This window comes from Burkholderia sp. BCC1047 (assembly GCF_902833155.1).
GTDB lineage: Bacteria > Pseudomonadota > Gammaproteobacteria > Burkholderiales > Burkholderiaceae > Burkholderia > Burkholderia sola.
Map to the genome: position 1 here is coordinate 57,672 of NZ_CADFEH010000026.1, position 55,695 is coordinate 113,366.

General features: G+C 66.5%; 58 protein-coding genes and 1 tRNA gene (2 of these 59 running past the window's edge). 43 read left to right on the plus strand and 16 right to left on the minus strand.

Annotated features, from left to right (window positions below; translation table 11 throughout):
* From HWX55_RS24560 to HWX55_RS24600, 9 genes are all read left to right on the plus strand, one after another.
* Window positions 1-109, plus strand: partial view of a DUF4118 domain-containing protein gene (locus HWX55_RS24560; RefSeq protein ID WP_175977626.1) — the 3' end only. Its footprint begins 2,735 nt before the window's first position; the window shows 109 of its 2,844 coding nt (coding positions 2,736-2,844); its start codon lies off the left edge, out of view; it ends in the stop codon at window positions 107-109.
* Window positions 102-800 (plus strand): two-component system response regulator KdpE, encoded by a 699-nt coding sequence (gene kdpE / locus HWX55_RS24565; protein WP_175977627.1) that lies wholly within the window; start codon window positions 102-104, stop codon window positions 798-800. The genes HWX55_RS24560 and kdpE overlap by 8 nt, the downstream gene beginning before the upstream one ends.
* Before the next feature lie 152 nt (window positions 801-952).
* Window positions 953-1,246, plus strand: a complete 294-nt coding sequence (locus HWX55_RS24570) for a DUF333 domain-containing protein (protein WP_175977628.1) — start codon at window positions 953-955, stop codon at window positions 1,244-1,246.
* 210 nt (window positions 1,247-1,456) lie between these two features.
* Complete coding sequence (locus tag HWX55_RS24575; protein WP_244140638.1) at window positions 1,457-1,720, plus strand: SMR family transporter; 264 nt, start codon at window positions 1,457-1,459, stop codon at window positions 1,718-1,720.
* Between the two features lie 212 nt (window positions 1,721-1,932).
* On the plus strand, window positions 1,933-2,550 hold the full coding sequence (locus tag HWX55_RS24580) for a DUF4126 domain-containing protein (protein ID WP_050016423.1): 618 nt from the start codon (window positions 1,933-1,935) through the stop codon (window positions 2,548-2,550).
* Window positions 2,547-5,162, plus strand: coding sequence for an FtsX-like permease family protein (locus HWX55_RS24585; RefSeq protein ID WP_175977629.1), 2,616 nt, complete (start codon window positions 2,547-2,549; stop codon window positions 5,160-5,162). Before HWX55_RS24580 ends, HWX55_RS24585 begins: the two co-directional genes overlap by 4 nt.
* Before the next feature lie 43 nt (window positions 5,163-5,205).
* Window positions 5,206-5,616, plus strand: a complete 411-nt coding sequence (locus HWX55_RS24590) for a group II truncated hemoglobin (RefSeq protein ID WP_006488211.1) — start codon at window positions 5,206-5,208, stop codon at window positions 5,614-5,616.
* A gap of 105 nt (window positions 5,617-5,721) precedes the next feature.
* Complete coding sequence (locus HWX55_RS24595; protein ID WP_124554855.1) at window positions 5,722-6,453, plus strand: alanyl-tRNA editing protein; 732 nt, start codon at window positions 5,722-5,724, stop codon at window positions 6,451-6,453.
* Window positions 6,450-7,067, plus strand: a complete 618-nt coding sequence (locus tag HWX55_RS24600) for a DUF924 family protein (protein ID WP_175977630.1) — start codon at window positions 6,450-6,452, stop codon at window positions 7,065-7,067. Before HWX55_RS24595 ends, HWX55_RS24600 begins: the two co-directional genes overlap by 4 nt.
* 163 nt (window positions 7,068-7,230) lie before the next feature.
* On the opposite strand, the gene HWX55_RS24605 is transcribed toward HWX55_RS24600, so the two are convergent.
* From HWX55_RS24605 to HWX55_RS24655, 11 genes are all read right to left on the minus strand, one after another.
* A complete protein-coding gene (locus HWX55_RS24605; protein ID WP_175977631.1) occupies window positions 7,231-9,123 on the minus strand; it encodes a glycosyl transferase in 1,893 nt (630 codons plus the stop codon).
* A gap of 228 nt (window positions 9,124-9,351) precedes the next feature.
* Window positions 9,352-10,113 (minus strand): SDR family oxidoreductase, encoded by a 762-nt coding sequence (locus tag HWX55_RS24610; protein ID WP_124503936.1) that lies wholly within the window; start codon window positions 10,111-10,113, stop codon window positions 9,352-9,354.
* Window positions 10,114-10,135: 22 nt separating this feature from the next.
* Entirely contained in the window at window positions 10,136-10,717 is a 582-nt protein-coding gene (locus HWX55_RS24615) for a TIGR00730 family Rossman fold protein (protein WP_050016434.1), read from the minus strand.
* Window positions 10,714-11,472 carry a TetR/AcrR family transcriptional regulator gene (locus tag HWX55_RS24620; RefSeq protein ID WP_050016436.1) on the minus strand — a complete coding sequence of 253 codons (759 nt, stop codon included), beginning with the start codon at window positions 11,470-11,472 and terminating at the stop codon, window positions 10,714-10,716. The genes HWX55_RS24615 and HWX55_RS24620 overlap by 4 nt, the downstream gene beginning before the upstream one ends.
* A 201-nt stretch (window positions 11,473-11,673) precedes the next feature.
* Window positions 11,674-12,210: a diacylglycerol kinase gene (locus HWX55_RS24625; protein WP_011694335.1), complete on the minus strand. Its 537-nt coding sequence runs from the start codon at window positions 12,208-12,210 to the stop codon at window positions 11,674-11,676.
* Window positions 12,207-13,241, minus strand: coding sequence for a glycosyltransferase family 1 protein (locus HWX55_RS24630; protein ID WP_124554859.1), 1,035 nt, complete (start codon window positions 13,239-13,241; stop codon window positions 12,207-12,209). The genes HWX55_RS24625 and HWX55_RS24630 overlap by 4 nt, the downstream gene beginning before the upstream one ends.
* A 28-nt stretch (window positions 13,242-13,269) precedes the next feature.
* Window positions 13,270-14,208: a UDP-2,3-diacylglucosamine diphosphatase gene (locus HWX55_RS24635; protein WP_050016440.1), complete on the minus strand. Its 939-nt coding sequence runs from the start codon at window positions 14,206-14,208 to the stop codon at window positions 13,270-13,272.
* Between the two features lie 226 nt (window positions 14,209-14,434).
* On the minus strand, window positions 14,435-14,941 hold the full coding sequence (locus tag HWX55_RS24640; RefSeq protein ID WP_175977632.1) for an RDD family protein: 507 nt from the start codon (window positions 14,939-14,941) through the stop codon (window positions 14,435-14,437).
* Window positions 14,942-14,947: 6 nt separating this feature from the next.
* Entirely contained in the window at window positions 14,948-15,721 is a 774-nt protein-coding gene (locus HWX55_RS24645; RefSeq protein ID WP_175977633.1) for a DUF3106 domain-containing protein, read from the minus strand.
* A gap of 26 nt (window positions 15,722-15,747) precedes the next feature.
* Window positions 15,748-16,182 carry a DUF3619 family protein gene (locus HWX55_RS24650; protein WP_175977634.1) on the minus strand — a complete coding sequence of 145 codons (435 nt, stop codon included), beginning with the start codon at window positions 16,180-16,182 and terminating at the stop codon, window positions 15,748-15,750.
* Entirely contained in the window at window positions 16,179-16,742 is a 564-nt protein-coding gene (locus HWX55_RS24655) for an RNA polymerase sigma factor (protein ID WP_006491033.1), read from the minus strand. Before HWX55_RS24655 ends, HWX55_RS24650 begins: the two co-directional genes overlap by 4 nt.
* A gap of 355 nt (window positions 16,743-17,097) precedes the next feature.
* On the opposite strand from HWX55_RS24655, the gene HWX55_RS24660 reads away from it, so the two are divergent.
* From HWX55_RS24660 to HWX55_RS24685, 6 genes are all read left to right on the plus strand, one after another.
* Window positions 17,098-18,861, plus strand: a complete 1,764-nt coding sequence (locus HWX55_RS24660) for an acetolactate synthase 3 catalytic subunit (protein ID WP_175977635.1) — start codon at window positions 17,098-17,100, stop codon at window positions 18,859-18,861.
* A 111-nt stretch (window positions 18,862-18,972) separates the two neighbouring features.
* On the plus strand, window positions 18,973-19,464 hold the full coding sequence (ilvN, locus tag HWX55_RS24665; RefSeq protein WP_006750445.1) for an acetolactate synthase small subunit: 492 nt from the start codon (window positions 18,973-18,975) through the stop codon (window positions 19,462-19,464).
* A gap of 106 nt (window positions 19,465-19,570) precedes the next feature.
* Window positions 19,571-20,587 carry a ketol-acid reductoisomerase gene (gene ilvC, locus HWX55_RS24670; RefSeq protein ID WP_034190794.1) on the plus strand — a complete coding sequence of 339 codons (1,017 nt, stop codon included), beginning with the start codon at window positions 19,571-19,573 and terminating at the stop codon, window positions 20,585-20,587.
* A 139-nt stretch (window positions 20,588-20,726) separates the two neighbouring features.
* Window positions 20,727-21,371 carry a phosphatidylserine decarboxylase gene (locus tag HWX55_RS24675; RefSeq protein WP_006491035.1) on the plus strand — a complete coding sequence of 215 codons (645 nt, stop codon included), beginning with the start codon at window positions 20,727-20,729 and terminating at the stop codon, window positions 21,369-21,371.
* 15 nt (window positions 21,372-21,386) lie between these two features.
* A complete protein-coding gene (gene pssA, locus HWX55_RS24680; protein ID WP_050016452.1) occupies window positions 21,387-22,259 on the plus strand; it encodes a CDP-diacylglycerol--serine O-phosphatidyltransferase in 873 nt (290 codons plus the stop codon).
* 325 nt (window positions 22,260-22,584) lie between these two features.
* A complete protein-coding gene (locus HWX55_RS24685) occupies window positions 22,585-24,129 on the plus strand; it encodes a 2-isopropylmalate synthase (RefSeq protein WP_050016453.1) in 1,545 nt (514 codons plus the stop codon).
* A gap of 85 nt (window positions 24,130-24,214) precedes the next feature.
* Here the strand turns inward: HWX55_RS24685 and HWX55_RS24690 are convergent, their stop codons facing one another.
* From HWX55_RS24690 to HWX55_RS24700, 3 genes are all read right to left on the minus strand, one after another.
* The gene (locus tag HWX55_RS24690) at window positions 24,215-25,765 is read right to left on the minus strand and encodes a SulP family inorganic anion transporter (protein ID WP_175977636.1); all 1,551 of its coding nucleotides are present in this window, start codon (window positions 25,763-25,765) and stop codon (window positions 24,215-24,217) included.
* Window positions 25,766-25,805: 40 nt separating this feature from the next.
* Window positions 25,806-26,450 (minus strand): carbonic anhydrase, encoded by a 645-nt coding sequence (locus HWX55_RS24695; protein ID WP_175977637.1) that lies wholly within the window; start codon window positions 26,448-26,450, stop codon window positions 25,806-25,808.
* Between the two features lie 381 nt (window positions 26,451-26,831).
* Entirely contained in the window at window positions 26,832-27,344 is a 513-nt protein-coding gene (locus HWX55_RS24700; RefSeq protein WP_175977638.1) for a hypothetical protein, read from the minus strand.
* A 166-nt stretch (window positions 27,345-27,510) separates the two neighbouring features.
* On the opposite strand from HWX55_RS24700, the gene HWX55_RS24705 reads away from it, so the two are divergent.
* The 28 genes from HWX55_RS24705 to HWX55_RS24840 all read left to right on the plus strand — a co-directional run bounded on the left by HWX55_RS24705 (window position 27,511) and on the right by HWX55_RS24840 (window position 54,242).
* Window positions 27,511-28,770, plus strand: coding sequence for a branched-chain amino acid ABC transporter substrate-binding protein (locus HWX55_RS24705; protein ID WP_175977654.1), 1,260 nt, complete (start codon window positions 27,511-27,513; stop codon window positions 28,768-28,770).
* A 107-nt stretch (window positions 28,771-28,877) separates the two neighbouring features.
* On the plus strand, window positions 28,878-29,147 hold the full coding sequence (gene rpsO / locus HWX55_RS24710) for a 30S ribosomal protein S15 (RefSeq protein WP_006398792.1): 270 nt from the start codon (window positions 28,878-28,880) through the stop codon (window positions 29,145-29,147).
* A gap of 290 nt (window positions 29,148-29,437) precedes the next feature.
* Window positions 29,438-31,585: a polyribonucleotide nucleotidyltransferase gene (pnp, locus tag HWX55_RS24715; protein WP_050016459.1), complete on the plus strand. Its 2,148-nt coding sequence runs from the start codon at window positions 29,438-29,440 to the stop codon at window positions 31,583-31,585.
* Between the two features lie 148 nt (window positions 31,586-31,733).
* Window positions 31,734-32,753 carry an NAD(P)H-quinone oxidoreductase gene (locus HWX55_RS24720; RefSeq protein WP_175977639.1) on the plus strand — a complete coding sequence of 340 codons (1,020 nt, stop codon included), beginning with the start codon at window positions 31,734-31,736 and terminating at the stop codon, window positions 32,751-32,753.
* A 140-nt stretch (window positions 32,754-32,893) separates the two neighbouring features.
* Complete coding sequence (tpiA, locus tag HWX55_RS24725) at window positions 32,894-33,649, plus strand: triose-phosphate isomerase (RefSeq protein WP_175977640.1); 756 nt, start codon at window positions 32,894-32,896, stop codon at window positions 33,647-33,649.
* A gap of 72 nt (window positions 33,650-33,721) precedes the next feature.
* A complete protein-coding gene (gene secG / locus HWX55_RS24730) occupies window positions 33,722-34,099 on the plus strand; it encodes a preprotein translocase subunit SecG (protein ID WP_175977641.1) in 378 nt (125 codons plus the stop codon).
* 110 nt (window positions 34,100-34,209) lie between these two features.
* A tRNA-Leu gene (locus HWX55_RS24735) sits at window positions 34,210-34,294 on the plus strand.
* 153 nt (window positions 34,295-34,447) lie between these two features.
* On the plus strand, window positions 34,448-34,807 hold the full coding sequence (locus tag HWX55_RS24740) for an NADH-quinone oxidoreductase subunit A (protein ID WP_006398798.1): 360 nt from the start codon (window positions 34,448-34,450) through the stop codon (window positions 34,805-34,807).
* A 62-nt stretch (window positions 34,808-34,869) separates the two neighbouring features.
* Complete coding sequence (locus HWX55_RS24745; protein ID WP_006398799.1) at window positions 34,870-35,349, plus strand: NADH-quinone oxidoreductase subunit B; 480 nt, start codon at window positions 34,870-34,872, stop codon at window positions 35,347-35,349.
* A 21-nt stretch (window positions 35,350-35,370) separates the two neighbouring features.
* Window positions 35,371-35,973 (plus strand): NADH-quinone oxidoreductase subunit C, encoded by a 603-nt coding sequence (locus tag HWX55_RS24750; protein WP_124700460.1) that lies wholly within the window; start codon window positions 35,371-35,373, stop codon window positions 35,971-35,973.
* 9 nt (window positions 35,974-35,982) lie between these two features.
* Window positions 35,983-37,236, plus strand: coding sequence for an NADH-quinone oxidoreductase subunit D (locus HWX55_RS24755; RefSeq protein ID WP_034184888.1), 1,254 nt, complete (start codon window positions 35,983-35,985; stop codon window positions 37,234-37,236).
* A gap of 184 nt (window positions 37,237-37,420) precedes the next feature.
* Window positions 37,421-37,906, plus strand: coding sequence for an NADH-quinone oxidoreductase subunit NuoE (nuoE, locus tag HWX55_RS24760; protein ID WP_050016470.1), 486 nt, complete (start codon window positions 37,421-37,423; stop codon window positions 37,904-37,906).
* A complete protein-coding gene (nuoF, locus tag HWX55_RS24765) occupies window positions 37,903-39,225 on the plus strand; it encodes an NADH-quinone oxidoreductase subunit NuoF (protein ID WP_017331620.1) in 1,323 nt (440 codons plus the stop codon). Before nuoE ends, nuoF begins: the two co-directional genes overlap by 4 nt.
* 85 nt (window positions 39,226-39,310) lie before the next feature.
* Window positions 39,311-41,641, plus strand: coding sequence for an NADH-quinone oxidoreductase subunit NuoG (nuoG, locus tag HWX55_RS24770; RefSeq protein WP_175977642.1), 2,331 nt, complete (start codon window positions 39,311-39,313; stop codon window positions 41,639-41,641).
* On the plus strand, window positions 41,642-42,709 hold the full coding sequence (gene nuoH, locus HWX55_RS24775) for an NADH-quinone oxidoreductase subunit NuoH (RefSeq protein WP_089468016.1): 1,068 nt from the start codon (window positions 41,642-41,644) through the stop codon (window positions 42,707-42,709).
* Window positions 42,710-42,719: 10 nt separating this feature from the next.
* Complete coding sequence (nuoI, locus tag HWX55_RS24780; protein WP_006484869.1) at window positions 42,720-43,208, plus strand: NADH-quinone oxidoreductase subunit NuoI; 489 nt, start codon at window positions 42,720-42,722, stop codon at window positions 43,206-43,208.
* Between the two features lie 112 nt (window positions 43,209-43,320).
* The gene (locus HWX55_RS24785) at window positions 43,321-43,971 is read left to right on the plus strand and encodes an NADH-quinone oxidoreductase subunit J (RefSeq protein ID WP_011545812.1); all 651 of its coding nucleotides are present in this window, start codon (window positions 43,321-43,323) and stop codon (window positions 43,969-43,971) included.
* 18 nt (window positions 43,972-43,989) lie between these two features.
* Complete coding sequence (gene nuoK, locus HWX55_RS24790; protein ID WP_006478272.1) at window positions 43,990-44,295, plus strand: NADH-quinone oxidoreductase subunit NuoK; 306 nt, start codon at window positions 43,990-43,992, stop codon at window positions 44,293-44,295.
* Between the two features lie 17 nt (window positions 44,296-44,312).
* Window positions 44,313-46,376: an NADH-quinone oxidoreductase subunit L gene (gene nuoL / locus HWX55_RS24795; RefSeq protein ID WP_175977643.1), complete on the plus strand. Its 2,064-nt coding sequence runs from the start codon at window positions 44,313-44,315 to the stop codon at window positions 46,374-46,376.
* Between the two features lie 18 nt (window positions 46,377-46,394).
* The gene (locus tag HWX55_RS24800) at window positions 46,395-47,885 is read left to right on the plus strand and encodes an NADH-quinone oxidoreductase subunit M (protein WP_050016477.1); all 1,491 of its coding nucleotides are present in this window, start codon (window positions 46,395-46,397) and stop codon (window positions 47,883-47,885) included.
* A gap of 39 nt (window positions 47,886-47,924) precedes the next feature.
* Window positions 47,925-49,379, plus strand: coding sequence for an NADH-quinone oxidoreductase subunit NuoN (gene nuoN, locus HWX55_RS24805; protein ID WP_175886159.1), 1,455 nt, complete (start codon window positions 47,925-47,927; stop codon window positions 49,377-49,379).
* The gene (locus HWX55_RS24810) at window positions 49,379-49,675 is read left to right on the plus strand and encodes a DUF2818 family protein (protein ID WP_006484867.1); all 297 of its coding nucleotides are present in this window, start codon (window positions 49,379-49,381) and stop codon (window positions 49,673-49,675) included. The genes nuoN and HWX55_RS24810 overlap by 1 nt, the downstream gene beginning before the upstream one ends.
* Window positions 49,676-49,714: 39 nt before the next feature.
* On the plus strand, window positions 49,715-50,305 hold the full coding sequence (locus tag HWX55_RS24815; protein WP_124554868.1) for an NUDIX hydrolase: 591 nt from the start codon (window positions 49,715-49,717) through the stop codon (window positions 50,303-50,305).
* A 136-nt stretch (window positions 50,306-50,441) separates the two neighbouring features.
* Entirely contained in the window at window positions 50,442-50,864 is a 423-nt protein-coding gene (locus tag HWX55_RS24820) for a DUF1178 family protein (protein ID WP_050016483.1), read from the plus strand.
* 55 nt (window positions 50,865-50,919) lie between these two features.
* Window positions 50,920-52,116 (plus strand): acyl-CoA dehydrogenase family protein, encoded by a 1,197-nt coding sequence (locus HWX55_RS24825; protein ID WP_175977644.1) that lies wholly within the window; start codon window positions 50,920-50,922, stop codon window positions 52,114-52,116.
* 19 nt (window positions 52,117-52,135) lie between these two features.
* On the plus strand, window positions 52,136-53,269 hold the full coding sequence (locus HWX55_RS24830) for an acyl-CoA dehydrogenase family protein (protein WP_175977645.1): 1,134 nt from the start codon (window positions 52,136-52,138) through the stop codon (window positions 53,267-53,269).
* A gap of 38 nt (window positions 53,270-53,307) precedes the next feature.
* A complete protein-coding gene (locus HWX55_RS24835; protein ID WP_050016488.1) occupies window positions 53,308-53,769 on the plus strand; it encodes a MaoC family dehydratase in 462 nt (153 codons plus the stop codon).
* Complete coding sequence (locus HWX55_RS24840; RefSeq protein ID WP_175977646.1) at window positions 53,766-54,242, plus strand: MaoC family dehydratase; 477 nt, start codon at window positions 53,766-53,768, stop codon at window positions 54,240-54,242. The genes HWX55_RS24835 and HWX55_RS24840 overlap by 4 nt, the downstream gene beginning before the upstream one ends.
* A 49-nt stretch (window positions 54,243-54,291) precedes the next feature.
* Here the strand turns inward: HWX55_RS24840 and HWX55_RS24845 are convergent, their stop codons facing one another.
* Window positions 54,292-54,984 carry a glutathione binding-like protein gene (locus HWX55_RS24845; RefSeq protein ID WP_050016513.1) on the minus strand — a complete coding sequence of 231 codons (693 nt, stop codon included), beginning with the start codon at window positions 54,982-54,984 and terminating at the stop codon, window positions 54,292-54,294.
* 209 nt (window positions 54,985-55,193) lie between these two features.
* Window positions 55,194-55,695, minus strand: the 3' portion of a protein-coding gene (locus HWX55_RS24850) for an enoyl-CoA hydratase (protein ID WP_175977647.1). It continues 290 nt past the right edge of the window; 502 of the gene's 792 nt are visible here — the last part of the coding sequence; the start codon falls outside the window, past its right edge — the gene reads right to left on this strand; the stop codon is at window positions 55,194-55,196.

Consider the following 55,695-nt stretch of genomic DNA (forward strand, 5'->3'; position numbering starts at 1 on the left):
GTTCACGCTGCCGGTCGACACGCCGCCGGCGGCACCCGCCGTGCCCGACGACGAATCCGACCTGCCGGACGCATCGCCCCCATCCGAGTCATTGCCCGACCATGAGTGAACCCACCCTGACCGTCGTCCTGATCGAGGACGAAAAGCAGATCCGCCGCTTCGTGCGCGCCGCGCTCGAGGAGGAGGACATCGCGGTGTTCGAAGCCGAGACGGGCAAGCAGGGGCTGATCGACGCGGCGACGCGCAAGCCCGACCTCGTGATCGTCGATCTCGGCCTGCCCGACACCGACGGCCTCGACGTGATCCGTGAACTGCGCGGCTGGTCCGAGGTGCCGGTGATCGTGCTGTCCGCGCGCACGCAGGAAGAGGAGAAGGTGGCCGCGCTCGACGCGGGCGCCGACGACTACCTGACCAAGCCGTTCGGCGTGTCCGAACTGCGCGCGCGGATTCGCGCGCAACTGCGCCGGCGCAACCAGGGCGGCGCGAACGAGTCGCCGAAGGTGACCTTCGGCGGCGTGACCGTCGATCTCGCGCTGCGCCAGGTGTGGCGCGACGACGCGATCGTGCACCTGACGCCGCTCGAATACCGGCTGCTCGCGACGCTCGTGCGCCACGCGGGGCGCGTGCTCACGCACCGGCAACTGCTGCGCGACGTGTGGGGCCCGTCGCACGTCGAGAGCCATCATTACCTGCGCATCTACATGGCGCATCTGCGCCAGAAGCTCGAGGCCGATCCCGCGCAGCCCGAGCACATCGTCACCGAGACGGGCGTCGGCTATCGGCTCGTCGGCGCCGTGTGACGGACGGGGCGCGGCCAAGCATGCGGCCGCGGCGTCGCGCCCCGGCAGGGTTGCGCCGGCGCGACAGCCTCGCGATGGGCGTCGGCCTTGCACACCGGCTGCGCAATCCCCGCTATCCTGACCGTTCCGCGAACCAAATCGAGGAGCGTGCAATGTCCGTCCGTCTGGTCGTCATCTGTGCGCTGGCGCTCGCTGCGCCCGGCGCGTTCGCCCAGCCGCTGCCGCCCGGGCAGCCGCCCGCGCAGCACCCGCCCGCGCAGGCGGCGCTGGCCAATCCCGCGTCGGTCAACTGCGAGAAGCTCGGCGGTCGCCACGTAATCCGCAACCTGTCGAGCGGGCAGGTCGGCATGTGCGTGTTCAAGGACGGCCGCGTGTGCGAGGAATGGGCGCTGTACCGCGACGACCGCTGCGTCGGCGGCGGCGCGCCGAAGCGCGTGGCGAACTGACCGCGTCCGGCCGGTCGCGCCCCGTATCGGCCGCCGTCGTGCCCGGCCGCCGGCAGGCCTGTAAGCCGCTTGTTATACTCGGCGCCGCCCGGGGACGACCCCGGGTCATTCGCTTCAACGGGGACGGCCCCATCCGATACGGAGTACGTCGAGATGGCGTGGGTATGGTTGTTGATCGCCGGTTTGCTGGAAGTGGCCTGAGCGGCCGGCTTGAAATCGTCGGACGGCTTCACGAAACTCGGTCCGTCGGTGTTCACGATCGTGACGGCGCTGGCCAGCTTCGGGCTGCTCGCGGTCGCGATGCGCCAGTTGCCGCTCGGCACCGCGTACGCGGTGTGGACGGGCATCGGCGCGGTCGGCGCGTTCGTGTTCGGCATCGTGATGCTGGGCGAGGCGCTGACCGTCGCCCGCGTCGCCAGTGCGGCGCTGATCGTCGCGGGGCTGGTCGGCCTGAAATTGTCGTCGGCCGCCTGACGACGGACTCCGCGGCGCGCATGCGCCCGCGCGCCGCCCCGCACTGCGGAATTGCGCCGGTCGCCCGTCCAGCCTGTCTATAATGGAATGTATTCGGGCCTGAATCCCGTCGTGCTGCGCGCGGCACGCGGTGCCGGTCGCCACGCGCCGCGCGGCCGGTCTGTCCGATCCGATCAATCGGCAAAACGCACGGAAAGTGCAAGGAGAGGGCCATGATCGAAGCCATTTCGCTCGGCGCGGGACTCGCGTGGGCGAGCGGCCTGCGCCTGTACCTGACGGTGCTGATCGCCGGCGTGCTGGCGCGCTTCGGCTGGCTCCATCTGCCCGACACGCTGGCCGTGCTGATGTCGCCGTGGGTCATCGGCGCCGCGGCCGTGCTCGCCGTCACCGAATTCCTGGCCGACAAGATTCCCGCGTTCGACTCGCTGTGGGACGCCGTGCATACCTTCATCCGCATCCCGGCCGGCGCCGTGCTCGCGGCCGGCGCACTCGGCCATGCCGATCCGACCATGCTGGCGGTCGCGGGGCTCGCCGGCGGCTCGCTCGCCGGCGCCGCGCACGTGGCGAAGGCTGGCACGCGCGCGCTGATCAACCTGTCTCCCGAACCGATTTCGAACTGGATTGCGTCGTCGACCGAGGACGGTCTCGTGGTCGGCGGGCTCGTCCTCGCGTTCTTCGTTCCGCTCGCGTTCCTCGTGCTGCTTGCCGCGTTCATCACGGCGTCGGCGTGGGCGCTGCCGCGCCTGTGGCGGGGCGTGTCGGGCGGTTTTCGCGGGATGGCTAACCACATGGTGTCGCGGCTCAACTCGATCGGAGGGAAGCGCGATTGAAGGGGCCGCAACACGCGGCGCAGCCGCCGGCCGGGCACCCCGGCCATGACGGGCGCACGCATGCCGGCCGCTTCGGCCTGCGCGACCTGATCCACCAGGCTGCCCGGATGACCGCGCGCGACTGGCGCGCGGGTGAATTGACGCTGCTGGTCCTCGCGCTGGTGCTCGCGGTCGCGGCGCTGACGAGCGTCGGCTTTCTCGCCGATCGGCTGCGCCAGGGCCTCGAGCGCGACGCGCGCCAGATGCTCGGCGCCGATTTCGTCGTGCGCGCCGATCGCCCCGTCGATCCGTCGTTCGACCGCCAGGCGCGCGCGCTCGGCCTGCGTACCGCGACGACCGCCATCTTCCCGAGCATGATCGGGTCCGCCGCGCGCGGGCAGGCCGCCGACGCCGCGCCGTCGCGCCTCGCGGCCGTGAAGGCCGTGTCGCCCGGCTATCCGCTGCGCGGCGCGGTCGAGATCCTGCCGGCCGGTGCGACCACTGCGCAGAAGGCGTCCGCGATCCCCGCGCCGGGCACCGTATGGGCCGACCCGTCGCTGCTCGACGCGCTGCACCTGAAGGCCGGCGATACGGTGCGCGTCGGGCTGCGCACGTTCACGGTCGCCGCGGCGATCACCCGCGAACTCGATCGCGGCTTTTCGTTCGTCAATTTTTCGCCGCGGCTGATGATGCGCGCGGACGAGCTCGCCGCGACGGGGCTCACCGGCTACGGCAGTCGCGTCACATACCGGCTGCTGGTCGCCGGCGACGCAGCGGCCGTCGCGCGCTTCGAAACCTATGCGCACGCGCGCGTCGACGGCGGGAAACTGCGCGGCGTCGGGCTCGAGTCGTTGCAGGAGGGGCAGCCGCAGGTGCGGCAGACGCTGGATCGCGCGCGCCACTTCCTGACGCTCGTCGCGTTGCTGACCGCGTTGCTCGCGGCTGTCGCGATCGCGATGGCCGCGCAGCGCTACATGCGGCGTCATCTCGACGGCTGCGCGACGATGCGCTGCCTAGGCGTGAGCCGCCGCACGCTCGGCGCGTTGTTCGCGCTCGAATTCATCGGCGTCGGCATCGTGTCGGGCGCCGCGGGCGCAGTGCTCGGCTACGGTGGCCACTGGGCGCTGCTGGCCGCGCTCGGCAGCCTGATCGACGTCGCGCTGCCGCCGCCCACGTTGTGGCCGGCGCTGATCGGCATGGGCGCCGCGCTCGTGCTGCTGCTCGGTTTCGCGCTGCCGCCGCTCGTGCCGCTCACGCGCGTGCCGCCGGTGCGCGTGCTGCGGCGCGAGTGGGGCGACGCGTCGCGCACCGCGTGGGCCGCGTATGCGGTCGGCGTCGTGCTGTTCGCGGGGTTGCTGATCGTGGCCGCCGGCAACCTGAAGCTCGGCCTGATCGTCGCGGGCGGCTTTGCCGGCGCGCTGGTCGGGTTCGCGCTGATTGCCCGGCTCGTGCTGTTCGCCGCCGCGCGCGCGGTGCGCAATGCGCGCGTGGCCGCGGGCGTCGGCTGGCGTTACGCGCTGGCGTCGCTGCACCGGCGCGGCACGGCCAGCGCGCTGCAGATCACCGCGCTCGCGCTCGGCCTGATGTGCCTGCTGCTGATCGCGATCACGCGCAACGACCTCGTGGCGGGCTGGCGGCAGTCGACGCCGCCCGATGCGCCGAACCAGTTCCTGATCGACATCCAGCCTGACCAGCGCGCCGATGTGGCCGCCTATCTGGCCGCGCACGGCGTGCGCGACGCGGTGCCCGCGCCGATGGTGCGCGGCCGCCTCGTCGCGATCAACGGCAAGCCGGTGAATCCGGACGCGTACCCGTCGGAAGAGGCGCGCCGGCTCGTCGATCGCGAATTCAACCTGTCGTATACGACCGAGCTGCCGTCCGACAACCGAATCGTCGAAGGCGACTGGTTCGGCGCCGCGGCCACGCCGCAGATCTCGATCGAAGCCGGCCTCGCGAAGACGCTGAACGTGAAACCGGGCGACACGCTGCGCTTCGACGTGACGGGGCTGACGGTCGACGCGCCGATCACGAGCGTGCGCAAGCTCGACTGGGGCTCGTTCCGCGTCAACTTCTTCGTGCTGATGCCGCCGCCGGTGCTGAAGGATTTCCCGGCCGTCTACCTGACGAGCTTCCATCTGCCTGCATCGAACGCCGCGCTGCTCGATCCGCTGATCGCGCGCTACCCGAACCTGACCGCGATCGACGTCGCGCCGATCCTCGCGCAGTTGCAGCGGATGATGCTGCAGGTGGTCGGCGCCGTGCAGTTCCTGTTCGCGTTCACGCTCGCGGCCGGCGTGCTCGTGCTGTACACCGCGCTCGCCGGCTCGCGCGACGAGCGCGTGCGCGAAGCCGCGCTGCTGCGCGCGCTCGGCGCGTCGCGCGCGCAGGTCAACGCGGTGCAGCGCGCGGAGTTCGTCGTGGTCGGCGCGCTGGCCGGCGTGCTCGCGTCGGCGGGCGCGATCGCGGTCGGCTGGGTGCTCGCGTCGCGCGTGTTCGACTTCCAGCTCGCCGTCGATCCGTGGCTCGTGCCGGCCGGCATCGCGGCCGGCGTCGTCTGCGCCGGTGCGGCCGGCTGGCTGAGCCTGCATAATGTGTTGCGGCGCCCCGCGCTGCAGTCGCTGCGCGACGCGTGAGCGTCGCCCGCGGCCCCGAAGATCCCGTTTTCCGACTATCCGTATGACCGATGTGAATGACGATGCGCCGTCGCAGCCGACGGCGTTCGAGCTCGTGGGTGGCGAAGCCCGCGTGCGCGAAATGGTGGACCGCTTCTACGACCTGATGGACCTCGAGCCCGAGTTCGCGCAGATTCGCGCGCTGCATCCGCCGTCGCTCGACGGTTCGCGCGACAAGCTGTTCTGGTTCCTGTGCGGCTGGCTCGGCGGCCCCGACCACTACATCAGCCGGTTCGGCCATCCGCGGCTGCGCGCGCGGCATTTGCCGTTCCCGATCGCGTCGGTCGAGCGCGACCAGTGGCTGCGCTGCATGGCGTGGGCGATGGAGGATGTCGGGCTGCCGGAGCCGCTGCGCGAGCGGCTCATGCACTCGTTCTACGACACGGCCGACTGGATGCGCAACCGGCCCGGTTGATCGACCGGTACGCCGCTGCCCGCGCGCGGGACGATCTGCGTCTGGGCGCACGTGCGGGCCGGCGTGACACTGGCCGTTTCCTCCATCGACACGAGGCTCATCCCGATGACGACACAGGCGCTGTTTCGCGAAGACGCGTACCTGATGCAATGCGACGCGATCGTCGAGGCCGTCGGCGACGACGGCATCCGGCTCGACCGCACCGTGTTCTATCCGCTCGGCGGCGGCCAGGCGGGCGACACCGGCACGCTGACGCTGCCCGACGGCAGCACGATCGCGATTGCCGATACGCGCAAGGCGAAGTTCGACGGCGCGACGCCCGACGACGCCGTGCACGTGCCCGCGCCGGGCCAGGACGCGCGCGTCGCGACGCTGGCCCCCGGCACGCGCGTGGTCGCGGCGATCGACTGGCAGCGCCGCCACCGGCACATGCGCCTGCATACGGCCGCGCACCTGATGTGCGCGGTGCTGCCGTACGCGGTCGACGGCTGCAGCGTGACGGCCGACTACGTGCGGCTCGATTTCGCGACGTCCGACGCGATCGATCGCGACGACGTCGAGCGGCGCCTCGCGGGTTTCGTCGCCGGCGCGCATCCGGTCACGACCGAATGGATCACCGACGACGAGATGGCCGAGCGGCCCGAACTCGTCCGCACGATGAGCGTGAAGCCGCCGATGGGCCTCGGCCGCGTGCGGCTGCTGCGCATCGAGAACGTCGACCTGCAGCCGTGCGGCGGCACGCACGTGCGCAACACGTCCGAAATCGGCGGGCTGCGGGTCGCGAAACTGGAAAAGAAGAGTGCGCGCACACGGCGCCTCGTACTGGAGTTTGCATGACGATCGATACCGGGAAAGCGGGCGCGGCGGCGCTCGATCCGCAGGCACGGGAGATTCTCGATTTCTGGTTCGGCGAGCCCGGCTCGGCCGAGTTCGGGCAGAACCGCAAGGTCTGGTTCAACGGCGGCGCGGCGTTCGACGACGTGCTGCGCACGCGTTACGGCGCGCTGCTCGACGCTGCATGCGACGGCGCGTGCGATCACTGGGCCGATTCGCCGTCGGGCGCGCTGGCGTTGATCGTCGTGCTCGACCAGTTCTCGCGCAACATCCATCGCGGCACGCCGCGCGCGTTTGCCGCCGATCCGAAGGCGCTCGCGCTGGCCCGCCGCGTCGTCGCGGCCGGCTGGGACGCGCGGTTGCCGAGCGGGCATCACCGCGCGTTCGCGTATCTGCCGTTCGAGCACGACGAGTCGGTCGAGAGCCAGCGCGAGGCCGTGCGCCTGTGCGCGGGCATCCGCGACGAGGCCGGGTGCGAGCGCTACCACCGCTACGCGTTGCTGCATGCGGCGGTCGTCGAGCGCTTCGGCCGCTTTCCGCACCGGAACGCGATTCTCGGTCGCGCGTCGACCGACGAGGAAGCGGCGTTTCTGCGGGAGCCGGGCTCGTCGTTCTGACGATCCGTTCGTTGGCGAGATGAAGGAGCGGGGCGGCGAACCCACGACGCTTGCGGGTTGCCGGTATTGCAGCGCAGGCTGCGCAGCGCTCGAATGGACGAGCGCGGCCCGTGCCGAAGAAGAAAGCGAAGGCGGGCAGGGCAGCGCATCGCGCCGCCCTGTGTTACTGCGGGTGCTGTTCGGGCGTGCGCACGTAGACGCGCAGCAGCTCCTCGTTGTCGCCCGGGCGGGCGCCGGTCCAGAACAGCTTCCATTCGTCGCCGGGCGCCGGATCGACGGCCCGCACGCCCTGCACGATCATCCACGTGCAGCGCGTCGTCTTCGCGTCGTCGATCGGCGTGTGCTGGATGCCGGAGAAGTAATACAGCATCGGCGCTTCCGATTCGCCGAGCCCGTGCAGGCTCGCCATGCAGTCGCCGTCGTTCCATTCGAGCGCGAGATGCGCGTTCAGGTCGTCGAACACCGACCGGTAGCTCTTCGCGACGTCGAGCCACGGCAGCAGCAGCGTATAGATGAGCCCCCACGCGACCAGCGCGCCGGCACCCCACGACAGCGCGCCGCGCCACAGGCCCGTCGTGCGCAGCTTCGGCAGCAGCGTCAGCCAGCCGACCGTCAGCGCGAGCGCGCCGGTCACGAGCGCGGGCTGGATCGGCATCGTCCAGTCGAGCGGCAGCCAGCGGCCGAGCAGTGCGAGATCGGCGCGCGACGCGGCCGGATCGGCCATCACCGCCCAGATCGCCCACGCGAGCACGACCACCATGCCGAACAGGATGCGGCTCAGGTAATCCCACGCGAGATGCAGCCGGCGCGGCAGGCGGTCGATCGCCTGCGCGGCGACCAGCGCGAGCGGTGCGAAGAACGGCAGGATGTAGAGCTGGCGCGACGTCGCGGACACCTGCAGTACCACGAGTCCGATGCCGGCGAACAGCACGGGCAGCGCGATGCGCGGCGTACGCCAGTCGCGCCATGCGCCGCGGGCGAGCGCGACGATCGCGAGCGGCGCGACCGGGAAGCCGACGAGCAGGAACGCGCGCAGGATGAAGAACGGCTTGTCGTTTTCGGCGCCCAGTTCGGGAACGGAGAAGCCGAAGAAGCGGCCGACGTTGTTGTCCCAGAACCACGTCATGAACAGCGTTTCCGAGCGCAGGAACAGCGCGGTCGGCCAGATCAGCGCGAACGGCGCGAACACGAGCGCGGCGACGCCGAGCGCGCGTGCGAACGAGCGGGTGCGGCAGGCCGGGTAGAGCACCAGCGTGCAGACGAGCGTGGCCGCGAACACGAGCGGCACGAACAGCCCCTTCGCCATCAGCGCGATGCCGACGCCCGCGCCGAAGATCGGCGCGGCCCAGCGGCCGGCCGGGTGCGCCGGCAGCCCGTGACGCATCGGCTGCGCACGCGCGACGTGCTGCATCACGAGTTCCAGCAGCCCGCAGAACGCGATGGCGGTGCCGGCAAACAGCGCGACGTCCGTCATCATGTCGTGCACGTGCTTGATCACGACGAGCGTGCCCGCGCTCAGCACGACCGGGCCGAGCACGCGCAGGTCGAACCCGCTGTCCGCGCGGCTGGCCACGCGGGCCGCGCGCGCGATGAAGCCGAACGCGAGCGCGGCGAACAGGGCGCTCGCGAGGCGCGCCGCGTCGTGCAGCGGCATCACGCGCTGCAGCAGCCACGCGAGGCTGGTCGCGACCCACGCGTAAAGCGGCGGCTTTTCCATGAACGGCAGGCCGGCATTGGTCGGCACGACGAAATCGCCGGTCTCGAGCATGTGCTGGATGATGCCGAACGTATAGGTTTCGTCCTGTTTCCACGGATCGTGCCCGAGCACGCCGGGCAGCGTGTACGCGCACACCAGCGCGGCGACGAACAGCCATGCGCGCCAGCCGAGCAGCAGCGAGCGGTCGCGCAGGGGGCTGATGGCGGCGGGCGAGGCCGCGACGGGCGTGCCGGCGACGTCCAGCGTCGCGATGACGTCGGTATCGGCGGTCGAGCGGGTGTGCGCGGCCGGGGCGGGCACGGACGTGCGTCGCCGGCTGGGCGCTGCGGTTCCAGGCATGGAAAAGATCTCGGGTCGAGTCGAGCCGGTCCGGCGACATGGGCTGGACCGATAAGGGGCTACATCCGGGGTAACGGACAGCGTGTTTGAGACACCTGTCTGAATGGCCGCTAGTAGAGCACGGAATTGTTACGGATGTTTACTGGAAGTGTCACGGAATTGTGGAGATTTGTGGCGCGGTGACCACGGGGCGGTTTCGACCGCCGTATTGTTGCGCCGCGCGTCAGCTTAGCGGCCGCCGCCGACGTCGAGCAGGGCGCCCGTCGTGTAGGACGCCGCATCGCCGAGCAGCCAGACGATCGCCTCGGCGATTTCCTGCGCTTCGCCCGCGCGGCCGAGCGGCGTTTGCGCGCCGAGACGGGCCGCACGGCCCGGCTGGCCGCCGCTTGCATGAATGTCGGTCTCGATCAGGCCCGGGCGCACCGCGTTGACGCGCACGCCGTGCGGGCCGAGTTCCCTGGCCAGGCCGATCGTCAGCGAATCGACCGCGCCTTTCGAGCCTGCGTAGTCGACGTACTCGTTCGGCGAGCCGAGCCGCGACGCGATCGACGACACGTTGACGATCGCGCCGCCGCGGCCGCCGCGGTCGGTGGACAGCCGGCGCGCCGCTTCGCGCGCACACAGGTAGGCGCCGAGCACGTTGGTATCGAACATCCGTCGCAGCCGGTCGACCGGCATGTCGGCGAGCGGCATCGACGGCGCGACGATGCCGGCATTGTTGACGAGCGCGTCGAGGCGCCCGAACTCGGCCGCAACGGTGTCGAACATCGCGACGACGTCCGCCTCGTTCGCGACGTCGCCCGCGACGATGCACGCGCGGCCGCCCGCGTCGCGCACGGCCTGCGCGGTCAGTTCGGCCGCGGCCGCGTCGCGCGCGTAGTTGATGCCGACGTCCCAGCCGCGTTCGGCCGCGAGCACGGCGGTCGCGCGGCCGATGCCGCGGCTCGCGCCGGTGATGAGGACAGCCTTGCGGTCGGACGGTGCGGTCATCGCGTGCGGTTTCCGGTGACGGTTACTTCGCGGCGTCGGGCGCCCACTTGTCGCGGGTGGGCGGCTGGTAGCGGCGCAGCCGCTCGATCAGCGCGACGGGTTCCGACTCGACGCACAGTGCGTCGAAATAGGCCGGCCGCATGAAGCCTTCGTCGACCGTATGGCGCAGCAGCGCGATCAGCGGATCGTAGAACGAATCGATGTTGTAGAGCGCGACGGGCTTGCGGTGATAGCCGAGCTGCGCCCACGTATAGACCTCGAAGAGCTCTTCGAGCGTGCCGGCACCGCCGGGCATCGCGACGAACGCGTCGGAGAGGTCGGCCATCATTTTCTTGCGATGGTGCATGTCGGGCACGACGTGCAGTTCCGACAGCCCCGTATGGCCGACTTCCTTGTCGACGAGCAACTCGGGAATCACGCCGACCGCCCGGCCGCCGGCCGCCATCACTTCGTCGGCGATCACGCCCATCAGGCCGACGCGGCCGCCGCCGTACACGAGCGTGAGGCCTGCCTCGACGAGCGCACGGCCGAACGCGCGCGCGGCATCGGCATAGACGGGTCGCACGCCGGACGACGAGCCGCAGTAAACGCAGACTGCCTTCATTGCTTCGCGTCCTTGGCGGGGGCCTGGCCGGTGGCGACGGGGCCGCCCGCCGGGCGCGGCGAACCGTCGCGCGGCGGCAGGTAATCGGTGAACTGGCGCTTGGGCAGCTTGCCGGACACGAGGTCGTCGAACAACTGGCGCGAACGGCCGCGCAGGTACGGCGCCATGATCGAGATCACGTGCATGCTCACCTGGTGCAGCTCTTCGCGGATCGCGTCCTGGTCGTTGTATTTGCGCGGATGCATCACGTACTGGTACGACAGCCAGTACGTCGAGATCACCGCCATGTTGGTCGCGATGACTTCGATCTCGGCGGGCGTCGCGACCATCTCGGCATCGGAGACGAGCAGCTCGCACATGTCGTGCGCGAAGCGCACCTTGTGGCTGATGATCTGCTTGAAGTGCGTCTCGAGCGTGCGGTTGCGGGCGAGCAGGTCGTTGAGGTCGCGATACAGGAACCGGTAGGTCCACATGAAATCGGCCATGTACTGCAGGTACGACCAGGTTTCGTCGATCGTCGGACGGTGATCTTCGGGGAAGCGCAGCCGCCGTTCGATCTGCTGCTCGAACTGCGCGAAGATGCTGTTGATGATGTCGTCCTTGTTGCGGAAATGGTAGTACAGGTTGCCTGGACTGATTTCCATTTCCTCGGCGATCGTCGTGGTGGTGACGTTCGGCTCGCCGATCTCGTTGAAGAGTTTCAACGACAACTCGAGAATCCGTTCGCGGGTGCGGCGGGGAGGTTTCGCTTCCATGTCGTCCGGCCCTGTGTGTGCCGGACTGGCGGGCGCTGCAATCGATGCTGCGTGATTCGTCCGGCGCGGGTTGCTGTTCTATGTCTAGCGGCCGATTATAAACCGGGGTTTCGCCACGTCGGGGCATTTCGTGATCGCGGCGCCGCGCCGCGCATGGTGCGCCGCCGCATGCGGGCGTGGCGAAAGGCGCCCGGCGGTGGCCTAGAAGCCGAGCCAGCGTGCGACCACCGGCCCGAGCACGAAGCCCCACGTCGTCACGCACGCGAACAGCGCGACCGTCACGGCCGCGCTGCCGAGATCCTTCGCGCGCTTCGACAGTTCGTGGCGCTCGAGCGAGATGCGGTCGATCGCGGCTTCGACGCTCGAGTTCAGCAGCTCGACGATCAGCACCAGCAGCACCGAGCCGATCAGCAGCGCGCGCGACGCGGCCGGCACCGGCGCGAATGCGCCGATCGGCAGCATCAGCGCGGCGAGCGTGAGTTCCTGGCGAAACGCGCTTTCCTCGCGGATCGCGACGCGAAAGCCGTTCAGCGAATGCTTGAGCGCGAACCACGCACGCGTGATGCCGCGATGGCGCTTGTACGGGTTCGGCGGCAGCGGCGCGAGCCGGTCGTCGGGGCCGAGCGGCTCGTGCGGGTGCACGTCCGCATCGGCATGCGGCTCTTCCTCGTCGAACGGGCGGTGCCGTGACGGCGTCGCGGCGGGGGGCGGGATCTTGTCGTTCAGGTCTCGTTTCAAACGGCTGCACCTTCGGCTGGCGAGTACGCGGTCTTCGGCAGCGGCTTCAGATGCGACGCGAACTGCTCGGATGCGGCGCGCCACGAGAAGCGTTCCGCCCACGCGCGCGCAGTCGTGCGTTCGATCTTCAGCGCCTCGAGGCAGGCTTCCTGCAGGTCCTCGTGCATCGCGCCGGCATCGCCCCCGCTGAGCACGTCGATCGGACCCGTGACGGGATACGCGGCCACCGGCGTGCCGCAGGCGAGGGCTTCGAGCAGCACGAGGCCGAACGTGTCGGTGCGACTCGGGAATACGAACACGTCGGCCGCAGCATACACCTTCGCGAGCTCCGTCTGTGACAGCACGCCGAGATAGTTCGCCTCAGGGTAGCGCGACTTCAGTTCCGCGAGCGCGGGGCCTTCGCCCGCGACCCACTTCGAGCCGGGCAGGTCGAGGCGCAGGAACGCCTCGACGTTCTTCTCGATCGCGACGCGGCCCACGTACAGGAAGATCGGCCGCGCGGTGTTGAGCACCTTCGACTCCATCGGCCGGAAGGTGTCGAGGTCGACGCCGCGGGTCCACAGCACGACGTTCGTGAAGCCGAATTTCTCGAGGTCCTGCTTGACGACTGGCGTCGGCGCCATCACCGCGAGCGACGGGCCGTGGAACCAGTGCAGGAACTTGTAGGTCGCCGCCAGCGGGATGCCGAAGCGCGCCTGCACGTATTCCGGGAAGCGCGTGTGGTACGCGGTCGTGTACGGCAGCTTGCGGGCGCGCGCATAGCGCCGCGCGGCGAGGCCGAGCGGGCCTTCGGTCGCGATGTGCAACGCGTCGGGTGCGAACGCATCGATCCGCGCGCGCAGCTTGCGATACGGCAGGATCGACAGGCGGATCTCGGGGTAGGTCGGGCAGGGCACCGTGCGGAACTCCAGCGGCGTCAGCAGTTCGACCCGGTGGCCGAGCGCCGTGAGTTCGCGCGACGTGCTCTTCAGCGTGCGTACGACGCCGTTGACCTGCGGTTCCCACGCGTCGGTGACGATCATGATCTTCATCGCGGCATGTCCTGTAAGTAGGGTTGTGTCAGGCAGCGGCCTTGGCCTTGCGCGACGCGGTCTCGGACGGTGCGGTGCGCATCACCGTCCAGTAGACGATCTTCAATTCGCCTTCCATCGTTTCGACGAGCGCGGACAGGCTTTCGACCCAGTCGCCGTCGTTGCAGTACAGCACGCCGTCGATGTCGCGGATCTCGGCCTTGTGGATGTGGCCGCACACGACGCCGTCGCAGCCGCGGCGGCGCGCTTCGTCGGTCATCACGGTCTCGAACTGCGAGATGAAGTTGACCGCGTTCTTGACCTGATGCTTCAGGTACTGCGACAGCGACCAGTACTGGAAGCCGAGCCGGCTGCGGATCCGGTTGAACCAGCGGTTCAGCACGAGGATCAGCGTGTAGAGCGTGTCGCCGAGGTACGCGAGCCATTTCGCGTGCTGGATCACGCCGTCGAACAGGTCGCCGTGCACGATCCACAAACGTTTGCCTGCGAGCGTCGTGTGGAATGCCTCGCCGCGCACCTGGATGTCGCCGAACGCGAGATCGCAGAACTGCCGCGCGCCTTCGTCGTGGTTGCCGGGGATGTAGACGACCTGCGTGCCCTTGCGCGCCTTGCGCAGGATCTTCTGCACGACGTCGTTGTGCGCCTGCGGCCAGTACCAGCCTTTCTTCAGCTGCCAGCCGTCGATGATGTCGCCGACGAGGTACAGGTATTCCGAGTCGTTGTGACGCAGGAAATCCAGCAGGTAGGGCGCCTGACAGCCGCTCGAGCCGAGGTGGATGTCGGACAGCCAGATGGTGCGGTAGCGATGGGCGGACGGCTCGGGGTCGTCGTGCTGCGTGGTGGGCGCGACGGGCGGCTTGTGCGACACCACGCCGTCGGTTGCGCCCGAGCCGGACAGGAACGCAGTGGCGGCGCGGGCGCCGATGGGATGACGAAACAATGAAGTCGCGGACGTTTTCTGGCCCATGCATGACTCGCGCCGGTTGACATTACCGGCATTCCGCCATGCGGGCGTGACTGTGCCGTGACAGTCACGAGACGTTCTTATTACGACCGTCGAAGGCTGTTTAGCAGTAAATGAGCGGGCGTTGCGTAAGCTGCCGCACTGAACGGTCGGCGCGTGTCCGGCAAGGCCATCCGGCCGGAGGAGGGGGGCGCCGGGCGAGCGGCTTTCGTCTGGTGAATGCGGCGCGTCAGCGCGGTATCGCGACGACGCGCGTACGCGCGATCCGGTCGTGCGGGAACTGGCGGCCGGCGTGCAACCGGGCGGCGCCGGCCCACACGACGATCCATGCGGCGGCGAGCGCGAGCGTGACGGGCACCGACAGGCCGAGGAGCGGGTGCAGCGCGAGCGGCGGCAGGAACCACAGCCAGCCGAGCGCGTAGCGGACGAGCGCGTGGCCGGCGCTCAGCGGCCGGCCGCTCGACGACTCGAGCCGCAGCCGCCAGGTTTTCATCGGCAGCGTCTGGCCGCCGTGCGTCCAGAACCACACGAAATACGCGCCGACGACGAGCGCGATCCACGCGGCAAGCAGATTGTGATGAACGAGGCCGTTGCGTTGCTGCGTCGCGAGGCTGAACGCGAGCCCGGCGAAGAACACGACGCCGAACAGCAGCACGCCTTCGTAGAGCAGCGCGGCGAGGCGCCGCCGCACGGACGGCGCGGCGGCCGGGGGCTCGGGAGCGCGGGCGGTCGCCACGGCCGCTCAGGAGCCCTTGAACAGCGAAGGCGCGTCGGCGGGCGACACCGGCAGGACCGCGGCCGGTGCCGATGAGGTGCCGGACGTGGACGACGCGGGCACCGGCTGCACGACGACGCCCGCCGACGCGGGCGCCGGGGCGGCGGCCGCGCCGCTCGCCGGGTGTTCGTGCGAGTTGACGAGGCGGCGGACGTCACGGTCGGCGACGGTCGGCGGCGCGCTGACGACGCTCGGCCTGCGGCGGCGCTCGGCGGCGGCCAGCCGTTCCTTCTGCTCCTCGGGGAGTTGCTGGTAGGCCTTCCACGCGCGCTCGCGCGCCTGCGCGGACAGCTCCTTCGCGCTCTGGTAGTTCTCGCGCGCGACGCGGCGCTGTTCGGGCGTCATCTTCGCCCATTCGGTCATCCGGTCCTGCAGGCGCTTCTGGTCATCCGGCGACAACTTCGCGAAACGCGATGCGATCTTCAGCCATTTACGCTTGCGGGCGTCGCTGAAGCCGTCCCACTGGTCGGCGAACGGCGCGAGGGCCGCGTGCTGCGCCGGCGTGAGGCGTGCCCACGACAACGGGCCGGCGGCGGCCGGCAGCGGCAGCGGCAGCGGAAGGGGCAGCGGCGGGAGTTCGGTGGTCAGCCCGGTCGCGGTCGACGCGGGCGCGGCGGGGCTGGTGGTCGCGACGGGCGCCGTCGCGGGGGCCGGGTGGAATCGGGGATAGGTGGCGACGTAGGAAACGGCGATCGCGATCACGCATCCGAAAAATACGGCCAGGCCGCGCTTCTGACTCACCCGTGCGATCCCCTCGTTATTGTCTGTTAGTGAGCGCGCGAAAGATACGCGTTGAACCCGTGATCGAGATACGCATTGAGCGGCAGGTCGTCGCTGAGCATCGCCGCGTCGATGTCGGCGAGTTCGGCGGTGCGCTGCATGTCTTCCCAGTACGCGATGCCGACGAGCCCCGCGAGCAGCAACGCGAGCGGCCACGCACGCAGCAGGCGGCGGGCAAACGACGCGTACGGGCGGCCGGCGGGCGGGCGGTTCGCGGGCGTCGGGCCGTAGGCGCCGGCCGCGCCGGCGAAGGCCGGCACGAACACCGGCGCGCTCGCGGGTTCGGGCTTCTTGCGCGCGAGCGCGGCCCGGCGGGCGACGGCCAGCCGGTCGGTGGTCGCGGCCGGCAGCGCGGCCGCGCGCTCGTCCAGCGCGCGGCGCACCTTCAGCGCGAATTCGTGTTCTCGGTTTGCGGAGCTCATAGCGTGATTCCTTTGGCCTTGAGCGCTTGCGCCAGGGTATGAGTGGCTCGCGAGCAGTGCGTCTTGACGCTGCCCTCGGAGCACCCCATTGCGGCGGCAGTCTCGGCGACATCCATATCTTCCCAATAACGCATCAGGAACGCTTCCCGTTGACGCGTCGGAAGCTTCTGGATTTCTTCGTCGATCAGGGCCAGAACCTGCTCTCTTTCGAGGCGGTGCTCGCTGCTCTCGACGCCCGCGTTGTCGTCCGCGGATTCGAGCGTTTCGAGCGGGTCGAAGTCGTCGTCGTCGGTGTTGTTCAGCGACGAGAAGAGCGTCACCCACGTGTTGCGGACCTTCTGCCGGCGGAACCAGTCGTGGATCGCGTTCTGCAGGATCCGCTGAAAAAGCAGCGGCAGCTCGGCGGACGGCCGGTCGCCGTACTTTTCCGCGAGCTTGATCATCGCGTCCTGCACGATGTCGAGCGATGCATCGTCGTCACGTACGGCGTACGCAGCCTGCTTGAACGCGCGCCTTTCGACGCCCGCCAGAAAGTCGGCGAGTTCCTTGTCTGATGCCATTCCGTGAAGGTATGCGCTGCGGCCCGCTGCGTGGTGAAAAAGGTCGAAAAATTTCGTAAAACCCGCGGATGCTATCAAATTTTCATGCGGCTTGGCACCGGGTCGGCCGCCGCACGTTGCGCGCGAACCGCGCGGGCCGGGCGCCGGGCGGCGCGCATGATGCGCTGCGGGATATTTTGCTTGACGGCCCAGCTGCGACCCGCTATTGTCGGCGATTCGCAACATGAAGTGATGGTCTCATTTGAGGCTGGCCCAAGAAGCCCGCCCTTCAAACTGGACGCGCCGCTTGAACCCGAGCCACAAGCCCGGCAGAGAGCACCCGATCAATTTTTTGCCGAAAATTCGAAAGGTCAAAATGAACATGCCCAGCGCGGAATTCTCCACGTCGGAACCCCTTTCCCCTCCCGATAGCGACTCCATCGGCGGTACCGTGCTCATGAAGGCACTGGCCGACGAAAACGTCGAATTCATCTGGGGCTACCCCGGCGGCTCGGTTCTCTACATCTACGACGAGCTGTACAAGCAGGACAAGATTCAGCACGTGCTGGTGCGCCATGAACAGGCGGCCGTGCACGCAGCCGATGCGTATGCGCGCTCCACCGGCAATGTCGGCGTCTGTCTCGTGACGTCCGGCCCCGGTGTCACCAACGCGGTGACCGGCATCGCAACGGCGTACATGGATTCGATCCCGATGGTCGTGATCAGCGGCCAGGTGCCGACTGCCGCGATCGGTCAGGATGCGTTCCAGGAATGCGACACCGTCGGCATCACGCGTCCGTGCGTGAAGCACAACTTCCTCGTGAAGGACGTGCGCGACCTCGCGGAAACCGTCAAGAAGGCGTTCTATATCGCCCGCACCGGCCGTCCGGGCCCGGTGCTGATCGACATCCCGAAGGACATCTCGAAGACGCCGTGCCAGTACGAGCCGGTGAAGAGCGTGTCGCTGCGTTCGTACAATCCGGTCACGAAGGGCCATTCGGGCCAGATCCGCAAGGCCGTGTCGCTGCTGCTGACGGCCAAGCGCCCGTACATCTACACGGGTGGCGGCATCATCCTCGCCGACGCGTCGCGCGAGCTGAACCAGTTCGCGGACCTGCTCGGCTACCCGGTCACGAACACGCTGATGGGCCTCGGCGGCTATCGCGCGTCGGACAAGAAATTCCTCGGCATGCTCGGCATGCACGGCACCTACGAAGCGAACATGGCGATGCAGCACTGCGACGTGCTGATCGCGATCGGCGCCCGCTTCGACGACCGCGTGATCGGCGACCCGGCGCACTTCGCGTCGCGCCCGCGCAAGATCATTCACATCGACATCGACCCGTCGTCGATCTCGAAGCGCGTGAAGGTCGACATCCCGATCGTCGGCGACGTGAAGGAAGTGCTGAAGGAGCTGATCGAGCAACTGCAGACGGCCGAGCATGGCCCCGACACCGACGCGCTCGCGCAATGGTGGAAGGACATCGAAGGCTGGCGCGCGAAGGACTGCCTGAAGTTCGACCGCGAAAGCGAGATCATCAAGCCGCAATACGTGGTCGAGAAGGCGTGGGAGCTGACGGACGGCAACGCGTTCGTGTGCTCGGACGTCGGCCAGCACCAGATGTGGGCCGCGCAGTTCTACCGTTTCAACAAGCCGCGTCGCTGGATCAACTCCGGCGGCCTCGGCACGATGGGCTTCGGCCTGCCGGCGGCGATGGGCGTGAAGATGGCCCACCCGGACGACGACGTGCTGTGCATCACGGGCGAAGGCTCGATCCAGATGTGCATCCAGGAACTGTCGACCTGCCTGCAGTACGACACGCCCGTGAAGATCATTTCGCTGAACAACCGCTATCTCGGCATGGTCCGCCAGTGGCAGCAGATCGAATACAGCAAGCGCTATTCGCATTCGTACATGGATGCGCTGCCCGATTTCGTGAAGCTCGCCGAAGCGTACGGCCACGTCGGCATGCGGATCGAAAAGACTTCGGATGTGGAGCCGGCGCTGAAGGAAGCGCTGCGCCTGAAGGACCGCACCGTGTTTCTCGACTTCCAGACCGATCCGACCGAAAACGTCTGGCCGATGGTACAGGCCGGCAAGGGCATCACCGAGATGCTGCTCGGATCGGAAGATCTGTAACGGCGCGACGCGCGCCCGGCCCGATGCGGCCGCCTTCACGAAGGGCGGTGCGGCACGCGGCGGCGCGCGGCGCGGGTGAATCGACACGGACACATTCTGGAAGAAGCGAACATGAGACACATCATTTCCGTCCTGCTGGAGAACGAACCGGGCGCGCTGTCGCGCGTGGTCGGCCTGTTTTCCGCACGCGGCTACAACATCGAAACCTTGACGGTGGCGCCGACCGAAGACCAATCGCTGTCGCGGCTCACCATCGTTTCCATTGGCTCCGACGACGTGATCGAACAGATCACGAAGCATCTGAACCGCCTGATCGAGGTGGTGAAAGTGGTGGACCTGACCGACGGTGCACACATCGAACGCGAGCTGATGCTGATCAAGGTCCGTGCAGTGGGCAAGGAGCGCGAAGAAATGAAGCGGATGTCGGACATTTTCCGAGGCCGCATCATCGACGTGACCGAAAAGACCTACACGATCGAATTGACGGGCGCGAGCGACAAGCTCGACGCATTCATCCAGGGGCTGGACGCCAGCGCGATCCTCGAGACCGTGCGGACCGGCAGCTCCGGCATCGGACGCGGCGAGCGCATCCTGAAGGTGTGATGCCGACATAGCCAGAAATGGCACGCCGGGTGCGCCGTCATGTCCCGGCCCGCAGTACTCCATCCGAACGAATCATTGAATTTTTTGAATTAGCGAAGGAACCATCATGAACGTTTTCTACGACAAAGACGCCGACCTCTCCCTCATCAAGGGCAAGCAAGTCACGATCATCGGCTACGGCTCGCAAGGCCATGCGCACGCGCTGAACCTGAAGGAAAGCGGCGTGAACGTGACGGTCGGCCTGCGCAAGGACGGCGCGTCGTGGAGCAAGGCTGAAAACGCTGGCCTGTCGGTCAAGGAAGTCGCCGAAGCGGTGAAGGGCGCGGACGTCGTCATGATGCTGCTGCCGGACGAGCAGATCGCCGACGTGTACGCGAAGGAAGTGCACGCGAACATCAAGCAGGGCGCGGCGCTCGCATTCGCGCACGGCTTCAACGTCCACTATGGCCAGGTGATCCCGCGCGCCGACCTCGACGTGATCATGATCGCGCCGAAGGCACCGGGCCACACCGTGCGCGGCACGTACTCGCAAGGCGGCGGCGTGCCGCACCTGATCGCGGTTGCGCAGAACAAGTCGGGCGCGGCGCGCGACATCGCGCTGTCGTACGCGGCGGCGAACGGCGGCGGCCGTGCCGGCATCATCGAGACGAACTTCCGTGAAGAAACCGAAACCGACCTGTTCGGCGAGCAGGCCGTGCTGTGCGGCGGTACCGTCGAGCTGATCAAGGCCGGTTTCGAGACGCTGGTCGAAGCCGGCTACGCGCCGGAAATGGCGTACTTCGAGTGCCTGCACGAACTGAAGCTGATCGTCGACCTGATCTACGAAGGCGGCATCGCGAACATGAACTACTCGATCTCGAACAACGCCGAGTACGGCGAATACGTGACCGGCCCGCGCGTCGTCACGGAAGAGACGAAGAAAGCGATGAAGCAGTGCCTGACCGACATCCAGACGGGCGAGTACGCGAAGAGCTTCATTCTCGAGAACAAGGCAGGCGCGCCGACGCTGCAGTCGCGCCGCCGCCTGACGGCCGAGCACCAGATCGAGCAGGTCGGCGCGAAGCTGCGCGCGATGATGCCGTGGATCGCGAAGAACAAGCTCGTCGACCAGACGAAGAACTAAGCACCGATAGAAGCAAAACGTGCTGTTCCGGCCCTTCGAGTGGAGGGTCGGTATCAAAAAGCCGTCCGAAGGCAGCAGTGCCCCGGGCGGCTTTTGCTATCCTACGGGCTTTGCAATTCACCGAACACCGAACGAACCCATGAACTATCCTCATCCGATCATCGCGCGCGAAGGCTGGCCGTTCATCGCGATTGCAGCCGTCATCGCGCTGTTGATCCACGCCGTCGGGGGCTTCGGCTTCGCGTGGCCGTTCTGGCTGCTGCTCGTCTTCGTCGTCCAGTTCTTCCGCGATCCGCAGCGCCCGATCCCGGCGCAGCCGAACGCGGTGCTGTGCCCGGCGGACGGCCGCATCGTCGCGGTCGAGACCGCGCAGGATCCGTACGCGAACCGCGAAGCGCTGAAGATCAGCGTGTTCATGAATGTCTTCAACGTCCATTCGCAGCGTTCGCCGGTCGATGGCGCGATCAGCAAGGTCGAGTACTTCCCGGGCGCGTTCCTGAACGCGGCGATCGACAAGGCGTCGACCGAGAACGAGCGCAATGCGGTCGTGATCCAGACGGCGAGCGGCAAGACCGTCACGTCCGTGCAGATCGCCGGCCTGATCGCGCGCCGGATCCTCTGCTACGTGCGCGCCGGCGAGCCGCTGTCGCGCGGCCAGCGCTACGGTTTCATCCGCTTCGGTTCGCGCGTCGACGTGTACCTGCCGCTCGGCAGCCGCGCGAAGGTGTCGATCGGCGAGAAGGTCTACGCGTCGTCGACGATCCTCGCCGAGCTCGAACAGTAAGCGGCGGGGCGCACGATGGCCGCATTCAAACCGCGTCGGCCGCGTAACGGCTCCGGCCAGACGCCACGCCCGTTCCGCCGCAACAAGGTGATGGCGCCCGATGCGGCGCCGCTCGAAAGCCGCCGCGCCGCGCGCCAGCGGTTCCTGAAGACGCGCGGCATCTATCTGCTGCCGAACGCATTCACGACTGCCGCGCTGTTCTGCGGCTTCTTCGCGGTCGTGCAGGCGATGAACGTCCGCTTCGAGATCGCCGCGATCGCGATTTTCGTCGCGATGGTGCTCGACGGGATGGACGGGCGCGTTGCGCGCATGACGCATACGCAGAGCGCGTTCGGCGAGCAGTTCGACAGCCTGTCGGACATGGTGTCGTTCGGCGTCGCGCCCGCGCTCGTGATGTACGAGTGGGTGCTGAAGGATCTCGGCCGCTGGGGCTGGCTCGCCGCGTTCGTCTATTGCTCGGGCGCCGCGCTGCGCCTCGCGCGCTTCAACACGAACATCGGCAGCGTCGACAAGCGTTTCTTCCAGGGGCTGCCGAGCCCGGCCGCCGCGGCGCTGATCGCGGGCTTCGTGTGGCTCGCGACCGACAACCGCGTGCCGATGAAGCTTGGCTGGCTGCCGTGGGTCGCGTTCGCGCTGACGATCTACGCGGGCGTGACGATGGTGTCGAACGCACCGTTCTACAGCGGCAAGGCGCTCGACGTGCGGCACCGCGTGCCGTTCGCGGCGATCCTGCTCGTCGTCGTCGCGTTCGTGCTCGTGTCGTCCGATCCGCCGCTGATGCTGTTCTGCCTGTTCGTGCTGTACGGGCTGTCCGGCTACGTGTTCTGGGCCTACCAGGCCATTCGCGGGCGGGCGAACCCGGCGCGCTCGTCGCAGCGCGATCACTGACATCCGCGCGACCTGCGATCTGCCCGGAAACGGCGGCCTCGGGGCCGTTTTCATTTGTCCCTTTTTGCTGGCCGGACCGCGTCGATTCCCGGGCGCCGTCCGATTGCGCGGCCAGCGGAATGTCGCTATAGTCTTTGGCATGACTGCATTTCCCCGCCTCTCCCTCCTTCTAGCCGGTGCGCCGCTACGCGCGCTAGCTTTGGCGCGCCTGCCGCGCTGACCGTTCTCGCCCCCCGTCTCAAGCCTCGTCTGTTGTTGAGCGTCGCCAGCGGTGGCGCGATCTCATTACGTTTGACTTCCGTATAAAAGAGCCCTGGAGCCCCCCATGACAGACAAGCTGATCATTTTCGATACGACGTTGCGTGACGGCGAGCAATCGCCTGGTGCGTCGATGACGAAGGAAGAGAAAATCCGCATCGCGAAGCACCTCGAGCGGATGAAGGTCGACGTGATCGAGGCCGGCTTCGCCGCCAGCTCCAACGGCGACTTCGACGCGATCCACACGATCGCCGGTCTCGTGAAGGACAGCACGATCTGCTCGCTGGCGCGGGCCAACGACAAGGACATCCAGCGCGCGGCGGACGCATTGAAGCCGGCCAACAGCGCGCGGATCCACACGTTCATCGCGACGTCGCCGCTGCACATGGAGAAGAAGCTGCGGATGACGCCGGACCAGGTGTTCGAGCAGGCGCGTCTCGCGGTGCGTTTCGCGCGCAAGTTCACCGATAACGTCGAGTTCTCGCCGGAAGACGGCAGCCGCTCGGACCTCGATTTCCTGTGCCGCGTGCTCGAAGCCGTGATCGCCGAAGGCGCGACGACGATCAACATCGCCGATACGGTCGGCTACGGCGTGCCGGAGCTGTACGGCAACCTCGTGAAGACGCTGCGCGAACGCATTCCGAACTCGGACAAGGCGATCTTCTCGGTGCATTGCCACAACGACCTCGGAATGGCGGTCGCGAACTCGCTCGCCGGCGTGAAGATCGGCGGTGCGCGCCAGATCGAGTGCACGATCAACGGCCTCGGCGAGCGCGCGGGCAACACGTCGCTTGAAGAAATCGTGATGGCCGTGAAGACCCGCAAGGACTACTTCGGCCTCGACGTCGGCATCGACACGACGCAGATCGTGCCGACGTCGAAGCTCGTGTCGCAGATCACCGGTTTCGTCGTGCAGCCGAACAAGGCAGTGGTCGGCGCGAACGCGTTCGCGCACGCGTCGGGCATTCACCAGGACGGCGTGCTGAAGGCGCGCGACACCTACGAGATCATGCGTGCGGAAGACGTGGGCTGGACCGCGAACAAGATCGTGCTCGGCAAGCTGTCGGGCCGCAACGCGTTCAAGCAGCGCCTGCAGGAACTCGGCGTATCGCTCGACAGCGAAGCCGAATTGAATGCCGCGTTCATGCGCTTCAAGGATCTGGCCGACCGCAAGGCGGAGATCTTCGACGAGGACATCATCGCGATCGTGTCCGAGGAATCGGCGCTCGCGCACGAGCAGGAGCACTTCAAGTTCGTGTCGCTGTCGCAGCGTTCGGAAACGGGCGAGCAGCCGCAGGCGAAAATCGTGTTCGCGGTCGAAGGCAAGGAAGTGACCGGCGAGGCGCGCGGCAACGGCCCGGTCGACGCGACGTTCAATGCGATCGAGGGCGAAGTCGGCAGCGGGTCCGAGCTGCTGCTGTACTCGGTGAACGCGATCACGACCGGCACGCAGGCGCAGGGCGAAGTGACGGTCCGGCTGTCGAAGAGCGGGCGGATCGTCAACGGCGTCGGTACCGATCCGGATATCGTCGCCGCGTCCGCGAAAGCGTACATTTCCGCGCTGAACAAGCTGCACTCGAAGGACGACAAGGTCAACCCGCAGCGTTCGTAAGCTGCGCGCGCCGCCGCGCTCGTCAGGCAGCCCCGAAACGCCCCGTGCGGCCCTGCGCCGCCCGGGGCGTTTTTTCATTGACCGCTCATTCGGCGGCCGGCGCGCGGAACAGCCAGCGGCGCGCAGCCGCGCGTGGCGCCGGCTGCCGCCGGCGGAACTCGACCGCGATCCCGCGCCGCGGCGCATCGGCGACGAACGCATCGAGCAGTTCGAGCACGTCGTGATCGATGTAGTCGGCGCGCGTCGCGTCGATGATCACCGCCGCCCGGTCCGGAATGTGGCGCAGGTGGTGCTTGACCTGCACCTTGCCCAGAAACGACACGTCCTTGCGGAACGACAGCAGGAAGTGGTCGTCATGCTGCGCGAGCGTGACGGGGCTCTTCAGGTTCGCGACGGCGACGGCCAGCACGCTGCACGCGAGGCCGAGCGCGATGCCGAACAGCAGGTCGACTGCGAGCACGCCGACGATCGTCGCAGCGAACGGCGCGAACGCGGCCGGGCCTTGCTTCATCACCGAGCGGAACAGCGCCGGTTTCGCGAGCTTCAGACCGGTGTGGATCAGGATCGCGGCCAGGCTCGCGAGCGGGATCAGATTGATCAGGCCGGTGAGCGCGAACACGCTCGCGAGCAGCAGGATCCCGTGCACGATCGCGGACATCCGGCTTTGCGCGCCGGCGTTGACGTTGGCCGAACTGCGCACGATCACCGACGTGATCGGCAGGCCGCCGACCGCGCCCGCGACCAGATTGCCGACGCCCTGGGCCTTCAGTTCGCGATCGGGTTGGGTCGGTCGCCGCTTCGGATCGATCTGTTCGACCGCTTCGAGGCACAGCAGCGTCTCGAGGCTCGCGACGACCGCCAGCGTGATCGCAACCCGCCAGACGTCCGGATTGACCAGGTGCGCGAAGTTCGGGCCGAGCTCCGCATGCTTGAGCGAGGCCGCGAGCGTCGCGAACGAGTCGAATTCGGGCAGCGTGACGCGATGCGCGGCGCCCGGTGCGGCTGACGGTGCGACCATGCCGAGCACGAGCGTCGCGCCGATGCCGACCACGACGACCGCGAGCGGGGCGGGGACCGAACGCACCCATGCGAAGCGCTTGAGTGCCGGCGTGTCCCACGCGATCAGCAGCGCCAGCGACGCAACCGCGATGGCCGTGGCGGCCCATGCGGTCGGCAGCGTCAGCCAGTTCGCAAACGATTGCGAAGCCGTGCCGCCGATACCGAATGCGAACGGAATCTGCTTCACGATCAGCAGCAGGCCGATCGCGGCGAGCATGCCCTTGATGACGGGCGACGGCACGTAGGCGGCGAAGCGGCCGGCGCGCAGCATGCCGAAGCCGAACTGCAGCACGCCGGATAGCAGCACCGCGAGCAGGAACGCGGAGAAGCTGCCGAGCTGCGCGATGCCTTCGACGACGATCACGACGAGGCCGGCGGCCGGCCCGCTGACGGACAGCGACGAGCCGCTCAGCAGCGCGACGACGATGCCGCCGACGATGCCGGACACGAGCCCGGCGAACGGTTCGACGCCGGAGGCATTGGCGATGCCGAGACAGAGCGGCAGCGCGACGAGGAAAACGACGATACCGGCGACGATGTCGCGCGGCAGGGTGGACAGGCGCTCGTTCAGTTTCATGGTTGGGGCGGTTTCGTTGGCGTGGAGGGCAGGGCGCGGGTCAACCGAGCGCGGCGGCGGCAACAGGCTCCGGCTCGGGCTCGGCTTCGGCCGGCGGTGCTGCATAGCCGGAATCGAGCTCCTTCAGGCGGCCGTCGGCGAGCGAAAAGATCCAGCCGTGCACGAGCGGCGGTCGTTCGCGGCCGCGCACGATCGGCGACGCGCGCAGCAGCCGCACCTGTTCGAGCACGTTCAGCTCGGCGAGGCGATCGGCGGCGGCCAGGTCGTCGAGCCCGTCGAGCGTGTCGCGATGGCGCCGCGCGAGCGCGCAGAGCGGCGCGATGCGGCGCGCGACGTGCGGCAGGTCGGCGGGCGGCGGCAGCAGCGATGCGCGCACGCCGCCACACCCGTAGTGACCGCACACGATCACGTGGTCGACCTTCAGCACCCGCACTGCGTACTCGAGCACGCTGGCGGAATTGTCGTCGTCCGGCTGGAACAGGTTCGCGATGTTGCGATGGACGAACAGCTCGCCGGGCGCGCAGTGCGTGATGGTTTCGGCCGGCACGCGGCTGTCGGCGCAGCCGATCCACAGCACGCGCGGGTTCTGGCCGCGCGCGAGCGCGTCGAAGAAGCCGGGCGTGTGTTCGCGCGTCTCGCGGGCCCAGGCAATGTTGGCAACCAGCATGCTCTTGGGGCGGTTCATGAGGACTCCTTTATGATCAAGAGGAATAAATATCGATCGAAATGGCGCAATTGCATGCTTTCTAAATTGAAAGGTTGGATTTTCGACTGATATTAGGGGTATGCCCTAGCACTCTGGGTGGGTTGAAACAAATTGTTTCAAATTGGCTGGGCGTAGTGCATTGCCTGCACCAGGGCGACGCATGATATGCACTGGATATGCCTATTTATGCGCAAGCCCCGCATGACGGGGTATTCAGCGTATTGCCAGCGAATGTTGACGATCGGAAAAGATTTCCATGTTATTCGCGAGAATAAATAAGGCGGCGGAAAAAAAGAAATGGCCATTCAGCAATAATTCGTGAATGGCCATTGCGACAATTGCGCGTCAATGCGCAATCGGTCAGAACAGCGTGCGGCGATCGGGATCGTGCAGCGGGTCCGGCGTTTTCTGCGTGGTGCGCAGGATGCCCTGCGGATCGAAGTAGAAGCTGTACATCATGTACCAGACGTTGTCCTCGAGATACCGGTACGTCCACACCTCGCGCTTCATCAGCGGAAAGTAGGAAGTCTCGACCGGGCGTCCGAAATTGACGAGGACGTCGGTCTTCGTCCACTTGCCGATCTCCGCGCGATAGAACTCGCTCGGCTGCAGCACCTGGCGCACGTTGACGATCCGGTGGGCCGCATCGACGTCGGCCGCGACCGTGATCTCGCCCATCGGCTGGGTCGGCCACATCAGGCGCTTGCCGCCGCCCGGCAGGTCGTAGATCTCGCGCGGCGGGCCCATGCGCGCGACGATCGCCGACTCGTCCTGACCGGCCTGGTATTGCTGCCACGGTTGCGCGCAACCGGCCAGCAGCGCGGTCGCGCAGGCGACCAGCACCGGCAGGCGCGCGGGAATGCGAGAGCGCATCGGATTCTCCAGAACACGGAAACACGTGCCGTTTTATCACGGACGGCGCGCGATCGCGCATCGGGCGAAAAAAATCGGTGCGGATCGCGCGCTGTCGCGCTTGCGGGCCGCGGGCGCGGCGGCCTATGATCCGCGCTTCTCGGGCAGATTGAAGGGCAGGGTGGCGATGCACGGATGGAAGCGATGCGCGCTCGCGTGGAGCGCGGGGTGGATGCTGGTGTCGTCCGCGTTTGCCGGCGGCGAGCCGGTGCGGATCGCGCTGATCGAAGGGATGTCGGGCCCGTTCGCGAACGCGGGCGCGGCGGTCGAGCGCAACCTGCGCTTCGGCGTCGAGCAGGTCAACGCGGCGGGTGGTGTGAAGCTGCGCGACGGCGCGCACCCGCTCGAGCTCGTCGTGCTCGACAGCAAGGGTAGCCCTGAGGAGGCGCTCGTGCAGTTGCGCGCGGCTGCCGACCGCCATGTCGCCTTCGTCGCGCAGGGCAACAGCTCGGCCGTCGCGGCCGCGCTCGTCGCGGCGCTCGACAAGCTGAACGCACGCGATCCGGACAACCGGATGCTGTTCCTGAACTACTCGGCCGACGATCCGGCGCTGACCGGCGCGCGCTGCAGTTTCTGGCATTTCCGCTTCGATGCACATGCCGGCATGCGGATGGCCGCGCTCGCGGACGTGATGGCGCGCGATCGCGCGTTGCGCAAGGTCTATCTGTTGAACCAGGACTACAGCTTCGGTCACGACGTCAGCACCCTCGCGCGGCAGGCGCTGGCCGCGCGGCGCCCGGACGTGACGATCGCCGGCGACGAATTCCACCCGATCGGCCGGATCAAGGATTTCTCGCCGTACATCGCGAAGATCCGCGCGAGCGGCGCGGACGCCGTCGTGACCGGCAACTGGGGCAACGACCTCACGCTGCTCGTGAAGGCGGCGCGCGAACAGGGGCTGAACGCGAAGTTCTATACGTTCTACGGCAACAGCCTCGGCGCGCCGGCGGCCTTGGGCGACGCGGGTGTCGGCCGCGTCGTGGCGGTGGCCGACTGGCACCCGAACGCAGGCGGCGCCGCGTCCGACGCGTTCTACCGCGCGTTCCGGACCCGTTTCCCGGCCGCGCAGGACGACTACCCGGTGCGGCGGATGAGCCAGATGATCCAGATGCTGGCCGCCGCGATGACCCGCGCGGGTTCGGCTGACCCGATCGCGGTCGCGCGTGCGCTCGAGGGGCTGTCGTTCGACGACGGCTTCCACGCGTCGCGGATGCGCGCGCAGGATCATCAGCTGATCCAGCCCCTTTACGTGATGGAAATGGACAAGGCCGGCACGCCCGGCGTGCGCTTCGACAACGAGGGGTCGGGCTACGGCTTCCGGACGGTGCTCGCGGTGCCGGCGCAACGCACGGAGATGCCGTCGACGTGCTCGATGACGCGCCCGTGACGGGAAGCGCCAAGAACGGCACCGAGTTGTGCTACAATGCGCGCCGGTTGTAAGTCACGGCACGGCCATTCTTCCGTGTCCGCCTGTTCAGTTAGAAAGGAAATCACATGTCTGTTGCAGATATCAAGAAGTCGGAAGTCGTTGCTCAGTTCGCCCGCGGTACCAACGACACGGGGTCGCCCGAAGTCCAGGTCGCACTGCTGACCGCACGTATCGTCGAACTGACGGGTCACTTCAAGACCCACGCGAAGGATCACCACAGCCGCCGCGGCCTGCTGCGCATGGTGAGCCGCCGCCGCAAGCTGCTCGACTACCTCAAGGGCAAGGATGCCGACCGTTACCGCGCACTGATCGAGAAGCTGGGTCTGCGTAAGTAATCGAGGCGATTGCCGCCAGCAAGATGCCTGTGTCAGTCCGCTGATACAGGCATTTTGTTTTTGCGCGGTGCGTAGCGTCACACGCATCGCAGGCGCTCCCGCACGTTCGTACGGGGCCGCCGCCACGACCGATACCGGGGCAGGATTTGTGTCATTCCAGCGCGTCGCTGCCTGAGCGCCGCGCTGGAATGGCATAAAAAACACACCTTGCTCCGGGTGATTCGGTCGGGACGCCGCCGCGCGGGATGGCCGGCGCGGCGAATGAAATGCATGAATACAAAGGAGCAACCATGTCCATGTTCAACAAGGTCGTGAAGGAATTCCAATGGGGCCAGCACAAGGTGCGCCTCGAAACCGGTGAAGTCGCCCGCCAGGCGAGCGGCGCCGTGATCGTCGACGTCGAAGACACCGTCGTGCTGGCAACCGTCGTCGGCGCGAAGTCGGCGAAGCCGGGCCAGGATTTCTTCCCGCTGACCGTCGACTACCTCGAGAAGACCTACTCGGCCGGCAAGATCCCGGGCGGCTTCTTCCGCCGCGAAGGCCGTCCGTCGGAGCACGAGACGCTGACGTCGCGCCTGATCGACCGTCCGCTGCGCCCGCTGTTCCCGGAAGGCTTCTACAACGAAGTCCAGGTCGTGATCCACGTGCTGTCCGTGAACCCGGAAATCCCGGCGGACATCCCCGCGCTGATCGGCGCATCGGCCGCGCTCGCCGTGTCGGGCCTGCCGTTCAACGGCCCGGTCGGTGCCGCGCGCGTCGCATACATCGACAACGCGTACGTGCTGAACCCGACGCGTGACCAGCTCAAGGCATCGAGCCTCGACCTCGTCGTCGCGGGTACGGAGCGCGCCGTGCTGATGGTCGAGTCGGAAGCCGATCAACTGTCGGAAGAAGTGATGCTGGGCGCCGTGGTGTTCGGCCACGAGCAGATGCAGATCGCGATCGACGCGATCCACGAACTGGTGCGCGACGGCGGCAAGCCCGAGTGGGACTGGCAGCCGGCGCCGAAGAACGAGGCGCTGATCGCCCGCGTGACCGAGCTGGCGCAGAACGATCTGCTCGCCGCTTACCAGTTGCGCGACAAGCAGGCGCGTTCGGCGAAGCTGAAGGAAGTCTACGCGGCGACGTCGGCGAAGCTCGAGGAAGACGCGCTGGCGGCCGGTACGGTCGCGGCCGACAAGGCCACGGTCGGCAACGTGCTGTTCGACATCGAGGCGAAGATCGTCCGTTCGCAGATCCTGAACGGCGAGCCGCGCATCGACGGCCGCGACACGCGCACCGTGCGCCCGATCGAGATCCGCACCGGCGTGCTGCCGCGTACCCACGGCTCGGCGCTGTTCACGCGCGGCGAAACGCAGGCGCTGGTCGTCGCGACGCTCGGCACGAAGGGTGACGAGCAGATCATCGACGCGCTCGAAGGCGAATACCGCGAGCGCTTCATGCTCCACTACAACATGCCCCCGTTCGCGACCGGCGAAACGGGTCGCGTCGGCTCGCCGAAGCGCCGCGAAATCGGCCACGGCCGTCTGGCCAAGCGCGCGCTGGTCAAGTGCCTGCCGAGCGCCGACGAATTCGGCTACTCGATCCGCGTCGTGTCGGAAATCACCGAATCGAACGGTTCGTCGTCGATGGCATCGGTGTGCGGCGGCTGCCTCGCGCTGATGGACGCCGGCGTGCCGATGAAGGCGCACGTCGCGGGTATCGCGATGGGCCTGATCCTCGAAGGCAACAAGTTCGCGGTGCTGACCGACATCCTCGGCGACGAAGATCACCTCGGCGACATGGACTTCAAGGTTGCGGGCACGGAGCAAGGTGTCACCGCGCTGCAGATGGACATCAAGATCCAGGGCATCACGAAGGAAATCATGCAGGTCGCGCTCGCGCAGGCGAAGGAAGGCCGCATGCACATCCTCGGCAAGATGACGTCGGCGGTGTCGGGTGCGAACACGCAACTGTCGGAATTCGCGCCGCGCATGATCACCGTCAAGATCAACCCGGAAAAGATCCGCGACGTGATCGGCAAGGGCGGTTCGGTGATCCGCGCGCTGACCGAGGAAACGGGCACGACCATCGACATCTCGGACGACGGCGTCGTGACGATCGCAAGCACGAGCAGCGAAGGCATGGCCGAAGCGAAGAAGCGCATCGAGCAGATCACCGCTGAAATCGAAGTCGGCCAGGTGTACGAAGGCACGGTGCTCAAGCTGCTCGATTTCGGTGCGATCGTGAACCTGCTGCCGGGCAAGGACGGTCTGCTGCACATCTCGGAAATCGTCAACGAGCGCGTGAAGGACATCAACGACTACCTGAAGGAAGGTCAGCAGGTGAAGGTCAAGGTGATCCAGACGGACGAGAAGGGTCGCGTGCGTCTGTCCGCCAAGGCGCTGCTGAATGAAGCAGCGGCGGCAGCGCAGTCGGATACGCCGCCGCAGCAGTAAGCGGACAGGCGGACCAACGGCCGGCAGTGCGAAAGCGTGCCGGCCGTTTTTTCTGTAGCATCGTTGTGCGGCGCAGCAGCGCCGGCGAGGCGCCCGCGCCGTGCGCACGGGCGTGCCATCCGATTCCGATCCTGGAGCGATTCTCACCATGAAAGCCATCGAAATCACCGAATTCGGCGCCCCCGACGTGCTGAAGCTCGCGGAGCGTCCGCGCCCCGAACCGAAGCGCGGCGAGGTGCTGATCAAGGTGGCGGCTTCCGGCGTGAACCGGCCCGACGTGTTCCAGCGCAAGGGCGCCTATGCGCCGCCGCCGGGTGCATCGGATCTGCCGGGCCTCGAGGTCGCGGGCGAGATCGTCGGCGGCGACGTGTCCGATGCGGCGCTGAACCCGTTCGGCCTGAAGCTCGGCGATCGCGTGTGCGCGCTGCTCGCGGGCGGCGGCTATGCCGAATATGCGGTTGCGCCGCTGCCGCAGTGCCTGCCGGTGCCGGACGGCCTCACCGATATCGAGGCCGCCTCGCTGCCCGAAACGTTTTTCACCGTTTGGAGCAACGTGTTCGACCGTGCGCAGCTTGGCGCGGGCGAAGGCGGCGAACAGGAGACGCTGCTCGTGCAGGGCGGCTCCAGCGGCATCGGCGTGACGGCGATCCAGATCGCGCATGCGCTCGGCTTTCGCGTGTTCGCGACGGCCGGCACCGCCGACAAGTGCCGCGCGTGCGAGGCGCTCGGCGCCGAGCGCGCGATCGACTACAAGACCGAAGACTTCGTCGAGGTCGTGAAGTCGCTGACGCACGATCGCGGCGTCGACGTGATCCTCGACATGGTGGCGGGCTCGTACGTGCCGCGCGAGCTGTCCGCGCTCGCGGACGGTGGCCGTCTCGTGCTGATCGCGCTGCTCGGCGGCGCGAAGGCCGAGGTCAACCTGAACGAGATCCTGCGCCGCCGGCTGACGGTGACGGGCTCGACGCTGCGCCCGCGTCCGGTCGAGTTCAAGGCGCGCATCGCCGCGCAGTTGAAGGCGCGCGTGTGGCCGCTGCTGGCCGACGGTCGCATCAAGCCCGTGATCTATCGTGTGCTGCCGGCCGGCGAAGCCGCGCAGGCGCATGCGCTGATGGAAAGCGGCGAGCACATCGGCAAGATCGTGCTCGATTGGGGTACGAACGCGTGACGGCCCGCGCAGCGGGCTTGACATACGCGGTTTGACCGGTTCAAGCCGCGCGCAGTAAAATCGCGGGTTTGCTTCGCCAGATCCAACCTGACGGCCGGGTTCCGGCACGTTAATGACAAGATAGTGACGAGACAGACACGATGTCGAAACAACGAACAAAGCGAGTGATCGGCAACTGGAAGATGCACGGCCGGCTGGCCGGCAACCAGGCGCTGCTGAACGAAGTGGTGCAGGGTGCGGGCGCGGTGGCGGCTGAAACGTCGATCGGCGTGTGCGTGCCGTTCCCGTATCTCGCGCAGGTTCAGGCGCAGCTCGGCGGTGGCCGTGTCGCGTTCGGCGCGCAGGACGTGTCCGCGCACGAGCAAGGCGCGTTCACCGGCGAGGTGGCGGCCGCGATGGTGGCGGAGTTCGGCGCGCAGTATGCGATCGTCGGCCATTCGGAGCGTCGCGCGTATCACGGCGAAAGCAGCGAGACGGTCGCCGCGAAAGCGCAACGCGCGCTCGCGGCAGGCCTCACGCCGGTCGTGTGCGTCGGCGAGACGCTCGACGAGCGCGAGTCGGGTGCGACCGAGCAGGTCGTCGGTGCGCAGCTCGACGCGGTGCTGGCCGTGCTGACGGCTGACGAAGCTGCCCGCATCGTCGTCGCGTACGAGCCGGTCTGGGCGATCGGTACGGGCAAGAGCGCGACGTCGGCGCAGGCGCAGGACGTGCACGCGTTCCTGCGGTCGCGTCTCGCGGCGAAGGGTGCAGCGGACGTGTCCGTGTTGTACGGCGGCAGCGTGAAGCCGGACAACGCGGAAGAGCTGTTCGCGCAGCCGGACATCGACGGCGGCCTGATCGGCGGCGCGTCGCTGAAGGCGGAAGATTTCCTGGCGATCTGCCGGGCCGCGCGTTGAGCGGTCCGAGATCGAATTGAACCATGACGGCGGCCGGTCGGTCCGGTCGCCCGATCCAATCGGGTGGGTGTGATGCTGTTATTCAAGACGTTGATTATTGTGGTGCAGGTACTGTCTGCGCTCGGTGTGATCGGGCTCGTGCTGCTGCAGCATGGCAAGGGTGCCGACATGGGCGCCGCGTTCGGCAGCGGCGCGTCGGGCAGCCTGTTCGGTGCGACGGGCTCGGCGAACTTCCTGTCGCGCACGACGGGCATTCTCGCGGCGATCTTCTTCGTCGCGACGCTCGCGCTGACGTACCTCGGTTCGTACAAGTCGACGCCGTCGGCAGGCGTGCTCGGCACGGCAGTGACCGCGCCGGCATCGGCGCCCGCCGCATCGGCGCCGGCTGTCGCGGCGTCCGCCGCAGCCGGTTCGGCCGCAAGCGCGCCGGGCCAGGATGTCCCGAAATAAAAAGTTAATTTTTTTGCGGTTGTGCGTTGAACAAATCCGGAACTCGGGTTAGAATTTAATTCTTGAAGCGATTCGCGGGAACAAGCAGCACAACCCGAGTTGCATGCAGTGCCGACGTGGTGAAATTGGTAGACACGCTATCTTGAGGGGGTAGTGGCGAAAGCTGTGCGAGTTCGAGTCTCGCCGTCGGCACCAAAGTTACTCAATGCCAGCCGCTTCTAGTGGCTGGCATTTTTCATTTCTGGGGTGGGCTTGCGGTTGTCTTGCGATCGCCTGTACTCCGAAATGATTCCTTCCGCCGGAAGTGGTATTCTCCGGACGCTCAGAACCAACCGATAGAGGATTGCCTTGAACCTCGCAGCCTATTACCCCGTCTTGTTGTTCCTCCTCGTGGGCACTGGTTTAGGTATAGCGCTGGTCAGCATCGGCAAGCTCCTTGGTCCCAACAAGCCGGACGTCGAGAAGAACGCACCGTACGAGTGCGGCTTCGAAGCCTTTGAAGACGCCCGGATGAAGTTCGACGTTCGGTATTACCTCGTCGCCATCCTGTTCATCATCTTCGATCTCGAAACCGCATTCCTGTTCCCGTGGGGCGTCGCGCTCCGGGACATCGGCTGGCCGGGTTTCATCGCAATGATGATTTTTCTGCTCGAATTCCTGCTGGGCTTTGCCTATATCTGGAAGAAAGGCGGCCTCGACTGGGAGTGATGGGTTAATCGCCGGTTTGCATGGGCGGCCACGCTCGGTCGCTCGTCTGGAGTGGAAAGCAAATGAGTATCGAAGGGGTCTTGAAGGAAGGGTTTGTCACCACGACGGCTGACAAGCTGATCAACTGGACGCGTACCGGCTCGCTGTGGCCGATGACGTTCGGGCTCGCGTGTTGCGCCGTCGAGATGATGCATGCGGGTGCGGCCCGTTACGATCTGGACCGGTTCGGCGTCGTGTTCCGTCCGAGCCCGCGTCAGTCGGACGTGATGATCGTCGCCGGCACGCTGTGCAACAAGATGGCGCCCGCGCTGCGCCGCGTGTACGACCAGATGGCCGAGCCGCGCTGGGTGATCTCGATGGGGTCGTGCGCGAACGGAGGTGGTTACTACCACTACTCGTACTCGGTGGTCCGCGGCTGCGACCGGATCGTGCCGGTCGACGTCTACGTGCCGGGCTGTCCGCCCACGGCCGAGGCGCTGGTCTACGGCGTGATCCAGCTTCAGGCGAAGATCCGCCGCACCAATACCATCGCCCGTCAATAAAGCCCCGAGCGTCCCCTCAATATGGCAAGCAAAATCGAGACCCTGAAGGCAAACCTCGAAGCCGCGCTCGGCGCGCGCGTGGTGAGCCTCACCGAAGCGATCGGTGAACTGACGCTCGTCGTGAAGGCGAGCGATTACCTCGAAGTCGCAAAGACGCTGCGCGACGATCCGAAGCTCCGTTTCGAGCAACTGATCGACCTCTGCGGCGTCGACTACCAGACCTTCGGCGACGGCGCCTACGACGGCCCGCGCTTCGCGGCCGTGTCGCACCTGCTGTCGGTCACGAACAACTGGCGCCTGCGCCTGCGCGCATTCGCGCCGGACGACGATCTGCCGATCGTGGCGTCGCTGGTCGACGTCTGGACCTCGGCGAACTGGTACGAGCGCGAAGCGTTCGACCTGTACGGCATCGTGTTCGAAGGCCACCCCGACCTGCGCCGCATCCTCACCGACTACGGCTTCATCGGTCACCCGTTCCGCAAGGACTTCCCAGTGTCGGGCTACGTCGAAATGCGTTACGACCCGGAAGAGAAGCGGGTCGTGTACCAGCCGGTGACGATCGAGCCGCGCGAAATCACGCCGCGCGTGATCCGCGAGGATCGCTATGGCGGTCTGAAACATTAAGGGGGCGTCATGGCAGAAATCAAGAACTACACGCTCAACTTCGGCCCGCAGCACCCGGCAGCGCACGGCGTGCTGCGCCTCGTGCTCGAGCTCGACGGCGAAGTCATCCAGCGTGCCGATCCGCACATCGGCCTGCTGCACCGCGCGACCGAAAAACTCGCGGAATCCAAGACCTTCATCCAGTCCGTGCCGTACATGGACCGTCTCGACTACGTGTCGATGATGGTCAACGAGCACGGCTATGTGCTCGCGATCGAAAAGCTGCTCGGCATCGACGTGCCGGAGCGCGCGCAGTACATCCGCGTGCTGTTCGACGAAATCACGCGCGTGCTGAACCACCTGATGTGGATCGGCGCGCACGCGCTCGACGTCGGCGCGATGGCCGTGTTCCTGTACGCGTTCCGCGAACGCGAAGACCTGATGGACGTGTACGAAGCGGTGTCCGGCGCCCGGATGCACGCGGCCTACTATCGTCCGGGCGGCGTCTATCGCGATCTGCCTGACGCAATGCCGCAATACAAGGCGTCGAAGATTCGCAACGAGAAGGCGCTCGCGAAGATGAACGAAGCGCGCAGCGGCTCGGTGCTCGACTTCATCGACGATTTCTTCACGCGCTTCCCGAAGTGCGTCGACGAATACGAAACGCTGCTGACCGACAACCGGATCTGGAAACAGCGTCTGGTCGGGATCGGCGTGGTGAGCCCGGAACGTGCACTGCAGATGGGCCTGACGGGCCCGATGCTGCGCGGCTCGGGCATCGCGTGGGACCTGCGCAAGAAGCAGCCCTACGAAGTGTACGACCGGATGGATTTCGACGTGCCGGTCGGCGTGAACGGCGATTGCTACGACCGCTATCTGGTGCGCGTCGAGGAAATGCGCCAGTCGATCCGCATCGCGAAACAGTGTATTGAGTGGCTCCGCAAGAATCCGGGCCCGGTGATGACGGACAATCACAAGGTTGCCCCGCCGTCGCGCGTCGGCATGAAGACCAACATGGAAGACTTGATTCACCACTTCAAGCTCTTCACCGAAGGTTTCCATGTGCCGGAAGGCGAAGCGTACGCGGCGGTCGAGCATCCGAAGGGCGAGTTCGGCATCTATCTCGTGTCCGACGGCGCCAACAAGCCGTATCGCCTCAAGATTCGCGCGCCGGGTTTCGCGCACCTGGCGTCGCTCGACGAAATGGCGCGCGGTCACATGATCGCCGACGCCGTCACGATCATCGGTACGCAGGACATCGTGTTCGGCGAAATCGATCGCTAATGGTTGCGCCGCCCGCGCGCGCGGGCGGCGAGCAGTCAGTCGCACGCGGAGTCACAAGCGGTATGCGCCGAACCGGCGCGGCTTCGCAAGCTGTCAACAGAGTGAGCGCCAGGTCTGCCGTCCATGCACCCCAGTGTGCGGCAGGTTGTTCGTTCGGTAGGAATTGAAAGAGTCGTGTCTGAAAATGATCTCAGCTGAAGGCCTGAAGGAAATCGATCGAGCGTTGACGAAGTATCCCGCCGATCAGAAACAGTCCGCCGTGATGTCGGCGTTGGCCGTGGCTCAAGAAGAGCATGGCTGGCTGTCGCCCGAACTGATGCAGTTCGTCGCGGACTATCTCGGCATGCCGGCCGTCGCCGTGCAGGAAGTCGCGACGTTCTACACGATGTACGAGCTCAAACCGGTCGGCAAGCACAAGATCACGCTCTGCACGAACCTGCCGTGCCAGCTCGGCCCGCACGGCGGCGCGGAAGCGACTGCCGACTACCTGAAACAGAAGCTGGGCATCGGCTTCGGCGAGACCACGCCCGACGGCAGGTTCACGCTGAAGGAAGGCGAATGCATGGGCTCGTGCGGCGATGCGCCGGTGCTGCTGGTGAACAATCACAGAATGTGCAGCTTCATGAGCCGCGAGAAGATCGACCAGCTGCTTGAGGAGCTCTCGAAATGACGTCCCTCCACGACCGTCACATCAAACCGCTGATCCTCGCTGGTCTGAACGGCGAGAACTGGCACCTCGAAGACTACGTTGCGCGCGGCGGCTACAAGCAACTGCGCCGCATTCTCGAAGAAAAGATTCCGCCCGAGCAGGTGATCGCCGACGTGAAGGCGTCGGGCCTGCGCGGCCGCGGCGGTGCGGGCTTCCCGACCGGCCTGAAGTGGAGCTTCATGCCGCGTCAGTTCCCGGGGCAGAAGTACCTCGTCTGCAACTCGGACGAAGGCGAGCCGGGCACGTTCAAGGATCGCGACATCCTGCGCTGGAACCCGCACGCGCTGATCGAAGGCATGGCCATCGGCGCGTACGCGATGGGCATCACCGTCGGCTACAACTACATCCACGGCGAGATCTTCGAAGTGTATCGACGCTTCGAAGCCGCGCTGGACGAAGCGCGCGCGGCCGGGTTCCTCGGCGACAACATCATGGGCTCGGAATTCTCGTTCCAGCTGCACGCGCACCACGGTTACGGCGCGTACATCTGCGGCGAGGAAACGGCGCTGCTCGAGTCGCTCGAAGGCAAGAAGGGCCAGCCGCGCTTCAAGCCGCCGTTCCCGGCGAGCTTCGGCGTGTACGGCAAGCCGACCACGATCAACAACACCGAGACGTTCGCCGCGGTGCCGTTCCTGCTGTCCATCGGGCCGCAGAATTACCTCGAGATCGGCAAGCCGAACAACGGCGGCACGAAGATTTTCTCGGTGTCGGGCGACGTCGAGCGTCCGGGCAACTACGAAGTGCCGCTCGGCACGCCGTTCGCGACGCTGATGGAGCTCGCCGGCGGGATGCGCGGCGGCAAGAAGATCAAGGCCGTGATTCCGGGCGGTTCGTCGGCGCCGGTGATCCCGGGCGACATCATGATGCAGACGGATCTCGACTACGATTCGATCGCGAAGGCGGGCTCGATGCTCGGTTCCGGCGCGGTGATCGTGATGGACGAGACGCGCTGTATGGTGCGCTCGCTGCTGCGCCTGTCGTACTTCTACTACGAGGAATCGTGCGGCCAGTGCACGCCGTGCCGTGAAGGCACCGGCTGGCTGTATCGCGTCGTGAACCGTATCGAGCACGGCGAAGGGCGCCAGGAAGATCTGGACCTGCTGAACTCGGTGGCCGAGAACATCATGGGCCGCACGATCTGTGCGCTCGGCGATGCGGCGGCGATGCCGGTGCGCGGGATGCTCAAGCACTACTGGGACGAATTCGCGTACCACGTCGAGCACAAGCATTGCATGGTCGGCGGTCACGCGCCGCATGTGGCTTCGGCTGCGGCGGCCTGAAGCGAAACACCCGGTTGCGGAATTTGAGCGCACGGTCGGGCGAAGGCGCGAACGGGCGGAAATAGGTTAAGGACCATTCACCATCATGGTTGAACTTGAAATAGACGGCAAGAAGGTCGAGGTGCCCGAAGGCAGCATGGTGATCCAGGCTGCGCACAAGGCGGACACGTACATTCCTCACTTCTGCTATCACAAGAAACTGTCGGTTGCGGCCAACTGCCGGATGTGTCTCGTCGAAGTCGAGAAGATGCCGAAGGCCGTGCCTGCCTGCGCGACCCCCGTGTCGGCCGGCATGATCGTCCGCACGCAGTCCGACAAGGCTGTGAAGGCGCAGCAGTCGGTGATGGAATTCCTCCTCATCAATCACCCGCTCGATTGCCCGATCTGCGATCAGGGCGGCGAATGCCAGCTGCAGGATCTGGCGGTCGGCTACGGCAAGTCGTCGTCGCGCTACTCGGAAGAAAAGCGCGTGGTGTTCCACAAGAACGTGGGCCCGCTGATCTCGATGGAAGAAATGTCGCGCTGCATCCACTGCACGCGCTGCGTCCGCTTCGGCCAGGAAATCGCCGGCGTGATGGAATTCGGCATGCTGGGCCGCGGCGAGCATTCGGAAATCACGACGTTCGTCGGCAAGACGGTCGACTCCGAAATGTCGGGCAACATGATCGACCTGTGCCCGGTCGGCGCGCTGACCAGCAAGCCGTTCCGCTACAGCGCCCGTACGTGGGAACTGTCGCGCCGCAAGTCGGTGAGCCCGCACGATTCCGTCGGCGCGAACCTCGTCGTGCAGGTGAAGAACAACCGCGTGATGCGCGTGCTGCCGTTCGAGAACGAAGCGATCAACGAATGCTGGATCTCGGACAAGGACCGCTTCTCGTACGAAGGCCTGAACAGCGAAGAACGCCTGACGAAGCCGATGCTGAAGCAGGGCGGCCAGTGGATCGAAACCGACTGGCAGACCGCGCTTGAATACGTCGCGAAGGGCCTGAAGGGCATCGCCGCGGATCACGGCGCGAACGCGCTGGCGATGCTCGCGAGCGCGCACAGCACCGCGGAAGAGCTGTTCCTCGTGAAGCAGCTCGCCAACGAACTGAAGACGCCGAACGTCGACTTCCGTCTGCGTCAGCAGGATTTCTCGGCGCCGGTCCAGGGCGCACCGTGGCTCGGCATGCCGATCGCCGACCTGTCGAACGTGGACGCCGCGTTCGTCGTCGGTTCGTTCCTGCGCCGCGACCACCCGCTGTTCGCATCGCGCCTGCGTCAGGCTGCGAAGAACGGCGCGAAGCTGCACTTCCTGCATGCGACCGCCGACGATTCGCTGATCCCGACCGCGCAACGCATCGTCGCCGCGCCGTCCGCATGGCTCGACGAGCTGGCCGGCATCGCCGCGGCCGTCGCGCAACTGCGCGGCGTCGCGCTGCCCGACGCGCTCGCGGGCGTCACCGCATCGGCGGCCGCGCAAGCCGTCGCGCAGTCGCTCGCGAACGGCGAACGCCGCGCGGTGCTGCTCGGCAACGTCGCGGTCCGTCATCCGCAATTCGCGCAACTGCACGCCGTCGCGCAGTGGATCGCCGACAACACCGGCGCCACGTTCGGCTTCCTGACGGAAGCGGCGAACACGGTCGGCGCGCACGTCGTCGGCGCACTGCCGGGCGAAGGCGGCCTGAACGCACGCGAAGCGTTCGCGCAGCCGCGCAAGGGCTACGTGCTGCTGAACGTCGAACCGGAATTCGACACGGCCGATCCGGCACAGGCGCTGGCCGCGCTGAACCAGGCGGAAATGGTCGTCGTGATGTCGCCGTTCAAGCACGGCCTCGACTACGCCGACGTGCTGCTGCCGGTCGCGCCGTTCACGGAAACGGCCGGGACGTTCGTCAACGCCGAAGGCACCGTGCAGAGCTTCAACGGCGTCGTGCGCCCGCTCGGCGACACGCGTCCGGGCTGGAAGGTGCTGCGCGTGCTCGGCAGCCTGCTCGGTCTGCCGAACTTCGAATACGAGACCGCGGAAGAAGTGCGTCTCGCCGCGCTCGGCGACGCCGGCGTCGCGGGCCGCCTGTCGAACCAGACGTCGGTCGCGCCGGCCCGTGCCGCGGCGAATGCCGCGAACGGCGGTTTCGAGCGCCTGGCCGACGTGCCGATCTATCACGCCGACGCGCTCGTGCGCCGCGCGGGTGCGCTGCACCTGACGGCCGCCGCGAAGGCGGCGAACGCCGCAGGCCTGCCGGCCGCGCTGTTCGACAAGCTGGGCTTGAAGGAAGGCGACGCGGTGCGCGTGCGCCAGGGCGAGCGTGCGGTGCAGTTGCCGGCCGTGCGCGACGCGAATCTTGCGGAGACGGTCGTTCGCGTGTCGGCGGCGACGCCTGCCGGCGCAGCGCTCGGCAGCCTGTCCGGTGAACTGGTGGTGGAGAAGGCGTAAATGAGCTTGTTCGATACGATCAACGCGGGCGGGGCCGAGCTTCTCGGCTTCGCGTGGCCGACGGTGTGGGCAGTCGTGCGCATCCTCGTCGTCTCCGTCGTCATCCTGCTGTGCGTCGCGTACCTGATTCTGTGGGAACGCAAGCTGATCGGCTGGATGCACGTGCGTCTCGGCCCGAACCGCGTCGGCCCCGGCGGCCTGCTGCAGCCGATCGCCGACGTGCTGAAGCTGCTGCTGAAGGAAGTCATTCAGCCGAGCGCCGCCAGCCGCTGGCTGTACCTGATCGCGCCGGTGATGACCGTCGTGCCGGCATTCGCCGTGTGGGCGGTGATCCCGTTCCAGGCCGAAGCCGTGCTCGCGAACGTGAACGCGGGCCTGCTGTACGCGATGGCGATCTCGTCGATCGGCGTGTACGCGGTGATTCTCGCCGGCTGGGCGTCGAACTCGAAGTACGCGTTCCTCGGTGCGATGCGCGCCGCGGCGCAGATGGTGTCGTACGAAATCTCGATGGGCTTCGCGCTGGTGCTCGTGCTGATGACGGCCGGCAGCCTGAACCTGTCGGAAATCGTCGGCTCGCAACAGCACGGCTTCTTCGCCGGCCACGGCGTGAACTTCCTGTCGTGGAACTGGCTGCCGCTCTTGCCGGCGTTCGTCGTCTACTTCATCTCGGGCATCGCCGAAACGAACCGTCACCCGTTCGACGTGGTGGAAGGGGAGTCGGAGATCGTCGCGGGTCACATGATCGATTACTCGGGCATGGCGTTCGCGCTGTTCTTCCTCGCCGAGTACATCAACATGATCGTGATCTCGGCGCTGGCGGCGACGCTGTTCCTCGGCGGCTGGGACGCACCGTTCGAATTCCTGTCGTTCATCCCGGGCATCTTCTGGCTGGTGCTGAAGGTCTTCGCGCTGCTGTCGGTGTTCATCTGGGTGCGCGCGACGTTCCCGCGCTACCGTTACGACCAGATCATGCGTCTGGGCTGGAAGGTGTTCCTGCCCGTCACGGTGGTGTGGGTGATCGTGGTCGGCTTCTGGATGATGTCGCCGCTGAACATCTGGGCGAAGTAAGGACGAAATCATGACGGCTATCCAACACTTCTTTAAGACCTTCTTCCTGACCGAGCTGCTGAAGGGGCTCGCGCTGACCGGTCGCTATACGTTCAAGCGCAAGTTCACCGTGCAGTTCCCGGAAGAGAAGACCCCGATTTCGCCGCGTTTCCGTGGGCTGCATGCACTGCGCCGCTACGAGAACGGCGAAGAGCGCTGCATCGCGTGCAAGCTGTGCGAGGCCGTGTGCCCCGCGCTGGCGATCACGATCGAATCGGAAACGCGCGCGGACAACACGCGCCGCACCACGCGCTACGACATCGACCTGACGAAGTGCATCTTCTGCGGTTTCTGCGAAGAGAGCTGCCCGGTCGATTCGATCGTCGAGACGCAGATTCTCGAGTATCACGGCGAAAAGCGCGGCGACCTGTATTTCACGAAGGATATGCTGCTCGCGGTGGGCGACCGCTACGAGAAGGACATCGCAGCGGCGAAGGCTGCCGACGCGCCGTATCGTTGATTGTGTTTGCAGTGCCGGCCCGGCATGAACGATGAACGGGCCGAGCCGCCGCGACGGGTGCGGGCCTTCCGCAAGCCGCGCCTGACTATGGCCTAACGATGAACCGGTAATCATGGAATTCACGACCGTACTGTTCTACATCTTCGCGCTGCTCCTGGTGGTATCAGGGCTGAAGGTGATCACTTCGCGCAACCCGGTGGCGTCTGCGCTTTTCCTTGTGCTGGCGTTCTTCAACGCCGCCGCGATCTGGATGCTGCTGGAAGCGGAGTTCCTCGCGATCCTGCTGGTTCTGGTCTACGTGGGCGCGGTGATGGTGCTGTTCCTGTTCGTCGTGATGATGCTGGACATCAACATCGACTACCTGCGCCGCGACTTCAAGCGCTTCGTACCGATGGCGACCGTGGTCGGCGCGATCATCGTGATCGAAACCGCGCTGATCCTGTGGCGCGGCTACGGCGACACGCACACCGTGCATGCGATGGCGACGGGCGAGATGGCCAACTGGTCGAATACGCGCCTGATCGGCAAGGTGATCTACACCGACTACATCTTCGCGTTCGAAATCGCCGGCCTCGTGCTGCTGGTCGCGATCATCGCCGCGATCGGGCTGACCGAGCGCAAGGGCAAGGACAGCAAGCGCCAGCGCGTGTCGGATCAGGTCAAGGTGCGCCGCAACGACCGCGTGCGCCTCGTGAAGATGGAAGCGGACAAGCCGCAGCCGGAGACGGCGCAGAGCGAAGCCGGCTCGGGCACCAACGGCTAAGCGGAGGAAAAGAAAACCATGCTGACTCTTGCTCACTACCTTGTGCTCGGCGCGATCCTGTTTGCGATCGCGATCGTCGGGATTTTCCTGAACCGCCGCAACGTCATCATCATCCTGATGTCGATCGAACTGATGCTGCTGGCGGTGAACACCAACTTCGTCGCGTTCTCGCATTACCTCGGCGACGTGCACGGCCAGATCTTCGTGTTCTTCGTGCTGACCGTCGCCGCAGCGGAAGCCGCGATCGGCCTCGCGATTCTGGTGACCCTGTTCCGTAAGCTCGACACGATCAATGTCGAGGATCTCGATCAGCTCAAAGGTTAATTTCAGGCTACGCTGTTATGTCAACGACACTCAATGAAAACCTGCTGCTGGCGATTCCGCTCGCTCCGCTGGCCGGCTCGCTGATTGCGGGGCTGTTCGGGAACGCAGTCGGGCGCAAGGGCGCACACCGGATCACGATCCTCGGCGTCATGATCGCGTTCCTCCTGTCGGCGAAAGTCTTCCTCGACGTGATGGGCGGCGCAAGCTTCAACGCGACCGTCTACGAATGGATGAACGTCGGTTCGCTGAAGCTCGAAGTCGGCTTCCTCGTCGATTCGCTGACCGCGATGATGATGGTCGTCGTGACCTTCGTCTCGCTGATGGTGCACGTGTACACGATCGGCTACATGGCGGAAGAAGACGGCTACCAGCGCTTCTTCTCGTACATCTCGCTGTTCACGTTCTCGATGCTGATGCTCGTGATGAGCAACAACTTCCTGCAGCTGTTCTTCGGCTGGGAAGCGGTGGGTCTGGTGTCGTACCTGCTGATCGGCTTCTACTTCACGCGTGAGAGCGCGATCTACGCGAACATGAAGGCGTTCCTCGTGAACCGCGTGGGCGACTTCGGCTTCCTGCTCGGCATCGGCCTGCTGCTCGCGTTCGCCGGCTCGATGAACTACGGCGAAGTGTTCGCGAAGCGCGCGGAACTCGCGAGCCTGCATTTCCCGGGTACCGACTGGGGCCTGCTGACCGTTGCCTGTATCTGCCTGTTCATCGGCGCGATGGGTAAGTCGGCGCAGTTCCCGCTGCACGTGTGGCTGCCGGACTCGATGGAAGGCCCGACCCCGATCTCGGCGCTGATTCACGCGGCGACGATGGTCACGGCCGGCATCTTCATGGTGTCGCGCATGTCGCCGCTGTTCGAGCTGTCGGATACCGCGCTGTCGTTCATCACGGTGATCGGCGCGATCACGGCGCTCTTCATGGGCTTCCTCGGCATCGTCCAGAACGACATCAAGCGCGTGGTCGCGTACTCGACGCTGTCGCAGCTCGGCTACATGACCGTCGCGCTCGGCGTGTCCGCTTACCCGGTCGCCGTGTTCCACCTGATGACGCACGCGTTCTTCAAGGCGCTGCTGTTCCTCGGCGCCGGCTCGGTCATCATGGGCATGCACCACGACCAGGACATGCGCAACATGGGCGGCCTGCGCAAGTACATGCCGATCACGTGGATCACGTCGCTCGTCGGCTCGCTCGCGTTGATCGGCACGCCGTTCTTCTCGGGCTTCTACTCGAAGGACTCGATCATCGACGCGGTGAAGCTGTCGCACCTGCCGGGTTCGGGCTTCGCATACTTCGCGGTCGTCGCGAGCGTGTTCGTCACCGCGCTGTACTCGTTCCGCATGTATTTCCTGGTGTTCCACGGCGAAGAGCGTTTCCGCCATCCGAAGCATCCGGAATCGCCGATGGGCATGGCCGCCGCACATGGCCACGACGATCACGGTCATGACGATCATGGCCACGGCCATGACGACCACGCGCACCAGCCGCACGAGACCCCGTGGGTCGTGTGGGTGCCGCTGGTCTTGCTGGCGATCCCGTCGGTGATCATCGGCGCGATCGCGATCAGCCCGATGCTGTTCGGCGATTTCTTCCAGCACGGCGTCGCATTCGACAAGGTGATCTTCATCGGCGAAAACCATCCGGCGCTGGCCGAGATGGCCGAAGAGTTCCACGGCTGGGTCGGCATGGGCCTGCACTCGGTGTCGGGCCTGCCGGTGTGGCTGGCGCTCGCCGGTGTGGTCGTCGCGTGGTTCCTGTACCTGAAGCGTCCGGAACTGCCGGCGTCGATCCGCCGCGCGTTCGGCCCGATCTACACGCTGCTGGACAACAAGTACTACATGGACAAGATCAACGAAGTGGTGTTCGCCCGCGGTTCGGTGGCGATCGGCCGCGGCCTGTGGAAGGAGGGCGACGTCGTGGTGATCGACGGCCTCGTCAACGGCAGCGCCCGGTTCATCGGCTGGTTCGCCGGCGTGATCCGCTTCCTCCAATCCGGTTACATCTATCACTACGCGTTCGCCATGATCATCGGCATGCTGGGGCTCCTGACCCTGTTTGTAACGCTCGGCGGCAAATAAGGCGGGGAGACAACACTAATGCACGCTTTTCCGATTCTCAGTACCGCGATCTGGCTGCCGATCGTTTTCGGCCTCCTCGTGCTGGCGGTGGGTAACGACAAAAATCCGGGGACGGCCCGCTGGGTCGCGCTGATCGGCGCGCTGCTCGGCCTCGCGGTCACGATCCCGCTGATCACGGGCTTCGACTCGAGCACGGCTGCGCTGCAGTTCGTCGAGAAGTCGACCTGGATCGAACGCTTCGACATTGCGTATCACCTCGGCGTCGACGGCATCTCGATGTGGTTCGTCGTGCTGACCGCGCTGATCACGGTGATCGTCGTGATCGCCGCGTGGGAAGTGATCACCGAGAACGTCGCGCAGTACCTCGCGGCGTTCCTGATCCTGTCCGGGATCATGATCGGCGTGTTCTCGGCGGCCGACGGCCTGCTGTTCTACGTGTTCTTCGAGGCGACCCTGATCCCGATGTACATCATCATCGGCGTGTGGGGCGGCCCGAACCGCGTGTACGCGGCGTTCAAGTTCTTCCTGTACACGCTGGCCGGCTCGCTGCTGATGCTGGTCGCGCTGATCTACCTGTACACGCAGACGCATTCGTTCGACCTCGCGACGTGGCAGAACGCGAAGATCGCGATGACGCCGCAGATCCTGCTGTTCATTGCGTTCTTCCTCGCATTCGCGGTGAAGGTGCCGATGTGGCCGGTGCACACGTGGCTGCCGGATGCGCACGTGGAAGCGCCGACGGGCGGCTCGGTCGTGCTGGCCGCGATCATGCTGAAGCTCGGCGCATACGGTTTCCTGCGTTTCTCGCTGCCGATCACGCCCGACGCGAGCCACTTCCTGGCGCCGGTCGTGATCACGCTGTCGCTGATCGCGGTGATCTACATCGGCCTCGTCGCGATGGTGCAGGCCGACATGAAGAAGCTGGTCGCGTATTCGTCGATCGCGCACATGGGCTTCGTCACGCTCGGCTTCTTCATCTTCAACCAGCTCGGCGTCGAAGGCGCGATCATCCAGATGATCTCGCACGGCTTCGTGTCGGGCGCGATGTTCCTGTGCATCGGCGTGCTGTACGACCGCGTGCACTCGCGCCAGATCGCCGATTACGGCGGCGTCGTCAACGTGATGCCGAAGTTCGCGGCGTTCGCGATGCTGTTCTCGATGGCCAACTGCGGCCTGCCGGGTACGTCGGGTTTCGTCGGCGAGTTCATGGTGATTCTCGCGGCCGTCCAGTACAACTTCTGGATCGCCTTCGGCGCGGCATTCACGCTGATCCTCGGCGCGGCCTACACGCTGTGGATGTACAAGCGCGTGTACTTCGGCGCGGTCGCGAACGATCACGTCGCCAAGCTGAAGGACATCGGCCGTCGCGAATTCCTGATGCTGGCCGTGCTCGCCGCGTTCACGCTGCTGATGGGCCTGTATCCGAAGCCTTTCACCGACGTGATGCACGTTTCCGTCGAAAACCTCCTCTCCCACGTCGCGCAGTCGAAGCTGCCGCTGGCCCAGTAATCGCGAGCGGAGGAACTCAAGATCATGCAAAACGCCCCTATGAATGTCCTGTTGCCTGACGCGCTGGTGCTGGCCGCCATCGTCGTCGCATGGCTGAACGACACCTTTACCGGTGCGTCCGGCCGCCGCCTGACCTATCTGATCGCGGTCGTCTCGTCGGTCGTCGCCGGCGTGTGGTTCTCGGTCCAGGCGCTCGACCCGCAGCAGTACTACTTCTTCTCGAAGATGGTCGTCGTCGACTCGTTCGCGAGCACGATGAAGGCCGTCGTGTCGTTCGGTTTCGCGGTGTCGCTCGTCTATTCGCGCAAGTACCTCGAAGACCGCGACATGTTCCGCGGCGACGTGTTCCTGCTTGGCATGTTCTCGCTGCTCGGTCAGCTGGTCATGGTGTCGGGCAACAACTTCCTGACGCTGTACCTCGGCCTCGAACTGATGTCGCTGTCGCTGTACGCGGTCATCGCGCTGCGCCGCGACGCCGCCCAGTCGAGCGAAGCCGCGATGAAGTACTACGTGCTGGGCGCGCTCGCGTCGGGCTTCGTGCTGTACGGCATCTCGATGCTCTATGGCGCGACCGGCTCGCTCGAGCTCGGCGAGGTGTACAAGGCGGTCGGCGGCAACACCGACGCGGCCGTGCTGATGTTCGGCGTGGTCTTCATCGTCGCCGGTATCGCGTTCAAGCTGGGCGCCGTGCCGTTCCACATGTGGGTGCCGGACGTCTACCAGGGCGCACCGACCGCGATGACGCTGTTCGTCGGCGGCGGCCCGAAGGTTGCCGCGTTCGCATGGGGCCTGCGCTTCCTGGTGATGGGCCTGCTGCCGCTCGCGCAGAACTGGCAGACCGCGCTCGTGATCCTCGCCGCGCTGTCGCTGATCGTCGGCAACATCACCGGTATCGTCCAGCGCAACATCAAGCGGATGCTCGCGTACTCGGCGATCTCGAACATGGGCTTCGTGCTGCTCGGCCTGCTCGCCGGCATCGTGAAGGGCGACGCGGCGGCGCCGGCGAACGCGTACAGCTCGGCGATGTTCTACGCGATCGTCTACCTGATCACGACGCTCGGCTCGTTCGGCGTGGTGATGCTGCTCGCGCGCCGCGATTTCGAAGCGGAAACGATCGACGACTTCAAGGGCCTCAACAAGCGCAGCCCGGTGTTCGCGTTCGTGATGATGGTCATGATGTTCTCGCTGGCCGGCATCCCGCCGACCGTCGGTTTCTACGCGAAGCTCGCCGTGCTCGAGGCGACCGTCAACGCGGGCCTCACGTGGCTGGCCGTGCTGGCCGTGATCACGTCGCTGTTCGGCGCGTTCTACTACCTGCGCATCGTGAAGCTGATGTACTTCGATGCGCCGCAGGATTCGACGCCGATCTCCGGCGATTTCTGCAAGCGCACGATCCTCGTGCTGAACGGCCTGGCCGTCGTCGTGCTCGGCCTGATCCCGAGCCCGCTGCTGACCGCCTGCCTGCAGGCAATCCGTCACACGCTGCCGCTGTAATGTCGGCAGCCGGCTGGTTCATCGTGCTGTTGGCGCTCGTCTGCGCCAACCTGCCGTTCCTGAACCAACGCCTCTTCGCCGTCGTGCCCTTCGGCGCGACGAAGAAGAACGCGTGGGTGCGGATCGGCGAGCTGATCGTGCTGTACTTCATCGTCGGCGCGCTCGGCTTCTGGCTCGAGTCGCGCGCCGGCAACCGCTTCGAACAGGGCTGGCAGTTTTACGCGATCACGTTCAGTCTCTTCGTCGTGTTCGCGTTTCCCGGCTTCACGTTCCAGTATCTCGTCAAACGACGCTGACGGCTTCGGCCGTCCGTCGTGCTCATTCAGGAGCCGCCGATGGCCGAACTACCCAATCACGACGCCGCACTGACCGAAACCTGCCTCGAAAGCGAGGCGATCTTCGAAGGCGCGTTCCTCAAGCTCAAGCGCGACACCGTCCGTCTGCCGGACGGCAAGAAGGCCACGCGCGAATACGTGCAGCACCCGGGCGCGGTGATGGTGATCCCGCTGTTCGACGACGGCCGCGTGCTGATGGAGAGCCAGTTCCGCTATCCGATCGGCAAGGTGATGGCCGAATTCCCGGCCGGCAAGCTCGACCCGAACGAAGGCGCGCTTGCGTGCGCGGCGCGCGAACTGCGCGAGGAAACCGGCTACACGGCGCGCGAATACGTGTTCCTGGCCCGCATTCATCCGATCATTTCCTATTCGACCGAATTCATCGACCTGTACCTCGCGCGCGGGCTCACGGCCGGCGAGCGCAAGCTCGACGAAGGCGAATTCCTCGAAACCTTCACCGCGACGCTGGCCGACCTGCAGGAATGGGTGCGCACGGGCCAGATCTCCGACGTGAAGACGATCATCGGCACGATGTGGCTCGACAAGGTGCTGTCCGGCGCGTGGCCGCTCGGGCCGGTCGTCACGCCCTGAGCATGGCGTCAGCGGCGGGCGGGGCGCCGCGTTACAATCCGGTGACGCGGTGCGTTCGCGCCGCGCGATCGAGATTTAGCACGACCGTTCACAAAACCGCTTTTTGCGCTACACTCGTCACACGCCCTGATTCAGCATGAAGGTCCTCGATTTACAGTGTCCGCACGGTCATCGGTTCGAAGGCTGGTTCGCTTCCGCCGATGAATTCGAAGCGCAGTTGTCCCGCAAGCTGGTCGAATGCCCGGTGTGCGGAACGACGGAGATCAACCGGATGCCGTCGGCGCCGCGCCTGAACCTGTCGGGCGCGACGCAGCCGCAGCCGGCCGATCCGCGTGCGCTGCAGGCGCAGGTGATGCGCGCGCTGCGCGAGGTGCTGGAGAAGACCGAGAACGTGGGCGAGCGCTTCGCCGAGGAAGCGCGGCGCATCCATTACAACGAGGCGCCCGCACGCAGCATTCGCGGCGTCACGACGCCGGAGGATGCGCAGTCCTTGGTCGAAGAAGGCATCGACGTGATGCCGCTGCCGATTCCTGCCGCGCTGAAAGAACCGCTGCAATGACGTACGCAGTGTGTCCTTGGCCGGGCCGGACGGCCGCGGACAGGAGACACTGCGCATGGATCTGGACTATTCCCCCGCCGACGACGCGTTCCGCGCCGACGTCCGCGCCTGGCTCGAGGCCAACCTGCCTCACGCACTGCGCGCCAAGGTACTCGATCACAAACGACTCGACCGCGAGGATTTCGCGAGCTGGCACCGGATTCTGGGCCAGCGCGGCTGGTCCGCGCCCACCTGGCCGGTCGAATACGGCGGCCCGGGCTGGAGCGCGACGCAGCGGCATATCTGGGACGAGGAGTGCGCGCGGATCGGTGCGCCCACCGTGCTGCCGTTCGGGGTGTCGATGGTCGCGCCGGTCCTGATGAAATACGGCAGCGAAGCGCAGAAGCGCCACTATCTGCCGCGTATTCTCGACGGCTCGGACTGGTGGTGCCAGGGTTATTCGGAGCCGGGTTCCGGGTCCGACCTCGCGTCGCTGCGCACGCGCGCCGAGCGCCACGGCGATCACTACGTCGTCAACGGCCAGAAGACCTGGACCACGCTCGGCCAGTACGCCGACATGATGTTCTGCCTCGTGCGCACCGATCCGGCCGCGAAGAAGCAGGAGGGCATCTCGTTCCTGCTGATCGACATGAAGACGCCCGGCATCACGGTGCGCCCGATCGTGATGCTCGACGAGGATCACGAGGTCAACGAGGTGTTCTTCGAGGACGTGAAGGTGCCGGTCGAGAACCTCGTCGGCGACGAGAACCGCGGCTGGACCTACGCGAAATACCTGCTTGGCCACGAGCGCACCGGCATCGCGCGCGTCGGCGCGTCGAAGCGGGAGCTCGCGTTCCTGAAGCGCGTCGCATCGAACCAGCGCAAGAACGGCAAGCCGTTGCTCGCCGATCCCGTGTTTGCCGCGAAGGTCGCGGCGCTCGAAGTCGAGTTGATGGCGCTGGAGGTGACGGTGCTGCGCGTCGTCAGCCGCGAGACGAGCGGCAAGGGGCCGGGCCCCGAGGCGTCGATGCTGAAGATCAAGGGCACGGAGGTGCAGCAGGCGCTCACCGAGCTGATGGTCGAAGCGATCGGTCCGCTGGCCGCACCGTTCGACGTGCCGTTCCTCGACGGCGAGCGCGAACACAGCATCGCCGGCGACGACGATGCGGCGCCGCTCGCCGCGTACTACTTCAACTACCGGAAGACGTCGATCTACGGCGGGTCGAACGAGATCCAGAAGAACATCATCGCGCAGATGATTCTGGGGCTGTGATCAGGGAACGGAGACAACCATGGATTTCAGCTTTACCGACGAGCAGCAGCAGTTCGCCGACGCGCTGCGCCGGTATCTCGGCGAGCAATACGGCTTCGACGCGCGCCAGGCGATCGTGCGCAGCGATACCGGCGTGTCGGATGCGCAGTGGAGCGCATTCACCGAACTGGGCTTGACCGCGTTGCCCGTGCCGGACGCACAGGGCGGTTTCGGCGGCGGCCCGGTCGACATGCTGGTCGTGATGCAGGAGCTCGGCCGTGCGCTCGTGATCGAGCCGTACTGGGCCACGGCGGTTGGCGTCGAGGCGTTGCGGATCGCCGGCTCCGGCGCGGGCGACGATGCCGCGCTGCTGGAGGCGGTCGCGCAGGGGCACAAGCGCGTGGCGGTCGCGTTCCACGAACCGCAGGCGCGCTACGACCTGTACGAGCTCGACACGCACGCGCGCGAGCAGGGCGGCACATACCGGCTGACCGGTACCAAGTCGGTCGTTCAGCACGGCGCCCAGGCGCACGCGTGGATCGTGCCCGCGCGGGTCGACGGCGGCGGCCTCGGCCTCTTCGTCGTCGAACGCGATGCGGCCAACGCGAAGGTGGTCGACTACCGGACCATCGACGGCCAGCGTGCCGCGACGATCACGTTCGACGACACGCCGGCCCGATTGCTGACGGGCGGGGCGCGCGACGCGGCGGCGCTCGAGCAGATCGCCGATTACGCGACCTTCCTGCTGTGCGCGGAAGCGGTCGGCGCGCTCGACGAACTGAATCGCGCGACGGTCGAATACACGAAGACGCGCGAGCAGTTCGGCGTGCCGATCGCGCGTTTTCAGGCGCTGCAGCACCGGATGGTCGACATGCTGATCCATGCGGAGCAGGCGCGTTCGCTGACCTATCTCGCGGCGGTCCGCTACGCGAACGGCGATGCCGATGCGCGGCGCAAGGCCGTGTCGGCCGCGAAGGCGCGCGTCGGCGCGGCCGCGCGCTTCGTCGGCCAGCAGGCGGTCCAGCTGCACGGCGGCATGGGCGTGACCAACGAGGTGGCCGCCGCGCATTTGTTCAAGCGGCTGTCGATCATCGAGACGACGCTCGGCGATACCGATCATCACCTCGCCCGCATCGCGGCGCTGCCCGATTTCGCGCAGACCGACGTAGCATGACGGTGACGCGCGAGCGCGCCAGACAAGGAGACTTATCAGTGGGCATCAGTTACGAAGACCTGGTGGTCGGCAGTACCACCGAAGTGGGCCGCTACACGTTCGAGGCCGACGACATCAAGACGTTCGCGAAGCGCTACGATCCGCAGCCGTTCCATGTCGACGAGGAAGCGGGGAAGGCGTCGCATTTCGGCGGGCTCGTCGCGAGCGGCTGGCATACGTGCTCGGTGTTCATGAGCCTGCTGGTCCAGAAGCTCGGGCCGGATTCGACCAGCATGGGCTCGCCGGGCATCGATTCGATCCGCTGGCTGAAGCCGGTGCGCGCCGGCGACACGATCACGATGTACCAGAAGGTGCACGACAAACGCGTGTCGGAGAGCAAGCCCGATCGCGGCATCGTGTCGACGGAATGGATCGGCGTGAACGAAGCCGGCGAGACGGTGATCTCCGTGCACACCAAGGTGATTTTCGGGCTGCGCCATCCGGGGGGCGCGAACTCATGACCGACCTGACCTTGCCGCTGATCGCATCGGCGCAGGCGCTGCAGGCGCGGGTCGGCGCGGAGCCGCTCGCGAGCGGCTGGATCGAGATCGACCAGCCGCGCGTCGACGGTTTCGCCGACGCGACCGGCGATCATCAATGGATTCACGTCGACCCCGAACGCGCGCGACGCGAGTCGCCGTTCGGCGGGCCGATCGCGCACGGGTTCCTGACGCTGTCGCTGATTCCTGCGTTGATGACCGACGCGATGCGCTTCGAGCAGAAGATGGGCGTGAACTACGGGCTGAACCGCGTGCGGTTTTTGAAGCCGGTGCCGGTCGGGGCGCGGGTGCGTGCGCTGTTCGCGGTGAAGGAAACCGCCGACGCCGCGCGCGGCGGCATCCAGGTGACGTGGTCGGTATCGATGCAGGTCGAGCGCCCCGACGCGCCGCTGCCGGTGTGCGCGGCGGAGTTCGTCACGCTGCATTACTTCTGAAGCACGGGGAGCGGCATGCGCGGATGCCGCTCCGCTCGTCACACGCTCGTCAGTGCTTCGCGTATTGCGTTGCGCCGAACAGCACCTCGCGTGCCTTGTCGTCCTGCAGCGCCTTGCGCATCGACGCGAGCACCTCGACGCCGCGCTGCACGGCCGGTCGCGCGGCGATCGCCTCGTGCCAGCGCTTCACGTTCGGCAGTTCATCGAGCACGATGCCCTGGTTCTGCCACGAGCGCGTCCACGGGAACGTCGCAATGTCCGCGATCGTGTACGTGTCGCCCGCGAGATACTCGGATTCGCCGAGCCGCTTTTCCATCACGTTGTACAGGCGCTTCGCTTCGTTCGTGTAGCGGTTGACCGCATACTCGATCTTCTCCGGCGCATACAGCCGGAAGTGGTGCGCCTGCCCGAGCATCGGGCCGACGCCACCCATCTGGAACATCAGCCACTCGAGCGTCGCATAGCGCGCGGCCGGCTCCGTCGGCAGGAACTTGCCGGTCTTCTCCGCGAGGTAGATCAGGATCGCGCCCGATTCGAACAGCGAGATCGGCTGGCCGCCGGGGCCGTCCGGATCGACGATCGCGGGGATCTTGTTGTTCGGGCTGATCTTCAGGAATTCGGGCTTGAACTGGTCGCCGGCACCGATATCGACCGGATGCGCACGATACGCGAGGCCGGTTTCCTCGAGCATGATGTGTACCTTGTGGCCGTTCGGGGTCGCCCAGCTATAGACGTCGATCATCGTCAACTCCTGTGTGGCATGCGCGAAAACGGCGCCGGCGGCGCCGCGACAGGCGGTCATTAGAGCATGGATCGACACGGGCTGCTGGCGACGGAAACGCGCGTGCCGACGGGCATGCGCGGCCGCACGGGAGAGTGCCGCGGGCGTTGCGCGCGGCGCATCGGATGGACGTCGCGGCGTAGCGCCGGTTCGAAGGCCGACGCGGCGGATCAGCGCTTGTAGCGCGGCTGGCGCTTCTCGAGAAAGGCGGTGATGCCTTCGAGCCCGTCCACATGATGCAGCGACGCGACGAAATGATCGCGCTCGGTGCCGAGATGCGCGTCCAGCGGTTGTGCGGTCGCGTCGTCGAGCAGCGACTTGATGCGCGTGAGCGCATTCGGCGAGATGTCGGCGAGCGCGTCGGCCCATGCCAGTGCGTCGCTCAGTGCCGTGCCGGGCGCGGTGAGCCGGTTGACGACGCCGAGCGCATGCAGGCGTTCGGCGGCAACCGGCTTGCCTTCGAACAGGATTTCGGCCGCGATCGCACGCGGCAGTGCGCGGGCGAGAAACCACGAGCCGCCGCCGTCGGGCGTCAGGCCCACGCGCGCATACGACATCACGAATTTCGCATCGTGTGCGGCGACGATCAGGTCGCACGCGAGCGCGAGCGAGAAGCCCGCGCCGGCCGCGGCGCCTTCGACGGCCGCAATCACCGGCTTCGTCGACGCGCGG

Excerpts from the sequence above, each read along its gene's own strand:
- kdpE (WP_175977627.1), top strand. The coding sequence starts at position 102 with ATGAGTGAACCCACCCTGACCGTCGTCCTGATCGAGGACGAAAAGCAG.
- HWX55_RS24570 (WP_175977628.1), top strand. The coding sequence starts at position 953 with ATGTCCGTCCGTCTGGTCGTCATCTGTGCGCTGGCGCTCGCTGCGCCC.
- HWX55_RS24580 (WP_050016423.1), top strand. The coding sequence starts at position 1,933 with ATGATCGAAGCCATTTCGCTCGGCGCGGGACTCGCGTGGGCGAGCGGC.
- HWX55_RS24590 (WP_006488211.1), top strand. The coding sequence starts at position 5,206 with ATGACCGATGTGAATGACGATGCGCCGTCGCAGCCGACGGCGTTCGAG.
- HWX55_RS24595 (WP_124554855.1), top strand. The coding sequence starts at position 5,722 with ATGACGACACAGGCGCTGTTTCGCGAAGACGCGTACCTGATGCAATGC.
- HWX55_RS24600 (WP_175977630.1), top strand. The coding sequence starts at position 6,450 with ATGACGATCGATACCGGGAAAGCGGGCGCGGCGGCGCTCGATCCGCAG.
- HWX55_RS24605 (WP_175977631.1), bottom strand. The coding sequence starts at position 9,123 with ATGCCTGGAACCGCAGCGCCCAGCCGGCGACGCACGTCCGTGCCCGCC.
- HWX55_RS24610 (WP_124503936.1), bottom strand. The coding sequence starts at position 10,113 with ATGACCGCACCGTCCGACCGCAAGGCTGTCCTCATCACCGGCGCGAGC.
- HWX55_RS24615 (WP_050016434.1), bottom strand. The coding sequence starts at position 10,717 with ATGAAGGCAGTCTGCGTTTACTGCGGCTCGTCGTCCGGCGTGCGACCC.
- HWX55_RS24620 (WP_050016436.1), bottom strand. The coding sequence starts at position 11,472 with ATGGAAGCGAAACCTCCCCGCCGCACCCGCGAACGGATTCTCGAGTTG.
- HWX55_RS24630 (WP_124554859.1), bottom strand. The coding sequence starts at position 13,241 with ATGAAGATCATGATCGTCACCGACGCGTGGGAACCGCAGGTCAACGGC.
- HWX55_RS24635 (WP_050016440.1), bottom strand. The coding sequence starts at position 14,208 with ATGGGCCAGAAAACGTCCGCGACTTCATTGTTTCGTCATCCCATCGGC.
- HWX55_RS24650 (WP_175977634.1), bottom strand. The coding sequence starts at position 16,182 with ATGAGCTCCGCAAACCGAGAACACGAATTCGCGCTGAAGGTGCGCCGC.
- HWX55_RS24655 (WP_006491033.1), bottom strand. The coding sequence starts at position 16,742 with ATGGCATCAGACAAGGAACTCGCCGACTTTCTGGCGGGCGTCGAAAGG.
- HWX55_RS24660 (WP_175977635.1), top strand. The coding sequence starts at position 17,098 with ATGAACATGCCCAGCGCGGAATTCTCCACGTCGGAACCCCTTTCCCCT.
- ilvN (WP_006750445.1), top strand. The coding sequence starts at position 18,973 with ATGAGACACATCATTTCCGTCCTGCTGGAGAACGAACCGGGCGCGCTG.
- ilvC (WP_034190794.1), top strand. The coding sequence starts at position 19,571 with ATGAACGTTTTCTACGACAAAGACGCCGACCTCTCCCTCATCAAGGGC.
- HWX55_RS24675 (WP_006491035.1), top strand. The coding sequence starts at position 20,727 with ATGAACTATCCTCATCCGATCATCGCGCGCGAAGGCTGGCCGTTCATC.
- pssA (WP_050016452.1), top strand. The coding sequence starts at position 21,387 with ATGGCCGCATTCAAACCGCGTCGGCCGCGTAACGGCTCCGGCCAGACG.
- HWX55_RS24685 (WP_050016453.1), top strand. The coding sequence starts at position 22,585 with ATGACAGACAAGCTGATCATTTTCGATACGACGTTGCGTGACGGCGAG.
- HWX55_RS24690 (WP_175977636.1), bottom strand. The coding sequence starts at position 25,765 with ATGAAACTGAACGAGCGCCTGTCCACCCTGCCGCGCGACATCGTCGCC.
- HWX55_RS24695 (WP_175977637.1), bottom strand. The coding sequence starts at position 26,450 with ATGAACCGCCCCAAGAGCATGCTGGTTGCCAACATTGCCTGGGCCCGC.
- HWX55_RS24700 (WP_175977638.1), bottom strand. The coding sequence starts at position 27,344 with ATGCGCTCTCGCATTCCCGCGCGCCTGCCGGTGCTGGTCGCCTGCGCG.
- HWX55_RS24705 (WP_175977654.1), top strand. The coding sequence starts at position 27,511 with ATGCACGGATGGAAGCGATGCGCGCTCGCGTGGAGCGCGGGGTGGATG.
- rpsO (WP_006398792.1), top strand. The coding sequence starts at position 28,878 with ATGTCTGTTGCAGATATCAAGAAGTCGGAAGTCGTTGCTCAGTTCGCC.
- pnp (WP_050016459.1), top strand. The coding sequence starts at position 29,438 with ATGTCCATGTTCAACAAGGTCGTGAAGGAATTCCAATGGGGCCAGCAC.
- HWX55_RS24720 (WP_175977639.1), top strand. The coding sequence starts at position 31,734 with ATGAAAGCCATCGAAATCACCGAATTCGGCGCCCCCGACGTGCTGAAG.
- tpiA (WP_175977640.1), top strand. The coding sequence starts at position 32,894 with ATGTCGAAACAACGAACAAAGCGAGTGATCGGCAACTGGAAGATGCAC.
- secG (WP_175977641.1), top strand. The coding sequence starts at position 33,722 with ATGCTGTTATTCAAGACGTTGATTATTGTGGTGCAGGTACTGTCTGCG.
- HWX55_RS24745 (WP_006398799.1), top strand. The coding sequence starts at position 34,870 with ATGAGTATCGAAGGGGTCTTGAAGGAAGGGTTTGTCACCACGACGGCT.
- HWX55_RS24750 (WP_124700460.1), top strand. The coding sequence starts at position 35,371 with ATGGCAAGCAAAATCGAGACCCTGAAGGCAAACCTCGAAGCCGCGCTC.
- HWX55_RS24755 (WP_034184888.1), top strand. The coding sequence starts at position 35,983 with ATGGCAGAAATCAAGAACTACACGCTCAACTTCGGCCCGCAGCACCCG.
- nuoE (WP_050016470.1), top strand. The coding sequence starts at position 37,421 with ATGATCTCAGCTGAAGGCCTGAAGGAAATCGATCGAGCGTTGACGAAG.
- nuoF (WP_017331620.1), top strand. The coding sequence starts at position 37,903 with ATGACGTCCCTCCACGACCGTCACATCAAACCGCTGATCCTCGCTGGT.
- nuoG (WP_175977642.1), top strand. The coding sequence starts at position 39,311 with ATGGTTGAACTTGAAATAGACGGCAAGAAGGTCGAGGTGCCCGAAGGC.
- nuoH (WP_089468016.1), top strand. The coding sequence starts at position 41,642 with ATGAGCTTGTTCGATACGATCAACGCGGGCGGGGCCGAGCTTCTCGGC.
- nuoI (WP_006484869.1), top strand. The coding sequence starts at position 42,720 with ATGACGGCTATCCAACACTTCTTTAAGACCTTCTTCCTGACCGAGCTG.
- HWX55_RS24785 (WP_011545812.1), top strand. The coding sequence starts at position 43,321 with ATGGAATTCACGACCGTACTGTTCTACATCTTCGCGCTGCTCCTGGTG.
- nuoK (WP_006478272.1), top strand. The coding sequence starts at position 43,990 with ATGCTGACTCTTGCTCACTACCTTGTGCTCGGCGCGATCCTGTTTGCG.
- nuoL (WP_175977643.1), top strand. The coding sequence starts at position 44,313 with ATGTCAACGACACTCAATGAAAACCTGCTGCTGGCGATTCCGCTCGCT.
- HWX55_RS24800 (WP_050016477.1), top strand. The coding sequence starts at position 46,395 with ATGCACGCTTTTCCGATTCTCAGTACCGCGATCTGGCTGCCGATCGTT.
- nuoN (WP_175886159.1), top strand. The coding sequence starts at position 47,925 with ATGAATGTCCTGTTGCCTGACGCGCTGGTGCTGGCCGCCATCGTCGTC.
- HWX55_RS24810 (WP_006484867.1), top strand. The coding sequence starts at position 49,379 with ATGTCGGCAGCCGGCTGGTTCATCGTGCTGTTGGCGCTCGTCTGCGCC.
- HWX55_RS24815 (WP_124554868.1), top strand. The coding sequence starts at position 49,715 with ATGGCCGAACTACCCAATCACGACGCCGCACTGACCGAAACCTGCCTC.
- HWX55_RS24820 (WP_050016483.1), top strand. The coding sequence starts at position 50,442 with ATGAAGGTCCTCGATTTACAGTGTCCGCACGGTCATCGGTTCGAAGGC.
- HWX55_RS24825 (WP_175977644.1), top strand. The coding sequence starts at position 50,920 with ATGGATCTGGACTATTCCCCCGCCGACGACGCGTTCCGCGCCGACGTC.
- HWX55_RS24830 (WP_175977645.1), top strand. The coding sequence starts at position 52,136 with ATGGATTTCAGCTTTACCGACGAGCAGCAGCAGTTCGCCGACGCGCTG.
- HWX55_RS24840 (WP_175977646.1), top strand. The coding sequence starts at position 53,766 with ATGACCGACCTGACCTTGCCGCTGATCGCATCGGCGCAGGCGCTGCAG.
- HWX55_RS24845 (WP_050016513.1), bottom strand. The coding sequence starts at position 54,984 with ATGATCGACGTCTATAGCTGGGCGACCCCGAACGGCCACAAGGTACAC.